The sequence below is a fragment of the Enterococcus sp. AZ035 genome (assembly GCF_050548325.1).
Taxonomy (GTDB): Bacteria; Bacillota; Bacilli; order Lactobacillales; family Enterococcaceae; genus Enterococcus; species Enterococcus faecalis.
In genome coordinates, this window is sequence record NZ_CP172958.1 from 277,128 (window position 1) to 334,798 (window position 57,671).

The window sequence follows — 57,671 nt, forward strand, 5'->3', positions numbered from 1 at the left end:
TAAAAAGGACCGCCGAATAATTTAGCTGATCAAAGAAGATGGATTTCACACGCAGGGTACGAAGTAAGGCAATAATTCGTTCTTTCATGAGTTGTGTATTGGTGTCTTTGGTAGAAAAAGCAATCGCTTGGTAAGAATCTAGCTCTTGCATTTGCACTTCACGAAGCAAACTGTTTAGCTCGTCAGGATTTTGCGGTGTATTTTGTAAAATAGCATCCGCTAAGTTGTTCAAACGAGTATACCGTTCTTTTTTTAACAAATTTTCGGTATTGAATTTTTCTTGTAAGACATCAATCGCATTTTCGATAATCACTAAATCCGTTTCTTTAACCTTTTCATCTTGTAAATAAACCAGAAGTAAACAATTAGTGGAATAACTATTGAAAATAGAAACTTCTAGTGCCAACTGTTTTTTGGGGTTGGCATGAGAGTAAAGTGTTAAAAGAGAGTAATCGTTTTTAGTGAATTCACTGTTTTTTAGTTTTTCTCTTGAGAGCACAATCGCATCATGGGGTAAGTCGCCATCGCTAATTTCCAGATGTTTATCCAACATTTTTAAAGCGAAGGGTAATTTAATGATGTCATAAAATTCTTGCATAATCGTCTCAACCGTTGGGTAGTGGCGCTCTAATTTGGTGAAACGTTGGCGCACATCGTAATACGTACGTAAGACATGCGACTGATAATTCAACAAAGGCTCGTAAATCGTAAATAGAATTTTTTCATAGCTAATGTCTTGTGTGATTTTAATTAAAGGAATTTCATAATTGAAACATAATTCGATAAACCACTCTGGAATCATTTTAATGAATCGATCTGTTTTCAAAATTAAGCCGCTGATGCCAATTCGGCGCATCTTTACGAAAAAATTTTCCAACTCTTTTTCGGGTAGATCATGCAATGCGTAGAAAGAAGTCAAAATTAACTGATTCTTTCTACTCCAGTTCTCAATGTCAATCGCTTCTAAGACCATTGCCGAGTCAACTTCATTGTCTAAACCAATCTCTTTCGTCAAAATTTTACCTTTTTTTAAGTCACCTATCGATAATAACTCTCTTAATTTCATCATTTTCTCCTTTTTTCCTCTTATGGATAAAAATTATACCATTTTTTTAGAATTATGTCCGATGAAAACACTTTCTCGTTTCGATACAATAGCATTGTAAGGAATAGATAGGAGGATGAACAATGTTACACACAGTAATTTTGAAAAACAATTACCAAGACTCCATCAACTTAATGTTATTGACCAATAAAATCAATGCATTAGATGGTGTAACCATGAGTCAAATCATGATGGGAACAGATGCCAACAAAGACATCCTTAACAACACGAACTTGTTAACGGATGAGGCCAATAGTGCATCTGCAAACGACATGATGATTGTGGTTGACAGTGAAAAAGAAAACATCATGGAAGAAGTTATGCCAGCGATTGATGAATTCTTAGATGATTTATCAGCAAAGGGAACTAGTGAAGAAGCACAAGCAGCAACTTCTTGGTCAGAAGCGTTTGATCTTTTACCAGAGGCGAATGTAGCGCTATTCAGTATTCCTGGTGAATATGGTGCGCCAGAAATGGAACGTGCCTTAAAAAATGATTTACACGTGTTCTCTTTCACGGATAATGTGTCAATTGAAGATGAAGTACGTTTGAAAAAATTAGCGCATGAAAAAGGCTTACTAATGATGGGGCCTGACTGTGGAACTGGTATTATCTCAAGTATTCCAATCGCCTTTACAAATGTTGTTTCTCCAGGAAACATTGGCGTTGTTGGTGCTTCAGGAACAGGGATTCAAGAAGTTACAACGATTATTGACCGCTTAGGTGGCGGAGTTGTTCACGCCATTGGTACTGGTGGTCGTGACCTAAGCGACAAAGTAGGCGCTATCACAGTGAAAGATGCTATTGTGGCCTTAGAAAATCACGAACCAACCGATGTGATTACAGTTATTTCTAAACCACCTGCAAAAGAAGTTCGTGATGAAGTGGTTGAATTATTACAAAGCATTTCAAAACCAGTCGTTGCGATTTTCTTAGGAGAAAAACCAACAAGTCACGAAGGCAAAGTTTATCTAGCTCATACATTAGAAGAAACAGCTAAAATTGCTGTTGATTTAGCAAATGATGTGGCCGTGAAGAAAAATTACTTTGAAGCATTAGCAAAACCAGCTGTACCAACATTACCAGAAGATAAAGTTGTAAAAGGGTTATATTCAGGTGGTACATTAGCTTCTGAAGCAGGTATGTTAATTTCAGAAGCTTTAGATCTTGGCGGTTTAGTGAAAGCAGAAGGTTATGTCTTGAAATCTCACGGTTATGAAGTCATTGACTTAGGCGATGATATGTATACACAAGGTCGTCCGCACCCAATGATTGACCCAGATGTTCGTATCGAAAAAATTCGTGAATACGCACAGGATGAAAAAACGGGGATTATCTTATTCGATGTGGTGTTAGGCTATGGTGCTCATGAAGACATGGTTGGTGCATTGTTACCAGCAATTGAAGAAGCGCGTGCCACAGCCAAAGAAGCAGGACGTGATCTTTACTTTGTTGCAACTGTCTGTGGGACGACGAAAGATCCGCAAAATTACCAATCGTCTGTTGATCGTTTGAAAGAAGGCGGCGTTTTAGTAGCAGAAAGCAATACTAAAGCTGTTCAATTAGCTTTATTACTAAAAGGAATCGAAATTTCAGAAGACGATAAAGAAGTGGTTGCTTACAACGGACCAACTGTCGATGTACCAAAACCAGGCGAAAAAGTAATGGAACTATTAACAACCAAACCAAGAATCATTAACGTTGGGTTGCAAAGCTTTACAGAATCAATCGTTGATTACGGTGGCGAAACTGTTCAATTTAACTGGCGTCCACGTGCTAACGGCAATAAAAAAATGATTAAAATTTTGGATGCTTTGGAAGATTACAGTGAACAAATCGAAGCTGAAAATCACAAAGTAACAGACAAAATTAAAAATGCACAACCATTCTTAGTAGATGTGGTACCTGCGAAATCAGTGATTCCAGAATTAAATGATGACGCACAAAAAACATTACTTCATGCTGGACCACCAATCCAATGGTCTGAAATGACTGGACCAATGAAAGGTGCTTGTATCGGAGCTGCATTATTCGAACGTTGGGCAGACAATGAAGAAGATGCTTTGAAGATTTTTGAAGCTGGCGAAGTACGTTTCATTCCTTGTCACCATGTAAAAGCAGTAGGACCAATGGGCGGTATTACTTCTGGTAATATGCCAGTCTTTGTTGTGGAAAATCGCTTAGAAGGTAACGAAGCATACTGTATCTTGAATGAAGGTATCGGTAAAGTATTGCGTTTTGGTGCTTATTCACAAGAAGTGGTTGATCGTTTAGATTGGATTAAAGATGTTTTAGGACCAACTATTGCGAAAGCCTTGAAACTTTCTGAAGAAGGCTTGAACTTAAACGTATTGATTGCGCGCTCTATTACAATGGGTGACGAGTTCCACCAAAGAAATATTGCCGCATCTTTGAACTTCTTAAAAGAATTGTCTCCATTAATTATCAAAACAGATATTCCAGAAGATCAAAAATACGAAGTAATCAAATTCTTAGCTGACACAGATCAATTCTTCTTAAATGTCATGATGGCAACTGGAAAAGCAATTGTTGATGGTGCCCGTAAAGATACCAACGGAACAATTGTCACAACGATGACTCGTAACGGCGTGAACTTTGGGGTCCGGATTGCAGAAACAGGCGATCAATGGCATACCGCACCAGTAAATACACCAAAAGGTCTTTACTTCACTGGTTTCAGCGAAGAAGACGGAAATCCTGATGTCGGGGATAGTGCAATTACTGAAACAGTAGGTGTTGGAGCAATGGCTATGGTAGCTGCACCTGGCGTAACACGGTTTGTTGGTGCAGGTGGCTTTGAAGATGCGTTAGCAACCTCAAATGAAATGGCAAAAATCTGTGAAGGAAACAACCCAACATTCTCAATTCCAACTTGGGATTTCCAAGGAACTTGTTTAGGAATTGATATCCGTAAAGTGGTGGAATTAGGAATTACACCAATCATCAATACAGGGATTGCACACAAAAATGCCGGTGTTGGTCAAATTGGTGCAGGGACAGTTAGAGCACCTCTAGGCTGTTTTGAAAAAGCCCTAGAAGCGTATGCTGAGAAACTAGGCATTACGGTTGAATAACCAACTAGTCATTAGTGACTACATTTTTCCTATCCACCAATATGGCAAGATGGGAACCATTCACAGTGTTTTTGAACGTTCATTTAATCTGAAAGTCCAGGATCAATTAATCAATGTTGCAAACTTCCATAATTATTTATCAAGCTTTGGTATGTTTTTGCCAGATCAATTGTTTCAAGAAATCTTTCCGTATGTACAACAAGGTAATAAAGTCAAAATCACAGAAAATCAGTTGACCTTTTACAGTACAGTCGGCGTGAAAACGATCCAACTCACACCTGCTGAGGTCGTTTCTTTAAACATTACTCATTTCAAGTTAGAAAAAGACCAATTACGCTTGTTGCGAGACCGCTTATTAGCGAGAAACTTAGAACGTAGAATTGGCCTGCCTTTAGACGAACGAGCGAAGCATATTTTCAAAAAAATGAGCCAAAAACAAAAAGTTTGGACACTATCGGAATGGCAAGAAGTAACGAATTATCTGATTGGTCGGGGCAAAGGGTTAACCCCGAGTGGTGATGACATTTTAGTGGCGTATCAAACAATTCTGTTCATACTTGCTGATGAAAGAGCTGCGGCGTTAGCCGCTACTCTTTCGGCAGCAAATTTATCCACAACAGATGTTAGTAAAGGCTATATTGCAAGCTCGGCTAAAGGATATGTAAATTCATTGTTGTATCAGTTACTCTTGGATTTGGAGAACCATCGGGATAATAGAGTTGACGAAAATATTGACAGAATTATACAAATCGGACATTCCTCTGGTAAAGATATGTCATTTGGAATGTTACTAGCTTTACAATCTGTAGAGTTAGATGAGAAGTGAGGAGAAGACATGGAGAATAGTAAAAAAAATCAAGCAGTGCAAGTGAGCAATAGTTACTGGATTAAAGTCGTAGCCATTTTCTTCGTAGGCTGGATTTTAATGTACGCAACACGAACTATTTTTAATCCAGTGATGGGGGTCATTGGAGAACAATTTGGTCTAAGTAACACACAACTTGGTTTAGCCAATAGTATCTTCTTTCTAACCTATGCTGTTGCACAGATTCCTTTTGGGATGATTGGCGATAAAATTGGGCGGAAATTAGTCATTGCTGTTGGGTTTATCGTTCTTGCTATTTCTACTTATTTTAGTGGATTAGCGACAACCTTTGTTATGTTTTTAGTCATTCGTGCAATTGCTGGTATTGGTCAAGGAGCTTACTATGGCCCGCAATATGCGCTATCGACAGAAGCGATTCCAGCAAGTAAACGGACCATCGGTAATGCCATCATCAATAGTGGGATGGCCTTCGGTACATCAGGTGGGTACTTACTTTCAAGTAAGTTGGTTTTAGAAAATGGTGAACATTGGAGCAAACCATTCTTTATCATGGCGATTCCAACGTTTATCGTAGGAATTCTTTTCTATACAATTTTGAAAGAAAAAGTGATTCGTCCTGGTGAAGAAGCTGCACGAGCAGCTGCTGAAGAAGGACCGCAAGAAAAGATCTCATTAAAAGAAATTTTCTCAAATCGTAATTTATTAGCCGCATTTATTTTATGTTTCACAAGTATTTATGCAAACTTTGTCATTATTACTTGGTTGCCACAATTTTTAATTGCTGAACGTGGCTTTACAGGAGCGAGCGTTGGTTTCATTTCATCACTTGTACCATGGGCCTCTATTCCAGGCGCCTTAATCTTCGCTCGTTTGAATGATAAAACAGGTGCGACGAAAAAATTAGTCTTTACATTAGTACCTTTAGCAATCCTATCTGTCTTTGCGATTGCTTTTGTAACAAATCGGACATTGTTAATTTCTGTTTTAATTCTTTATGGGTTAACAGGGAAATTAGCGTTAGATCCAATTATGGTGACTTTTGTTACCAAACATGCACCAAAAGCGGCCTTAGGAACAACGTTAAGTGCCTATAATTTTATCGGGATGTCAGGGTCAATCCTAGCACCGTATGTCACAGGATATTTAGCAGATACAGCAGGCTCAATGCAAGTTGGCTTCTATCTTTCTTGTGTACTATTAGTTATTGGTTTACTAGCTTTTGCTTTCTTAGCTAAAGATGAGAGTAAACCGAAATTAGGTTAATTATCCCTTCGATAATGACTGAAACAATCAAAATGAGCAAGACAAAATCTTTCATTTCGTAAACAAATTATTTCTTATCCGTCGATACTGAAAAGATTTTGTCTTTGCTTTACTAAAAAGGAGCGAATCAATCAATGAGTTTAAACGTAATTGCCCTAGGTGGGAATGCTATTTTAGATACGGATCCAACAGATGAAGGCCAAAAAGCCGTCGTTAATCACGCGGCCAAATATATTGCAGAATTTGTTGCTAAAGGGGAACAAGTCATTGTCTGTCACGGAAACGGACCACAAGTAGGGAATTTGCTTTTACAACAAAAAGCAGGCGAAAGTGAAAAAAATCCAGCGTTGAAATTGGATACTTGTGTTGCGATGACACAAGGAAGCATCGGTTACTGGTTACAAAATGCTTTAACTAATGAGTTTGAAAAACGTAACATTGCTAAACCAGTTATCTCTGTAGTTACGCAAGTACGTGTGGACAAAGAAGATCCTTCGTTTAAAAAACCATCCAAACCAATTGGTCCATTCTATACAAAAGAAGAAGCTGACGCAGAAGCAGCCAAAGATGGCTCTACGTATGTGGAAGATGCTGGCCGTGGCTACCGAAAAGTTGTTCCATCACCAATGCCTAAAGAAATTGTTGAAAAAGAGGCGGTTCGTGCTTTAGTAGAGGCGGACGTTTTAACTATCTGTTCTGGTGGCGGGGGCATTCCGGTCGTAGCAGAAGACGGACAATACGTAGGTGTGGAAGCGGTTAACGACAAAGATTTCTCTGCACGTGTTTTAGCTGAAAACGTTGATGCAGACCGTTTGATTATTTTGACAGGCGTTGATAACATCTACATTAATTACAATCAACCAGATCAAAAAGCATTAGAACAAATCAGTGTAGCCGAAGCAGAAGAATACATTAAAGAAGGTCACTTTGCTGCTGGTAGTATGCTACCAAAAATCGAAGCTGCCTTAGACTTCGTAAAAGGTGATGACAAACGGAAAGCAATCATTACTTCTATCGAAAACTTAGAAAACATCGATAAAGAAGCAGGAACTGTGATCAGTCAAAAGGGGTAGTTTACCATGAAAAAACCGTCCATGATCACCCAAATTGCAATTGCTGTTGTCGTAGGAATCCTCGTAGGACTCTTGATTCCTGCTAGCGGCAATTACTTGAAAATAGTTGGAGATGTCTTTTTGCGACTGATGCAAATGGCTATTCCTATCTTGATCTTAGGGCAAATTGTCCAAGCAGTTGGCAGTATTAATCCAAAAGAATTAACGAGCCTTGGGGGTAGAACAATCGCTGTTTTCGGGATTTCCTCCTTAGCTGCCGCTTTATGGGGCGTCCTAATGGCAGTCATTTTTAATCCAGGATACGGTGTTAAAATGACTGGCTTCCAAGATGCTTCTATTAAAGCGCAAGAAATCTCAATCACTGATACGATTTTAAATTTCGTTCCGAAAAATATTTTTGATTCACTGACTCAAGGATCGATTATTCAAATTATTGTCTTTGCATTATTTTTTGGTTTAGCACTGAATAAATACTTACAAAGCCATCCAGAGACACAACTCTTCCAAATAATTGTGGACTTTAATGAAGTTATCATTACAGTCATTCGATACGTCATGTATCTAGCACCTCTGGGGATTTTTGCTTTAATTGCTTCAACAATTAGTCACTTAGGCCTTCAAATTATTTTACCGTTAGTGAAGTATCTATTGGTCTATGGATTAGGAACTATTTTATTTTTGGGCATCTGGATTTTGGTTATCACATTGTACTGTAAAGTAAGTCCACTACGTTTAATTACAAACATGAAAAATATGTCTGTGATGGCCTTGGCGACAACTTCTTCAGCAATTACTTTACCAGTAGCTTTGGAAGAAACAGAAGCAAAATTAGGTTTAAGTAAGCGAATTACTAACTTAGTGTTGCCGTTAGGTATGTCATTAAACAGTAACGGTTCAGCGATGCATATGGCTTTTACTGTAATGACTATCGCTCAGATGTATCAGCTAGAGTTTGATATTACGAAAATGATTTACTTAGCAATTACAGCAACGTTTGTCTCACTAGCAAACGCAGTTGTTCCCGGTGCGGGCTTAGTCTCACTGGCAGTGATTGTTCCGCAAATGGGTTTACCCATTGAGAGTATTGCAATTTTTGCAGGCGTCGAATGGTTTGTTGGCATGTTACGAACAATTTTAAATGTCAATTCAGATGTTTACTCTGCTATTCTAGTTGCAAAATCAGTGGATGAAATTGACTATACTGTCTTTAACAGTAGCAATAAGTAGTGAAAAAAGGGGAGGAAATGCAAGGACGAAGAAGAAAATCACTTGTTTTCTTTCCCTTTTTTAAGATTAATGATAAAGGAGCAAGCGCAATGGAAGAAATGGTTGTCGTTACACCGGAAAAATTAGAAAAGCTGATGAAACAAAAATTAGAAGCTGCTGGTTTACATTCTGAACATGCCGAAGAAGTTGCTCGACATTTAACTTTTGCAGATGCTAGCGGTATTCATTCACACGGGGCGGTTCGTATGGATTATTATGCGGAACGGATTGCAAAAGGCGGGATCACGATTGACCCCGAATTATCATTTGAAAAAACTGGACCGTCCACTGCCATTTTTCATGGCGATAATGGCGTGGGTCAATTTGTTTGTAACGAAGCATTAGCTGCTGCAGTTGACCTAGCCAAAGAATCAGGGTTAGCATATGTTGGCGTTTCTCAAACGAGTCATAGCGGGACGTTATCGTATTATGTTAAAAAAGCAGCGGAACAAGGCATGGTTGCTCTTTCGATGTGTCAATCTGATCCAATGGTGGTACCGTTTGGTGGTACAAGCAATTATTTTGGGACAAATCCAATCGCTTTTGCAGCACCTAGAGCAGGTCATGAACCAGTCGTGTTTGATATGGCTACGACAGTACAGGCGTGGGGGAAAATTTTAGATGCACGTTCAAGAGATGTTGAAATTCCCGACACATGGGCAGTAGACGAAAAAGGCCAGCCAACGACTGATCCTTATGAAGTACGAGGTTTATTGCCGATTTCAGGACCAAAAGGATATGGACTAATGATGATGGTCGATGTCTTAGCTGGTTCGTTGTTAGGCTTACCTTTTGGCAAACATGTCAGCTCCATGTATGCGGATTTAACGGAGAAACGGAATCTGGGTCAGATGTTTTTAGTCATTGATCCAAGCCGCTTTACAGATTCTGAACGATTTAAAGAAAATATTAATCAAATGGTGGAAGAACTTCATTGTGTGCCTACAGCAGAAGGGTTTCAACAAGTTTACTATCCAGGAGAAATTGGTCAGCTAAACTATCAAAAAGCCATGTCAGAAGGCATTGAAATTCCACAAAGTATTTATGATTATTTAGTTAGTGAGATTGTACATTACGATAAATATGGCGGGCAAGGTGCCTTTGCCAAATAATGAGGAGCGCAGAGAGTATTCGCTACTGCGTTGCTCTCGCCTTCTTTCTATTGGAGGAAAGTAAGATGAAAAAATCGTCAAAAGTAGCACTTATTTTTGCATTCTTAGTTAGTATTTTTGTGCCAGTTGCGGCCTTTGCTGATGAGATTGGGGATGTAGTTGCCCCGACAGGAATCATGGCATTAGTTGTGATTATTCCATTGATTGTTGTTTTGGTTCTATTGTTTATGAAAGTCGATATGATTATCGCTGGTTTAATTGGTGGCGTCTTAGCGATGCTGATTGGTGGTATTGGACTAGAAGAAGCGAATAAACAGATGTTGGAAGCTATCCCGATGATGTTAGGAATTACCGTTCCCATCATTAATTCAGCTGTTGCGATGGCGGTCTTTAAAGCAGGTAGTTATTCAGCTGCATTAACTTTAGCCAAACGAGGCACAAAAGGAAAAGTCGAGTATGTTTCAGCTTTTATTGTTATCTTATTAGCCGCAGCCACATATATGTCAGGAATTGGTGGCGGAAGTGCGATGGTTATTGCGCCATTGGCCTTTGCTGCAGTTGGCGTTGTTCCTGAATTAATTGCAGCAATGTCTTTAGCTGCTGCGGTATCATTTACAACATCACCCGCTTCATTAGAATCAAGTATTGTTTCAAAATTAGGCGATATCAGTGTCGGTTCATATGTTTCAACCATGCGACCTTACTGGTTATTCTTCGTAGCATTAGCGATTGTGTTAGCCTTTTGGGGAACGAAACATAGAAATGTTGGCTTTAAAGAGTCGGCAGATGATGAATTTGATAAAAAGAGCAATGGTGAACTATTTAAAATTACCTTGCCAGCCATTTTCTTATTGTTTGCTGTAATTTTTGGACCAATTGTGAATGATTTAATTGGTTTTGCCTTCTTTACGCCACTTGTATACATGATTTTAACATTAGTTTTAATTTTCTTATGTACAGATTTCTCAATGAACAAATCTGTCGAAGCGATGGTAGATGGGTCTACATATATTTTGACTCGTTTATTCCAAGTAGGGATTTTCTTAGCCTTTATTAATGTTATTGCACAAACAGGAACGTTTGCTGTAATCGCAGGTGTTGCTGAAAATGCACCAGCCTTTATTGTCGTGCCAGTTGCCATTTTAACAGGGATTTTAATTGGGATTCCAGCTGGGGCCTACGTAGGTTCTGTTTTAACTTTAGTGCTACCAGTTGCTGTATCGTTGAACTTCCCGCCGTTAGCATTAGGTTTTGTAGCAATGGGTGTTGGTTTAGGTAGTCAAATGAGTTTCGTTAATATTACTATGCAAGCTTTATCTTCAGGCTTCCAAATTCCAATTTTGGATGTTGTTAAAGGAAACGTGAAATGGTTAAGTATTGCCTCTGTACTATTATTAGTTATCGGTTTAATCTTTGGATAAAAAACAATTTAGGGAGTGGAAAACATGGATTTATTAATTAAACAAGTTCGTCTTCAAGACGGTGAAGCATTACAAGATGTAGCTATTAAAGAAGGTAAAATCATTGAAATCGCCCCAGTTATTACTGGCGATGCCAAAGAAGTCATCGAAGCAGATGGTCGTGTTTTAATCCCAGGTTTTGTAGAAAGCCATTTACATTTGGACAAGGCATTAATCGCTGATCGTAAACCAAATAAATCAGGTACGTTGAAAGAAGCAATTGAAGTAACCGCAGAATTAAAACCAACATTTACCGAAGAAGACATTTACGACCGTGCCAAACGTGCTTTAGAAATGTTAATCGTTCATGGGACCACGGCGTTAAGAACGCATGCAGAATTTGACCCAGCGCAAGGTTTTACTGGCTTCAAAACAATTATGCGTTTGAAAGAAGAATACAAAGAGTTAATTGACATGCAAGTAGTTGCGTTTCCGCAAGAAGGAATTTTTAAAGCCCCTGGAACAGAACAAATGATGTATGAAGTAATGGATATGGGCGCAGACGTTGTCGGCGGTATTCCTTATAATGATGCACCAGCGAAAGAACATATTGATTTAGTGTTTGAAATTGCTAAAAAATATGATAAAGATGTAGATTTACACCAAGATTTTGCCGATGAAGCTGATGATATGAGTATTGAATATTTATGTGAAAAAACCATCGCTGAAGGCTACCAAGGCCGTGTTTCAGTGGGCCACTTAACGGCATTGCATGCCTTACCTGAAGCAGAATTGGCGCCTATTATTGCAAAAATGGCGGAAGCAAATATTAGCGTGATGGCTTTACCAGCAACGGATTTACATTTAGGGGCTCGTGGTGATCAGTACAATGTTCGACGTGCGGTTACGCCAATCCGTAAATTACGCGATGGTGGCGTGAATGTCTGTATTGCTACGAATAATATTCGCAATGCTTTTACACCATATGGCACAGGGGATATTGTTCAAACAGCGATGTTAGCCATTCCTGTTGGGCACCTAGGTGGAGCGGATGACTTAAAAACAGTGCTACCAATGGTAACAACAAGTCCTGCTCGTGCGATGGGACTAGAAGGATACGGTGTCGCAGTTGGGAATAAAGCAGATTTAGTCTTATTAGACACAAAAGTGGTTGAACATGCGATTATTGATATTCCAGAACGGTTATATGTTATTAAAAACGGCCGTGTTACAGTCAAGACAGACAAAAAAGTCGAAATCATTCGTTAAGAAAAAAAACAAAAAGCTCAAAATGTTAGTTGTCAAAACTAACATTTTGAGCTTTTTTTGATAAAGGTAAAGCTAGGAAGGTGAAAATATGATTAATTTATCCTGTTTTAGCTATGATTCTCTATTGAAAAGTTTATTTTCAGTTTATTTTTGGTCGATTTTCCTTGATATATATAGAATCTTCAGGAAATGCTCCTATCTGTTTAAAATTCGGAATTTCAGAAATTATTCTTTTTTGCTAAACTAGTTATAACTGGTTAGTAAAAAGAAGTATTGGACGAATAGCGCTGAAACAAGTGAATGATCCAAAGTATAAAGAAAAATGAAACCGATACCACAAGACAAGACTGTTGCTGAAAATGGTAAGTGATCATTCTGCTAAGTTTAGTGTCTTAATGTTTAGTTAACTAAGAATTGTTGGATTGTTCTTTAGAAAGAAGGGACAATATGAAGCGAAGTAAATGGAAAGAATTGATAGTAACGGGCATCTGCCATATATTAGTATTCCCCATACTAATACAGACAACTGTTTTTGCAGAAACATTACCAAGTACAAAACAAGTAAGAGAAGGAACCAATCATTCATTAACAGCAGAAAAAGCCGAAAGTGAACAACCACAGACAAAGGATAAACTACATGATGAAGAACCACTAGCATTGTCAAAAAGTGAGTTAATCGATAATGAGGCTAATGTTACAAGTCAAACGATTAGAGAAAGAATTGAGACGCCTAACCTAACTTATCGTTATGGATTTATTAATGAAGAGGGGCAGCCAGTAAACGCCAATGAGATCCTTCTACAGTATCATAGTTGGCAAGGCAATTCCCCAAATGGCATAAATGTGTGGGAAGGTGAAAGTCAACCAGTGACAGCATCTACAGTGGCTAATTTAAAAGAAGTGGTAATTCCAAGTGAGAAAGTAGCCGTCTATTCCGACATGTCAACGGTGCTTGCAGCGAGTAATCAAACATTTTTTTTACCAAGATATTATACTTCTTTAAGCTTATACAATAAGAAAGGGGAAATTGATCCCGATTATCCGCTGCCAACTATTTCCGACGCATCAGGAAACCAATATCCAACAACAATTTCGCAATTTGAATTGGAAAAAATGTCTGCACAACAATATAGTCAGAAAACAGGAGTAACGTTTAACATTAGCGAGAGCCAAAAACTAATCGTTCCTTTGTACAACCAAGTGAAGGTTGATTCATCGAATCAATCTGGGCTATTGAATTACTTTAAATTTTCAGGGCCGGTTTATTATCATGTTACCAATCGCAAAGTGACAGAACATTTTGTGGATACTCAAGGGAAACCAATCCCTCCACCACCGGGGTTTAGACAAGGAAAGCAAACACTTATTGAGCGTGACCCTTACACCTTTAAACAGAAAGATCTTTTGCCAAGTAGCTATGAAATTGACTCAAAAACGTATCAATTTCAAGGATGGTATAAAGGGAAAACGAAACCTGAAAATTTAGAAAAAAGCGTAACGCCCAGTTATGATATTACCTATGACGACAATGATGATTTAACTGTTGTCTATAAGGAGATACCTCAAAAAAATTATACATTTGAGGATGTCAATGGTGTTGAAATTGCACCACCATCTGATTTTATTCAGGATCACCAACAACCAATAACTACGGATGGCTTTCGCTATTTAGCTGGAAAAAAACTGCCACAACAATACAGCGTTAACGGTAAAACTTATTTATATCAAGGTTGGTATCAAGATAAAACAAAACAAGAGAGCTTAGAAAAAACGAAGCGACCCATAAACTCCCCTGTTTTTAATGAAATGAACGCTATTACAGCAGTGTATAAGGAAATAACTGCAAAAGCTGAAATGCAAATAGAAGGACTAGTCAAAGTCATGCCAAGTGGTTATATACAAATTTGGCAGATTATGCTTACAAATGTGGGAGAAGTACCGTTAAAAAAAATAAACTTAAAGCCAGCAAGTGGTTGGTCACCAGGTCTAGCTCGGCCAATCCAAGTCACGATTCGTGTTGGATCTGAACCAAACAAAATTGTTCCTATTACTGATGAAAATTGGCGAGTTGGCATTGCTTTAAATACGGAAGTGCCTATTGGTCAGACAGCAACTATTATGATGACAACAATTGCTACAGGTGAACCAGATCAAGTGTTACAAGCGGCTGTTGAAATGAATGGAAATTTTTCTGCTGTTCACGCAGCTGATACTGTCAGAATCCAACCTAAAAATCAAGAAATTGTGGCACCAGATGAGGAAGGTTTTATCAGCACACCAACTTTTGATTTTGGCAAAGTCGCCATTTCTAGCAACACGCAGCAACATGGTTTAAAGCAGGCAGCAGATTATTATGAAAATGGTCAGGAAAATCCATATTTACGTTTGAAAAAATCACAACCCAATTGGGCACTAACTGCAGAACTATCCCCCTTTGAAGGAAGAGTGGATCAACTATCATCAATGACAAAGTTATTGTTAGGAACAACCAATGTTTCAGGTTTTATTCAGTACAATCAACCAACGGAAACTAAAGTTGCTCTTGGCAAAACAACCGCTATTCAATTAGTTGCCAACGGTGTAGCTAGCCATATTGTTGCCAATGGTCAGTTTGACGAAAGTGATGTTTATCAATTTGATTTTTCTTTTGATCAAATCAAATTAGAAATTCCAGCAAATCAAGGTAGAAAAGATCAAGCTTATCAAGCAATGGTGACTTGGAATTTAGTGACAGGCCCATAAGTCCATAAAAAATAAGTTGAATAGTTTGATCAAAAACATTGCATAGAAATAATAAAAGGCGGCTCAACGAAGCGGCCTTTTTCTTGGTTCATTACCAAAATATAACGAATTTTGTAACAAAAACGTTTGCTAAAAAGAAGGAAAAATGATTAATTTTACGAAAAAAAGCATATATCGACAAAAAAGAAGCAAAATTTGAATAAAAAAAGAAAAAATATGAAAAAAAATCGAAGAATTGTTTAACAATTGAAAACACGTGAAAACCAGTCATGACAAGGTGTAAAAGCCTTACAAAAGGTAAGTTTACCTATTATGGAGAAAGAAGGAGTGATCTGAAATGTTTTTGTAACATTTCTATTGCTTAATTGAAATATGGGTGTGGTAGAATGTTTTTGTCGTAAGAAAAGATTAAGATATTTTAAATAAACTTTAGAAATTAATTCGGAGGAATGACAAGTGAAGAAACGTCTATTTGCATCAGTATTACTATGTTCATTAACGCTATCAGCAATTGCTACCCCAAGCATCGCTTTGGCGGACAATGTTGATAAAAAAATTGAAGAAAAAAATCAAGAAATTTCATCATTAAAAGCAAAACAAGGGGATTTAGCTTCACAAGTATCTTCTTTAGAAGCAGAAGTATCTTCAGTATTTGATGAAAGCATGGCTTTACGTGAACAAAAGCAAACACTAAAAGCAAAATCAGAACAATTACAACAAGAAATTACAAACTTGAATCAACGTATTGAAAAACGTAACGAAGCAATCAAAAATCAAGCACGTGATGTTCAAGTTAATGGACAAAGCACAACAATGCTAGATGCAGTTTTAGATGCGGACTCAGTTGCAGATGCAATCAGCCGTGTTCAAGCTGTTTCAACAATCGTAAGTGCCAACAACGACTTAATGCAACAACAAAAAGAAGATAAACAAGCCGTTGTTGATAAAAAAGCTGAAAACGAGAAAAAAATGAAACAACTTGAAGCAACAGAAGCTGAATTAGAAACAAAACGTCAAGATTTACTTTCTAAACAATCTGAATTAAACGTAATGAAAGCTTCATTAGCATTAGAACAATCATCAGCTGAAAGTTCTAAAGCTGGCTTAGAAAAACAAAAAGCAGCTGCTGAAGCAGAGCAAGCACGCTTAGCTGCTGAACAAAAAGCTGCAGCTGAAAAAGCTAAACAAGCTGCTGCAAAACCAGTTCAAGCTAAAGCTGAAGTAAAAGCAGAAGCACCAGTTGCCTCTTCTTCAACAACAGAAGCGCAAGCACCAGCAAGCTCAAGCTCAGCAACTGAATCAAGCACGCAACAAACAACTGAAACAACTACACCAAGTACAGATAATAGTGCAACAGAAAATACTGGCTCTTCTTCATCAGAACAACCAGTACAACCTACAACACCAAGTGATAATGGAAATAATGGTGGCCAAACTGGTGGTGGAACAGTTACACCAACACCAGAACCAACACCAGCACCAGAACCAACACCAGCGCCTTCTGCTGATCCAACAATCAATGCATTGAACGTTCTACGTCAATCATTAGGTTTACGTCCAGTAGTATGGGATGCAGGTTTGGCAGCTTCTGCAACTGCTCGTGCAGCACAAGTTGAAGCAGGTGGCATTCCAAATGATCACTGGTCTCGTGGAGATGAAGTTATCGCAATTATGTGGGCGCCAGGTAACTCAGTAATCATGGCGTGGTACAATGAAACAAACATGGTAACAGCTTCAGGAAGCGGTCACCGTGATTGGGAAATTAACCCAGGTATTACGCGTGTCGGTTTTGGTTACTCAGGTAGCACAATCGTAGGACACTCAGCCTAATCAGCAATGATAAAAATAGACGTAAGCAGCTTCTGAAAAGAAGCTGCTTTTTTCATTACTATTTCATCCGTCTCCGTTGACAAATTTGCTAAACGTGGTATTCTAATTATAATCTAATAATTTCCGTTGAATAGGAAAGTAAGTACAAGACAGCTGGTAGAGAGACTTTGGTTGGTGAAAAAAGTTAGATGTCTGTATCGAAAAATGGCCTAGGAGGAATTTTTGTCGAAACGTAGGCAAAAACGTAATGTCTTTCGTTAACAAGACCGCTGATTATGATTGTCAGTTGAAGGGAAAGAGTCATCTTTCCGAAAAAAGGTGGTACCGCGATAATAATCGCCCTTTTACTAGTTACGGCTAGTAAAAGGGCGTTTTTTTATAAATAAAAATAGGAAAGAGTGAGGCAAATGAGTAGTCAGATTCCTTTTACAGTTGATCATGTGGGAAGTTTTTTACGTCCGGAAACAATTAAGAAAGCACGGAAAAAGGTCCAAGCAGGTGCTTTATCTCAAGCAGAGCTACGTCTTATTGAAGATGAGGAAATCAAAGCATTAGTAGCAAAACAAAAAGCTGGCGGCTTACGGGGAATCACAGATGGTGAATTTCGTCGCGGTTTTTGGCATATTGATTTCTTAGAAGGATTAAATGGTGTGACAGGCTATATCCCAGAAACGGGGTATAACCAAACCTTTCATGGAAAAGCAGCTCCGGCCTATAATATCCGCGTAGTGGATAAAATATCTTTTCCTACGCAACATCCATTTTTAGAGGACTTTTCATTTTTAAAAGAGGTGGTGGAAGTTGGTGATGGCACGGTAGCCAAAGCAACGATCCCTAGTCCGACCATGATTTTACGTCAAGAAATTTTATCTAACGATGGCACCTCGCGCATTCAAACAATTTATCCAGAGATTGGTGCTTTTTATAAGGATTTAGCACAAACATATAAAGACGCAATTGCGGCCTTTTACGAGAGAGGTTGCCGTTATTTGCAATTTGATGATACAAATTGGGCGTTTCTAGCGGATCAGACAAAACAAGAAGAATTACGAGCAAAAGGAATACAGCCAGAGGAAATTGCACAAGTGTGCACCACGATTATTAATGAAGCCTTAGCTGGCAAGCCAGAAGATTTAACGGTAACCACACACATTTGCCGTGGGAACCATGCTTCGTCTTGGTTATTTTCAGGTGGTTATGAACCGATAGCAAAAGAATTATTTGCTACGAATTATGATGGTTTCTTCTTGGAATATGACTCAGATCGTGCAGGGGACTTTTCACCATTAAGACATTGGCAAAATAATGGCAGCAAAGTCGTTTTAGGTTTAGTTACTTCTAAGTTTCCTGAATTAGAAGAGACTGAACAAGTGAAAGCACGAATTGAAGAAGCCCAACAGTTTGTTCCTTTAGAAAACTTAAGTATTAGTCCGCAATGCGGTTTTGCTTCAACGGAAGAAGGAAATCGTTTGACGGAGAAAGAACAATGGCGCAAAGTTCAATTACTTCAAGAAATTGCTAGAGAAGTATGGTAAAAAAACTGGGACATAAGTCTAAACGGCTTATGTCCCAGTTTTTTCATTGTATTATTTTAAATATTGATCTTTAGTAAAATTCGTGTGTTCATACTCGCCGTTGTCACCATAAAAGCGGTTATAGCGTTGTTTGAATTTGCGGAATAAATAAATGACTGTCACTTTAACTAGGCAATACATTGGAATCCCAAAAATAACGCCCATTAAACCAAACAGTTCACCCATAACTAACAAGACAAGTAAAATAGTAATCGGATGGACTTTTAATTTATCGCCCATCACACGAGGAATAACAAAATCACCATGAATCAATTGGATGGCAAACCAGACGATAACGAATTTTACTACCATAAATGTGGAATCCTGAAAGGCAATAATCAATCCTGGAATAAAGGCAATAAATGGCCCGATATAAGGAATAATACATAAAATACCCGCAGCTAAAGCTAAAATGCTACCAAATTGTAAACCAATTAATAGAAAAGCTGGCCAATACATAATCCCTAAAACCAACGAAGCAATGACTTGACCTTTTAGATAATCGCCAATTTGAATGTTGGCAATTTGGCTATATTCGTCAAAATCAGGACGAAAAGCTGGGGGAATGATGCCTTTTACAAAGCGATAAAACTTTTCTTTGTCTTTTAAAAGGAAAAAGGCGATGATAGGTCCTGTAAACAAGGTTAGGAAAGTAGAAGAGACTGCAGAAAAGACGCTTCCCAGACCTTGTGCGCCTGTTTGTAGGTAATCCCCTGCAAAGTCTTTAAAGGAGTTTGCAAGTTTGCCCCAGAGCTGATTAATCGACTCATTAGCAGATTCTAAATCTTTTGCAAAAGGTGTTTTAGCCATAAATTCTTGTACTGTTTGGAGCGTGCTTTTCCAAAAACTTGGGAATTGTTTGATTAATTCTTCCGTTTGGTCTTGGATAATTGGGAAAAGTTGCAGTCCAGCTAACACTAGTAATGCAATAATTAAGACATAGAGAATCGCAATCGCCCAAACACGGGGAATTTTTTTCTCAAGGCGTTTCACCATTGGATTAAGCAAATAAAATAGAATAATACCAAAAAGTACAGGGCCTAAGACGGCACTAAAAATAACAAAAATTGGTTTAAAGATAAATGAAACAGTGTTGAATAAAAAGATAGTTACAGCAATTAGACAAAGGATAGTTAATGTGTAAAGTAAATTTTTCCCACCTAAAAAGCGGATCCACTTGGTACTTTCTTTATCCATAAGTTGCTCCTTTCGTTAAGCTTTATTTCTAAAATGACCAATAATTTCAATGACACCCATGAAAATCAGGATAAATCCAAAGACTTGCATCAAAACTAAGAGACTTTTGAAGGGATTAAAAACTAAAACGGCTCCAGCGATTAAAACCAGAATACTGTAGATAAGCGCGCCTGTTTGACGAGTATTTAAAGCAAAAGTCAATTGAACGAGGCCGTTTATAACAATGCTAATACCTAATAAAAACGGCAGAATCGAAACGATCACTGGTGCAAAAAATAAAAAGGCTACTGCTAAGACGACAAAGATTAAACCTGTTACGAAACCAAGTCCCCAGCTACCCGTTTGTTTTTTTATTTTGTAGTCATCATAAATATTAATTAACCCTAAAAGCATCAAATAACCAGCAATTAAATAACCGACGAACTGGAAGAAAGCACCGGGATTAAAGACAATGGCACTTCCGATAACGATAAAGACGGCGTCGCGCAATAGGGTATGGCGCCGAAAATTTTCTCTAAAAGTTTGGAACATAAAAATCCTCCTCAATGTTATTGTTTCTTTTATTCTAGCGGAAAAAAGAAAAAAGTGCGAGTGGTAGCTCTAAAAAGTGTTGGAAACTGTGTCTTTAGAAAAAATAACATTAAAAATTAAAAAAGTCTTACAAATGAGCGAAAATTGGCATATAATGGAAAGTGAAATTTTATTTTAAGAAGGAGAGATTTGATGGATTTATTACCTTTATTAGGCGTATTGATCGTCATTGTCGGCTTCGCATTGAAATTTGATGCTATCTTGATTGTGATGGTTGCTTTAATAGTGACGGCTTTTACTGGCGGGCTTGGTTTGACATCAATGCTAGAAACACTAGGAACAACCTTTGTGAATAATCGAGGCATGGCTATCTTTATTATTATTATGTTAGCAACAGGAACGTTAGAAAGAAATGGCTTGAAAGAGTCAGCAGCTACGTTGATTAAACGATTCAAAAAGGTATCTGCTGGTGTGATTATTGACATTTATGGTGTCTTTCGGATTATCTTCGCCGCTTTTAACGTAAGTTTCGGTGGGGTAGCAGGTTTTGTGCGTCCGATTATTTTGCCAATGGCGTTAGGAACAATTGAATCAAAAAATTTACCAATGGTGCCAGAGTATGAAGAAGAACTAAAAGGGATGGCTTCAGCCATGGAAAATATCTGTTGGTTCTTTGGTCAAGTTTTGTTTGTTGGTGGGGCTGGGGCATTGCTTGTTCAATCAACATTGAAAGATTTAGGCTATGAAGTGACATTAGGTAAACTGGCTTTAGTGGAAGTACCAGTCGCCTTAGTTGCCTTAATTTCGGCAAGTATTTACTTTACTTTAAAAGAAAAAAGATTACGTAAAAAATATTATGGACAGGAGGGACTGAAATGAGTTTTTTCACAGATCCAAGTATTGATTTGAGTGCAAAGTTATTGGAAGTCCTTTACATTTTTATGGGGATTATCTTGTTATATACGAGTTTTCGTAGTTTTCGTGATAAAACCAATCAACATGCGTATGGGACTAGTTTATTCTGGGGAATTTTAGGAATCTTAATCGGTTTTGGTCGGTTTATTCCACCAGTTGCCTGTGGCGTACTTATTTTTGTGATGACAATTCCGGCAATTCTTCAAAAAGTGACAAAAGGAGAAAGTCGCTTACCTTCGAAAGAATACATGGAAAAAATGTCTCAAAAATTAGGAATGAAGATTTTTATTCCCGCACTAAGTATCGGGGTTTTTGCAATTCTTTTTGCCACATTGACTACTTTAGGAGCTTTAGTCGGTGTCGGTGTTGGTGTCTTTGTAGCGATTTTCATCATGATGTTCTTTTCTAAAAATAATACGCCGAAAGTATTTTTTGATGATGCGGCGGAAATGTTAGAAACAGTCGGTCCTCTTAGTACGTTGCCAATGCTGTTAGCTTGTTTAGGTGCTGTTTTTACTAGCGCTGGTGTTGGTGAGATTATTTCAAAAGGGGTTAGTGCCGTAGTACCAGCAGGAAATGTCAATGTAGGGATTATTATTTATGCTGTGGGAATGGTTATTTTTACGGCTATCATGGGCAATGCCTTTGCAGCAATAACCGTGATGACAGTCGGAATTGGTGTGCCGTTTGTCTTTTCTTTAGGTGCAGATCCCGCATTAGTTGGGATGGTTGCCTTAACATGTGGTTTTTGTGGTACACTGTTAACACCGATGGCTGCGAACTTTAATATCGTACCTGTAGCCATGTTGGAAATGAAAGATAAGTACGGCGTCATTAAAAATCAATTGCCGATTGCACTTTTCATGTTAATTTTCCAAATTGTTTATATGATTCTATTCAAATAAGAAAGGATGATCGAAATGAAAGTTGTCGTTACTGGCTTTGATCCATTTGGAGGAGAAGCAATCAATCCTGCCTTTGAAGCAGTCAAAAAATTACCTGCTGAAATTGCAGGAGCTGAAATTATTAAAGTTGAGGTGCCAACTGTTTTTGGCACTAGTGGTGAAAAAGTGGCTGAAGCAATTGAAACCCATCAACCAGATATGGTGATTTGTGTTGGACAAGCAGGCGGCCGCGAAACAGTCACTGTTGAAAAAGTGGCGATTAATTTAGCGGAAGCGCGTATCCCGGATAATGCAGGACAACAACCAAGCGATGTGCCGTTGGTTGAAGATGGAGCAACAGCCTATTTTACAAATTTACCGATTAAAGCGATGGTAAAAAATTGTCATGACCATCAATTACCTGCAGCGATTTCTTATACAGCAGGAACCTTTGTATGTAATGATATTATGTATCACTTACTACACTTAATTAACACTAAATATCCAACTATTCGTGGCGGATTTATTCATGTTCCGTTCCTACCAGAACAAACAATTGATAAACCAACGTTTGCTTCTATGTCATTAGAAGCAATCACAGATTCTTTGTTCTATATGATTGAAGCAGCAGTAAAAACGCAAGAAGATATTCAACTACAAGGTGGCACAACCCATTAATTAACAGGAGCGTGGAACAAAAATCACTTTGGATTTTTGTTCCACGCTCAAAAACTGATAAACGGCGGGAACAGAAGCAACTCCTTCGGAAATAAGCCGAAATTCTCCAAAAATTAAAGAACAATTTTCGGAAATTCCTTCTTATTTCTCGGAGTTAAACGCTGCTGTCCCGACCTCTTTCTATTTTTACAAAAAGAAAAAGTAATTTTTGTTGGCGTGTGAAAAAAATTTTTTATACTATTTTCGTTGACAAGTCGGTTTCTTCTTGGTATATTGAGATTCATAAATTATTAGCCCAGTAGGAAATAGATGTTTTGTTCAGAAAGTCGATGGTTGCTGCGAATCGATCAAGTCTATTTGTGAATTACACTAATAAGTAGTAACAATTACATAATACATAAGCGAGAAGCAAGTAAGCTTCTAATTAAGGTGGTACCGCGGAGAGATTCGTCCTTATTCTTTAAGGATGAATCTCTCTTTTTATGTAGCTTTAGGAGGCGTTTTCAATGAGTTGTGGAGGGGTTATTCGTTATCATAAGATCCTTTAATGTCAGAGTATTCAGAAAAAAGATTAGAGGAGAGTAACGAAATGAAAGAAAAACAGAAAAAGAAGACCGTGAGTGTTCGAGAAGCAAGTATCGTATTATTAATTATTGTGGCAGCTATTGCAACAGGAGTAATTGGCTTAAAGATATCGCCAAATATTACTATTTTGTTTGTGATTGCATTGATTTTAGGCTACGCAATGTTTCGTAAAGTACCATTTGATCAAATGCATAAAGGGATTGTTGATGGCTTGAAGCCAGGAATTATTCCAATTTTTATTTTCATTTTAGTGGGGGCATTGATTGCCGTTTGGATTCAAGCTGGAATTATTCCAACGATTATGGTTTTTGGTTTTAAAATGATTAGTGTTAAATGGTTTGTGCCGTCAGTTTTTATTGTCTGTGCGATTGTCGGCAGTGCAGTAGGTAGTGCTTTTACAGTGATGTCAACAATTGGAATTGCCTTTTTCGGTATTGGCAGTACCTTAGGGTTAAATCCTGCTTTAGTTGTGGGTGCGATTGTTTCTGGTTCAGTTTTTGGTGATAAAATGTCACCTTTATCAGAATCAACAAACTTAGCCGCAGCGATTGTTGAAGCGGATTTGTTTAAACATATAAAAAACTTGATGTGGTCGACTGTACCAGCATTTATCGTCTCTTTAATCTTGTTTATGATTTTAGGACAAACGTACGCGAATACAAGTCTGACAGAAGTAGTTCAAGTTATTCAAGTATTGGAAGACCACTTTACCATTTCAATTTGGTCATTGTTACCATTAGCCTTAATGTTAATCTGTGCCTGGCGCAAAATTCCAGCGATTATCACGATTTTGTTAAACATTATTGTGGCAGTAATTATGATTATTATTCAAAATCCGAAAGTATCGTTGCAGGCATTAGGAAACACGTTGGAAAATGGGTTTGTTTCTCAAACGGGGAACGCACAAATTGATCAATTATTAAGTCGTGGCGGGATTATGAGTATGATGCCGACTGTGGCACTTATTATTCTAACGTTGTCTCTAGGTGGCTTATTAATGGAATTAGGATTGATTTCTGCGGTCATGGAAGTTGTTTCGCAGAAAATGAGCAGTACACCGAAATTGATTTTATCAACGTTATTAACAGGAATTGGCGTAAATATTTTTATTGGTGAACAATTCCTATCGGTTATTTTACCAGGGAATGCCTTTAAAGAAGTTTACAAAAAAGAAGGCTTGGATCCGACTGTTTTAGGCAGAACCTTGGAGGATGGTGGGACGGTTATTAACTACCTCATTCCTTGGGGGATTGCAGGTAGCTTCGTAGCGGGGACCTTTGGCGTACCAACGTTGACTTACTTACCATTTGTTTTCTTTAGCTTATTATCGCCTGTCTTCTCAATGGTCAGTGCATTTACTGGTTTAGGAATTAAGCGGCTATCAGCAGAACCTGTTACCGAAAAATAGATTGATTAAAATAGAACAGTTGATGGGGAATACTGTAGTTTCTCCCTGTCAATTGTTCTATTTTTCTTGTAAAAAAGGTTGCATTTTTAGAAAGAAACAGTTATAGTTGACTAGTCAATTGTTGACGAGTCATCTTTTTAAGGAGGAAACTATGTCGTTATCATTACGGGAAGTCAGCCAATTATTATGTCAGTTAAAGGTATTAGATCAAAAAATTACCAAAGTTTTTGAAGAGCAAGTTGGCTTGAGTTTGACTCGTTATGAGTTGCTGATGATTTTAAAAGAACGTCAGCCGTGTCTTCAAACGGAGATTCAAGAACACTTAAAAATCGATAGTGGTGCGGTCACTCGCCATTTGAAAATTTTAGAAGAGAAACAGTATGTGACACGACAGCGAAATCCAGAAAATAATCGGGAAGTGCTAGTGCATTTAACAGAAAAAGCACAACAAGAACTACAGCAATGTACAGCCAAGCAACAAACGGTAACAGAAATTATTCCCAGTACATTTACAAAGGACGACTGTCGCCAGTTAAAAGAACTTTTGACAAAACTAGATCAAAGCATTACAACGAAAGAGGTATGATAGAATGACAACATATACAACGAATGATTTTTCAGAGATTGTTTTTGGCCGCAAATCGGTTCGGGTGTACGATGAAACCCATAAAATTTCTCATGAAGAAATGTTAACAATGATTCAAGAAGCGACCACCGCCCCTTCTTCTGTTAACATGCAGCCATGGCGTTTTGTCGTAGTGGAAAGTGAAGCAGGCAAAGAAAAATTAAAACCCTTAATTCGCTTTAATACGCGTCAAAATGAAACATCTTCTGCAATGCTCTTAATTTTTGGTGATTTAAACTGCCATGAGCGAGGAGAGGAGATTTACAATCAAGCCTATGCTAGTGGTAAAATGCCTAAGGAAGTGCGGGACCAACAATTAGCAGCCATTATTCCCCATTATGAAAGTTTAAGTAGAGAACAAATGAATGACATCGTAAAAATTGATGCGAGTTTAGCAGCTATGCAATTTATGTTAGTGGCCCGAGCTCACGGATATGAAACAAATCCAATCGGTGGTTTTGAAGCGGAAAAATTAGCCGAAACATTTGGTTTAGATCAAGAGCGCTATGTCCCAGTAATGATTTTATCTGTGGGTAAGGGCATGGAAACTGGTTATGAATCTGTTCGTTTAGCACCAGAAAAAATCACGACATTTGAATAGGCAATAAAAAATGACGGCGTACGCTTGCATTAACCAACTTTCTTAAAGAAAGTTGGTTAATGCAACAGCGATGCCGTCATTGTCGTTGGATAAAGTGACTTCCGTTGCGATGCTTTTAAGCTCGTCAACGGCGTTTTCCATAGCAATCCCCGTGCCGGCCCATTCCAACATAGTATAGTCGTTGTGACCATCACCAAAAGCAATTACTTCTTCAGCAGCTATACCTAACTGTAGGGTTAGTTTTTCTAAAGAACGCGCTTTATCAATATTTTTAGCGGTAAATTCAAAATAGAAAGGAGCGGAAAAAGCAGCGGTGACGGTTTCTTTGAAAGGCGCGTAGATGGCCTCATGATATTTTTGTAAATAGGCGGGTTCACCAGCAATTAAAATTTTGTTCAAGGGAAAGTTTAGTCTGGCGGCTAAATCACGCCACTCACATAATTGAAAGTTGCCACCCCGTGATTCATATTCAATAATATTAAAATCACCAGTCTCTAAATGTAAGGTGTTATGAAAAACATCATTGACATACATAAATGTTTCATCATTAATCATTGGAATTACGTCAAATTGTTTCAAATGCTCTAAAATTTGTTGACTCAATGACTTTGAAATTGTCTGATTAAATAGTTGTTGCTGACTGCCGTGATGGGTGACACAAGCGCCGTTATAGGAAAGTAAGTGTCCATTATAATGAGCCATCTCCAATTCATCTGCTAAGGGCCGCATACCGTTAGTCGGGCGGCCAGAAGCCAAAATCAGTGATAGGCCTTGTTTTTGTGCAGCTACTAATGCTTGTCGCGTTTTTGGTGAAATCTTTTTTTCTGAAGTTAACAAGGTGCCATCAATATCCATTACAATTGCTTTGATTGCCATAATTGGCCTCCAATCCGAAGAGTTTCTTTCTTTTAGTATAAAAGTTTTTTCTATTAATGTAAACGGATTCTCTTGTGAGGTGTATAAAAGAATTATTTTACAAAAATCTATACTATTTTTTTGTGAAATTTCATATAATAGAAGTATTCTAATTATCTACATAGAGAGCGAGGGACAAGGAATATGAAGGAAAAAGAAATGCATTCGCTCTTTTTTAAACATAAGTTTGTGAAAGTAACTCCCTATTTACGTCGTTTTGGTCATCGTTTGAGTGGGATGATTATGCCAAATTTGAGTATTTTTATTGCGTGGAGCTTATTGTCTTTGGTGGCTGGCTATACGACTGGGAATCTACGGCTAGCTCTTTCTGAAGTCGAAACGATAATGATTCGAGTTGTTTTACCGATTCTAATTGGTTTTACAGGCGGAAAAATGTTCGAGGAACAACGTGGCGGCGTTGTTGCTGCTATTGCGACAGTGGGCGTGATTGTTTCCACAGATGTTCCACAGTTGTTTGGTGCTATGTTTATTGGCCCTTTAGCAGGATATACTTTCGCAAAAATTGAACAAATTCTCTTACCGAAAGTTAAAGAAGGCTATGAGATGCTGACTAAAAACTTTTTAGCAGGAATTGTGGGAGGACTGCTGTGCTGTTTTGGTATTCTGGTTGTAGCTCCGGCTGTTGAAAGCGCTAGTTTTTGGCTGTATCAATTTTCTTCTTGGTTAATTGAAGCCAATCTTTTACCATTGGTTCACGTTTTCTTAGAGCCCTTAAAAGTGTTATTTTTTAATAATGCGATTAACCATGGCTTATTAACGCCTCTAGGTTTAGAAGGTGCTAGTCAAACAGGTCAGTCCATTTTATTTCTATTGGAAACAAACCCTGGACCAGGCGTGGGCGTTTTGGTTGCTTTTCTGCTGTTTGGGCCTGTAGGACAACGAAAAACAGCAGGAGGTGCCACCATGATTCAACTGATTGGGGGCATTCATGAAATTTATTTTCCGTTTGTTTTGATGGACCCGCGCTTATTTTTAGCAGTAATTGCTGGAGGAATGAGTGGTACGCTTGTTTTTCAAATATTTAATGTGGGTCTAAGTGCTCCAGCTTCGCCAGGTTCATTGGTTGCGATTTTAGCCAATGCCTCGACTGATGCGAGGCTGGCGGTTTTTAGCGGAATTTTTGTTAGCTTTCTGTGCTCTTTTGCAATAGCAAGCTTGTTATTAAAACGTCAACGAGGAATTGAACCAGTTTCAATGATAAAGATGAAGGAGGAAGACCAAGTGGAAACAGTCACACCTAACTATCAGCAAATTTTATTTGTTTGTGATGCAGGAATGGGCTCAAGTGCCATGGGGGCTAGTTTGCTAAGCCGACAATTAAAAGCTGTGAACTTGGAGATGCCTGTGACTTACCAGTCCGTTCATCAGATGAAGTGGCAGCCTAAGACATTAGTGGTCATTCAAGCAGAATTGAAACAGTTAGCACAAAAGTACGTCCCAGAAAAGGATATGGTGAGTGTTCAAAATTTTTTAGAAATTAAATCCTATTACCCGCAAGTTTTAGCCAAACTGACTGCTTCTTCTCAAGAGCAATCTTCACTTGGTTCAGAGTCTACTGAAACGAACTCGACAAAACAAATACAGAAGCTTGTTTTTTTATATGCCGAGAATGTTCGAGGATCGCAAACAATGGGAATGGAATTATTGCGGCAACAAGCGGCGAAACAAGGAGTCGCGATTGAAGTATCTAAAGAGCCACTGGAAACAGTCTTTTTTACCAAGGAGACAACCTACGTAGTGACTCGTGAACTGGCGCAAGCCTATCATTTAGATCTAACGCAACAAAATTTATACGTAGTTACTAGTTTTTTGAATAAGAAAGAGTATCAAGAATGGCTGGAAGGAGGAGCTGATAGATGTTTTTAACGACAAGAGAAACTGTTCTATTAACGGAATTAGTGAATAGTCCTACCCCCGTTTCAGTAAACCGCATGATGAATTTGTTAAAGGTTAGCCGCCGGACGGTATATCGTGAATTAGAAAATTTAGAAACCTCGCTAGCATCGATGGGCGCGACATTGGAAAAAGTAGCTCGTGGGCGCTTTTCGATTCAAGCAGATGAAGCAGCGATGACGGAAATTCAGGCTGCTATTTTAGGAGAAGAGACACAGGAACTTTCTACTTTGGCGCGGCAACATGCGATTTTATTGACATTACTGCAAACAAAAGAGCCAGTCTCTATGCATTATTTTCTGGAAACGTATTGTATTAGTAATACGACTTTTTATGCCGATATTAAACAATTAGAAACACGGATTGCTCGGATTCCGTTGACGATTGCTCGGAATCAAGGTTATGAAGTGACTGGTTCTGAAAAATATCGCCGTCTTCTAATGGCGAATATTCTAAGTATGGAAATTAATGAGTACCAATTTTTTCATTTTACCGAATTAACGACAAACGACCATTTTTTCTTTCAGTTTATTCATGCAGAACATTTAGCATTTGCACAAAAAATTGTTCAGCCAGAAGTAGAAACTTTATTTCCAGCATTAAGTGATCGCAAATTACAACATTTGATTTTAATGTTAACAATTGCGATGGATCGGGTCACTGCAGGTTTTTATTTAGCTGATGAGACCTATACTGGGCAGATGAATAAGGCCTTTCTAAATTGTTCTAAACGACTTTTTTCAAAAGTCGCTGCTGAAACGAAACAACTATACGCTGTCAGTGAGATTGTTTTTTTTGCTAGCTTGTTAAGTGATTTTTCTAATTCTTTTGATGAAGATTTTTTTGATGAACATTTTGACACTCAGCTGGCTTATGAAGTGAAACAACTGATTGAAGCAGTAAGTCAAGAAACGGAAGTTAATTTTTTCGAAGATACCAATTTGTATAAAATGTTGTTGACGCATTTATCAGGTGTTTTTTCTCGGGCGGTTTTACAAGAAGAAGATTTAACGAATCCCATTTTAGAACGGATCATGAATCAATATCAAGAAATAGCTGCGGCTTTACGCCAAGCGTTGCCGCAAATTTTTCCGCAAAAGAATCTATCGGAAGAGGAAATTGCCTACATGGTGCTTCATTTTGCCAATTCTTTAGAACGGAGTCCCAAAATTATGGAAGTTGATATTGCTGGTTTTTCTCCTAGCGGTTTGGCTTCGACAAGTATGCTGGAAATGCGATTACGGCGCTACTTTCCTTTTATCAACCAGATTCATTTTTTTCGGATTGCGGATTTAGGTAAGGTGAATGTTGAGGAAAACTATGACTTAGTGATTTCCACTTCGTTATTACCAGGATACAATGGTAAATATAAATTGATCTCACCGTTACTTTTAGACGATGAAATCCGCCAATTGAAAGAAGAGTTTAAGCGGATTAGTCACGAAAAACGCTCGCTTAGGAAAGCGCCTGTGAAAAAAATAGGTGGCGAAGAAAGCTACGAAACGGTGGTCGCTTTCATGGAAGAAATTAGTAAACTATTAGAAACATTTTTCATAGCAGATTTAAATAATCAAGCGGATTTAGCAGAAACCGTTCAACAAGCTCTCGCGCAACTTTCCGCAGATTTAATCACCGATAGTGCAATCGTCTGTCAGCAATTGATGAAACGTTACGAGCAAGCGCCTATTGGGATTCCTCAGACGGAAATGGCCTTATTCCATACCTCAAGTACAGCAGTGACACAGCCTGTTTTTTGTATTTTTAATCTGGCCCAGCCACTTATGATTGAAGGTATGGATAAAAAGCCGATGCAGTTACAACGTATGTTACTCATGCTAGCGCCGATGCCGATTGATGAAACAATCGGGAAAATTTTAGGAAAAATCAGTGGTGCGATTATTATGAATGATTTAAATACAGAAATTTTTCATTCAGGAAATGAAGCCATTGTTTATCAGTTGCTTTCGTCATTATTAATTGAAGAAATGAAAGGCTAGGTGTTGAGAGATGTTTGAAATTACAGCGGAGCAAATAATGTTGAATCAATCGTATGCTAGTTGGGAGGAAGCACTTGCAGCTTCTGGTGAATTACTGCTAAAAAATCAGTTGGTCACGCCTGACTATGTCAAAGCAATGTATCAACGTCAACAAAAAGTCAGTGTGTATATCGGTAACTTCGTGGCATTACCTCATGCGGAAGGACAAGATGAACAAGTTTTAAAAGAAGGGATTTGCTTTATTCAAGTGCCTGATGGGGTCAACTTTGGTACGGAAGCAGATCGAAAAATAGCTACTTTGTTATTTGTCGTTGCTTTAAAAAGTCAACGGCAACTAAGCATGCTTCAAGAATTAGCTTTTTTCTGTTCAGATCTCGAAAACATTCAGCGGCTCAGTGATTGTCGAACAATAGATGAAGCGCAAAAAATTCTGGCTCAAGCCTAAAGTTACGTCTGAAAAAATCAATTCAATTTGAAATGTTCAATAATTATTGAAATAATTTTATATTAAAAAATAAAATATTTTAATTTGATAGATTAAACAAAAAAGATAAGAAGATTCCTTGACAAAAAATAGGCCCTATGATAAATTTAAAGTAACTTGTGACAAAGTCGTGCATGGATGCACTAAAAAGACACCCTATTGTGGTAGGGTGTCTTTTTTTGCTGTTTAGACAGCAGCGGTTGGAAGCAACTTGTTTATTCCTCGTTCTGTTTTTCCAACCAAATGGTTACAAGTTTCAGGACAATCCCGACAAAAATCGGCACAAGAATTTTTGTGACAATCTCGTACATGTGATGCACCTCCTTTCGAGGCAAGTCGCCAATTTGAGTATAGCATAAAAAGTTGTTCATTTATTATTGAAATTATTATAAATGGAATAAGTACGTGTTTTCTGGTTTTCGTAACTAGAGAACACGTGCTTTTTTCTTTCAACTTTTGGCACAATGGTTTGTGCCAAAGTACGACTTTTTCCAGATTTGGAAAGCGGATACAATTTAGTCAACAAGAAAAGTTACTTGAGAGAAGGGGAATAAAAATGGAACAAGTACCAGAAAAAAATAAAGTATCAATTAAAGCAAAAGTCCAAAGAATTGGCAGTACCTTATCTAGCATGGTGATGCCCAATATCGGGGCGTTGATTGCGTGGGGCGTTTTGACAGCGCTATTTATCCCAGATGGATATCTGCCAAATAAAGCCTTTGCCACGATGGTTGGCCCAATGTTGACCTATTTAATTCCATTATTAATTGGCTACACTGGTGGGAAAGTAATAGCAGGTGATCGCGGTGCCGTAGTTGGCGCAATTGCGACAATGGGCGTGATTGTGGGAACCGATATTCCGATGATGCTAGGTGCCATGATTATGGGTCCACTTGGTGGCTTTACAATTAAGAAATTTGATCAGTATTTCCAACATCGGATTAAAGCTGGTTTTGAAATGTTAGTAAACAATTTTTCAGCTGGATTGATTGGTTTTGCGTTAGCTTTACTTGGTTTTTCAGCGATTGGCCCAATTGTCGATGCGCTGACTGCTGCAATGGCACGTGGTGTGGAAATCATTTTAAATGCTCATTTGATTCCATTAACGAGTATTTTTATTGAACCGGCAAAAGTGCTCTTTTTAAACAATGCGATTAATCATGGCATTTTAACACCCTTAGGGACAGAACAAGTCTTATCGGCTGGTAAATCAATTCTTTTCCTATTAGAAGCAAACCCTGGTCCTGGGTTAGGTGTCTTATTAGCATTTATGTTTTTTGGAAAAGGTGCGGCAAAATCTTCTGCGCCGGGAGCAATAATTATTCATTTCCTTGGTGGTATCCACGAAATTTACTTCCCATATGTAATGATGAAACCGTTATTATTCTTATCGGTTATTGCAGGTGGTGCGACAGGTAGTTTGGTTTTCCAAACGTTAGATGCTGGTTTACGTGCGCCCGCTTCACCAGGCTCCATTATAGCTATTTTAGCGATGACACCAATGGGTTCTTACTTACCAGTTATTTTAGGTGTTTTGGCAGCAACTGCTGTTTCCTTTGCAGTATCCGCAGTCATTTTAAAAGCAGATGCGAAAGAAGAAAGTGATGAATTTGCCCAAAAAGTGAAAGAAACCCAAGCTGCTAAAGCAGCATCAAAAGGATTAACTGTCACAAATGGTAGTGCTTCATTGTCAGGAATTCAACAAATTATTTTTGCTTGTGATGCTGGGATGGGCTCTAGTGCAATGGGTGCGTCTATCTTACGGAAAAAGGTCCAAGAGGCTGGTTTAGTACAAACTGTGACAAATCGGGCCATTAATAATTTGACCGATGAGGGAAATACATTGATTGTCACACAAGCGGAATTGCAAGAACGGGCCAAACAGAAAGCACCTAATGCAACCTTTGTAGCAGTTGAAAATTTCTTGAACTCACCACGTTATGATGAAATTGTGGCTGAACTATCAGGTACCAAAGAAAAAAACGACGCACAACCAACAGTCTCCAAAGCAACACCTGCTTCTGAAATTGAGGGAGATTTAGCAAATGTCAATGAGATTCTTTTGGTTCACGATGATCGTGTCGGGTCAGCAACGATGGGAATGAAAGTCTTAGAAGAAATTTTAGATAAAGAGAAAATTTCAATGCCGATTCGAAAAATTAATATTAATGAATTAACTCAACAAACACAGGCTTTAATTGTCACAAAAGCTGAACTAACGGAACAAGCACGTAAAAAAGCACCGAAAGCGACACACTTATCAGTAAAAAGTATGGTTAATCCCCAAAAATATGAAACAGTGGTTTCGCTCTTAAAAGAAAGTGCCTAGAGAGGAAGAAAACAATGGAAAATCTTACGAATATTTCAATTGAATTAAATCAACAGTTTAATACAAAAGAAGAAGCTATTCGCTTTTGCGGCGAAAAACTAGTCGAGGCAGGCTGTGTTGAACCCGCTTATATCGAAGCAATGATTGAAAGAGACCAATTGCTATCTGTTTATATGGGGAATTTTATTGCCATTCCTCATGGAACAGAAGAAGCCAAAAAATTAGTGAAAAAATCAGGAATCTGTGTAGTGCAAGTTCCAGAGGGTGTTAATTTTGGCACCGAAGAAGATGAAAAAATTGCTACCGTATTATTTGGGATTGCCGGAGTCGGTGAAGAACATTTGCAATTAGTCCAACAAATTGCACTTTATTGTAGTGATATGGATAACGTGGTGCAACTTGCCGATGCATTAAGTAAAGAAGAAATAACAGAAAATTTAGCCATTGCTTAAAGGAGAGAATAAGAATGAACGCAGTACATTTTGGAGCAGGAAATATTGGACGCGGCTTTATCGGCGAAATTTTAGCTAAAAACGGGTTTCATATTACGTTTGTGGATGTTAATGAAACCATCATTCAAGCGTTAAAAGAACGTAAAAGTTATACAATTGAATTGGCCGATGCCTCACATCAACAAATTAACGTTGAAAATGTGACCGGGTTAAATAACATGACAGAACCAGAAAAAGTAGTAGAAGCAATTGCGGAAGCCGATTTAGTCACGACGGCAATTGGTCCTAATATTTTACCAAGAATTGCTGAATTAATTGCTCAAGGAATTGATGCACGTGCCGAAGCAAATTGTCAAAAGCCGCTGGATATTATCGCTTGTGAAAATATGATTGGTGGTTCAACCTTTTTAGCAGAAGAAGTGGCCAAATATTTGAAAAACCCAGCTTATGCTGAACAATGGATTGGTTTTCCTGATGCGGCGGTTGATCGGATTGTTCCATTACAAAAACATGAAGACCCACTTTTTGTTCAAGTTGAGCCTTTTTGTGAATGGGTCATTGATGATACCAACCGAAAAGCCAAAGAGATTCAGTTAGAAGGTGTTCATTACGTTGCTGATTTAGAGCCGTATATTGAACGAAAATTATTTAGTGTAAACACTGGCCATGCTACAGTTGCCTATACAGGGGCGTTGTTAGGCTATCAAACCATTGACGAAGCGATGCAGGACGCCTTAGTGGTAGCACAACTCAAATCAGTTTTGCAGGAAACCGGTAAACTTTTAGTGGCTAAATGGAATTTTGATGAACAAGAACATGCAGCCTATATTGAAAAAATTATTCAACGTTTCCAAAATAAATATATTTCAGATGCTATTACACGTGTAGCACGGACACCAATCAGAAAATTAGGTGCGCAAGAACGGTTTATTCGACCAATCCGTGAATTACAGGAACGCAATCTAGTGTCGCCGCATTTATTAGCAATGATTGGTATTGTCTTTAATTATCATGATCCAGAAGATGAACAAAGCCGTCAATTACAGGAAATGCTTGACCAAGAAAGTGTTGATACAGTGATCGCTGAAGTAACGGGCATTGAAGATCCAGAAACGGTTAAAAATATTAAACAAAACGTAGAACGCTATGCGCGACCACAAGTAGCATAATAACAAAATCCTTCTACCAAGATACTTCACATTTCTTAATTAAAGAAAAAAACAACCGCTCACTGATTAAAGTGAGGGGTTGTTTTTTACATATTGACTAAGTGGTTTTTGATAAAGCTCTCCTTTGAAGGCACCTGTATTGAAGTATTCAGCTAATTGGTAACCAATGAATGGGCCAGTAGTGAGTCCTGATGAACCAAGTCCGCTAGCAACCACAAGGTGGGGCAGCTCTGGCAAAGGACCAAAAAACGGAGCGAAATCAGATGTATAAGCACGTGTACCAACGCGGTAATGCATGGGTTGCTTAAAAAGCTGATTTGCTTCTTTTAGAAATGGCGCAGTCCCAGAAGTTAGTTGTTGAAAAGCGCTAACAGTCTCTTCTAAATCCCAGGCTTGTTCATTTTCGTGGGTGGCACCTAATAAAATTTTTCCTTGATTAAAAGGAATTAAATCGGCTTCGCCATCTAACATAGCAACAGGCCATTGCTGACTATTTGTAAAAGGGGTCTCGAAAACTAACAATTGTCCTTTTTGGGGACGAATGTCCACAGATAAATTTAAAGTAGCGAGTAATTCCTTTAAATGAGGACCAGGTGTTAAAGCGAGAAAATCAACGCTCTTTTTTTCTGAATTTGTGACAATTTCCCACCCTTGATTCAGTTGTCGAAAGTGCGCCCGTTGTGAGCAAAAAGTGACCCCTTTAGCTTCGGCGCGTTTCTGAAGATGGTTTAGATAAGCTGGTCCATCTAGGCGACCGCCGCCAGAAATAAAAAGTGAGGGAGTTTCCTTAAGTAGCGGTAAGAACTTCGCTGTTTGAACCGCTGACAACATCGTGATTTCTCCAATTTCAGGTGCAGTTTGCTTACGCTCTTCTGCCAAATGGGCTAAGTCTGCCAAAGCGGCTGCCGGGCGCAAAATGACTGTCCCTGATTGACGATAAATATCCTCCGTCAGCTGAAAATCTTTGACTAGCTTTGGAAATAGGGCAGCGCCCTCTCGCGCTAATTGGTACCATTTCTTATTTCGACGTTTGGATAGCCAAGGGGAAATAATCCCAGCGCTCGCTTTAGTCGCTTGGCCGATCCCTTCATCATAAACGGTAATGTCAAATTTTTGTGGATCTAAATAATTAGCTAACGTCATTCCGATAATGCCGCCGCCAATAATGGCAATTTTTTTCATGCTTCTTCTCTCCTTCGAACAGTTGTATTGTAACACAAAAAAACCGCCTCTAGACAGAGACGATTGAGAGATAACTTGTTAGCTGGTCCTTCTGTGTGTGTAAATAGAATTGCCGCCTTCTAAAACGTGAACAATTTCTTGTGCCATTTCTGCCACAGGCACAGGATCATAACCAATAAATAAGTTCTTTAAAAAGGGGATTTTCTTAAAAAAATAAATACATTTACTAAAAAGTATGGTGCCGGTACGTTTTTGACCTACAAGTAAACTAGGATAAAAAATTACTGCTTCGGCGACTTCTTGGTGGATTAGTTCCTCCGCTGCCAATTTGGCATCCATATATTTTCTCAAAGGGAAAGGAACAGTATTGGCTGAAATAAATAAAAACTTAGCTGGATTTTTTTGTTGTGCTAAAAAAGAGCTGATTTTTTTCACTGGCGTCAGAATTAGCCGTTGATAGGTTTTCTTTTTTCGTGGATTTTCAAATAAAATACCTACTGTATCAATGACCCAGTCAGCACGCTGGACCTGTTCTTGCCAATTCGTGTCACGAGTAACATCGGAGCATACCCACTGCACTTGGTGGCTCCAAGATGCGGAGAGCGTGGCAGGCTTTCCATGACGTGAAACACTGATGACTTGATGTTGGCGTTGGACTAAAATTTTCGCGATTTGTTGACCTAAAAAACCGCTACCGCCAAAAATAATGACTTTCATGGCAAGCCCTCACTTTCAATTGTTTCTTCTAGTGTACCTTAAATAAAAAAAGAAGCAAAAAATCTCGATTGCGCATAGTTTAGTTATAAATAACATAAAAATAACCTTTTTAGATTGTTGAAATACAAAGACCCAACAATGGTTATTTATTGTCGTGAAATAAATAAAAAAATGAACAAAAATGAAATAAATCAGACTAAAGGCCTAGAGAAATGCCCTTGTTTCTTGAATTCAAGCATGGTTAAATAGTTATAAGTGAACGACCGAGCAATTTAGTTTGTTGGGGAAAATAGACAGAATGAGGAGATGAAACGAAGAAAATGAAGAAGAAAACGATAATTATATTGGGGGCAGTTGCGGTAATTGCGGTTGGGGGCATCGTAACTGTGAATGCGTTAAATAAAAATGCACAACATGTAGCTGTCAAGCAAGCGCCTAAAGATGACTGGGGAATTGACTATTTTGACGTTCCCGACTTGCAACAAATTTATATTAACGGTGTCATCCAACCGGAACAAATGGAAGCCTTTGCGCGTGATCAAAAAATAACAAAGGATCCAGAGATTAAGGTGAAAAACGGCGATGTCGTAGATGCAGGCACAGAATTATTTACTTATGAAGATGAGGCGGTCACAAAAGAAATTGAGGCACAACAAAATAGCTTAGCCAAATTAGAAACGAAGCGGGCGAATATCTATAATAAGTGGAATCGGGCCATTGATAAATTTAATAAAACTAAAGAAGAAGACCGCACGATGTCTGGTGATGATTTAAATGAACAATATCAAACAGAAGTCGATGCGGTAGATGAAGAGATTACCTTTACCAATGAAACCTTAGCGGATTTAGGAGCGAAGCAATATATTTCCACAAAGGCTAATTTCAAAGGTCGCGTATCAATTCCAGAAGTAAAAGATGCCAATTCACCGATTTTACGGTTAACTTCAGAAGATCTTTATTTAGCTGGGAAAGTGAATGAAAAGGACTTGACTAAAATTAGTGTTGGGCAAAAAGCTAAACTAACTTCTGTTTCCAACAATGTGGTTGTGGATGGCTCAATTTCTTATATCGATGATAATCCTCCTGAAGGCAACAGCGATGCCGCGAGTGGCAATCCAGAGGGCGGCACGACGATGTCTAGTTATAGCGTCAAAATTGCGTTGGCCAATTTAGACAAAGTCAAAAATGGTTACCATATGCAAGCAACCATTGATTTAGGCGATTTAGGGGCGATTGAGTTACCGAAAAAAGCGATTCAAAAAGAGGGTGAACAGGCCTACGTTTTAGTGAATGATTTTGGAACCATCATTCGTCGTGATGTCCAAGTCGGGCAAGAAAATGGCGACAAAATGGCGATTGAATCTGGCTTAGAATCAGCCGACCGAGTGGTTATTTCTTCAAAAAAACCAGTAAAAGTCGGTGACATTGTGGAATCAGATGCAGCGATTGCTTCTGATGAATCAGCAACCAACGAATCACTGACAGATGCGTCGAAATAGGAGGGCTTGATGGTGGAAGCAAACAATACAAATCAACCCCTCATTGAATTGCGGGACATTAACAAGTTCTATCCAGTAGGTAAGGAAAAACTACATGTTTTAAAAGAATTGAACTTGACCATCCATCAAGGAGAGTTCATTTTAATCATGGGGAAGTCCGGCAGCGGTAAGACAACACTGATGAACATTATCGGTTTCTTGGATCGCTTAACAGACGGAAGCTATCATTTCTCAGGAACAGATGTTTCAAAATTGTCTGAAAATAAAAAATCAGCCTTTCGCAATGAATATCTAGGGTTTATTTTTCAACAATTTTTCTTGATTAATTCCTTAAATGTTAGTCAAAATGTTCAATTGCCCTGTGTTTATGAAGGGAAAAAAAGCCGCGCTGAGAAAAAAGCGATTGCTGAGAAGTACCTAAAAATTGTCGGTTTGGAAACAAAAGCCAAATCAAAAGTTACTGAACTTTCTGGAGGACAGCAACAAAGAGTAGCCATTGCTCGTTCCTTGGTGAATGATCCATTATTGATTATGGCTGATGAACCGACTGGGGCATTGGATAGTGAAACGGGTACAGAAATCATGGAATTATTGAAAGAATTGAATGAACAGGGCAAAACAATTGTCATGGTGACACATGATGAAGATATGAAAAAATATGCCTCACGAGTGATTCATATGAAAGATGGTCGCTTTTTGGAAGAAGAGGTGATTAGATGATTGCTAATTTATTTGTTAGTACTTTTTTAAGCTTAAAGGCGCATAAGTTGCGGGTATTTTTAACGATGGTCGGGATTATTATTGGGATTACATCAGTCGTAACGATTTCTGCGCTAGGTGAAGGGATGAAGCGTCAAGTTGTGAAGGCATCCAGTGCAGTGAACGCGGATGTTTTGAAGATTCATTATACAATGTCGGATGGTAGCAGTGACAATTTTATGTCCTATGAAGAGCCAGATTATACGTTTAGCCGAGTGGACTTGAAAAAATTACAAGACATTCAAGGAATTGAAAGTATTTATCCTCAATATGGTGAATCAATGATGGGGGGCGGAGACAATTTGTTTGTACCAATGGATTATTTTGGGGCGCAAGCGAATTTATCCATTACGTCGACTAAAGGGCAGAATGATATTTTATATGGTCGTGATTTTCAACCGAGCGATGCAAATACAGATGCGATTGTCTTAAATCATGATATCTTTGAAACGCAAATTCGGCTTGATGATCCTAGCCAACTCATTGGAAAAGCTGTTTCAATTGGTGGTTATATGTACAAGGTGATTGGTATTTTAGCACCAAAAGATTTAGATAGTTTGGGTATGAACGATGATTGGGCAACTGCTATGAGTAGTTTTGTTTCTCGAGAATCATACAATAAATTAGCGAAAACAAAAGCAATTAGTGGCATCAATATTAAGGTTCGTGAGGGAGCGGACCGTGAAGCAATTTTAGGACAGGCAATCACTATTTTAAGTGAAAATCATCCTGAAGTGAAAGGAACGTTTAAAGAAAATGACCAAGACCAACAACTCCAACAACAAATGGAAGAAATGGTCACGGGTATGACAATGTTTCTGATGGCAATTACTGCAATCTCCCTATTAGTCGGGGGAATTGGCGTCATGAACATCATGTATGTGTCTGTCACGGAACGGAAACGAGAAATCGGGATTCGTCGGGCCATTGGTGCTAAACCACGAGTCATTTTATTCCAATTTTTAATGGAAGCAGCGTTTATCACATTGATTGGTGGTTTGATTGGTGTCGGATGCGGCTATTTATTGGCAACTGTGGTCGGTGGGTATATTTCGATTACGCCAATTATTACGCCGTCCATCTTTGCCATTTCAACATTGGTTTCGGTCTTCACAGGTATCTTTTTCGGGATTATTCCAGCAATTGGTGCCTCGAGGATGGATCCGATTAAAGCGATTTATAATTAAAAAGAAGAGCTTGGTAGTCACATCTTTTTTGATGATCCTATCAAGCTCGCTTTTTTATTTCATATCACTAAGAATTTTCTGAATCAATTCTTGTTGAAACTCTTTGGTATATTGTTCGGTGAGTTTCGCTTGTTCTTCTTGGGACATTGATGGATTGGCCATCATAGCGGCTATCATTTTTTTGCCAACTGTTTCAGTCCCTTCTTTTTTGATATCAGCGGCATGTTGTTCCATATATTCGCCTAATTTTTTGGCTTGATCAGCACTTAAAACTAGCCAGTCACTAGCAACATTGAAGGTGTTTTCTTGTTTTGCAAATTGGTTATCGTTGTCAGCAAGGCCAAATAGTGTTTTGGCCCAAGACTCTTGATAGGACCATTTCGTCGTTTTTTGGACTAATGTGGCTTTTTGAGCATCTTTTTGAACTGTGTTTGTGACGTTTTCCGTTCCTGTTTTTTGTAGTTTCTTTTTATCTGGTGTGTTATATAAATAAACTTTTTCGGAACCATCGCCCAACGGCTGGTACAATAACATGTTGGGGCCATCTTTGCTTGCGCTACTGCTTTTTAGTTCAAACGTTTTGTCCTGAGTAACTTCGGTCATACCAAAATGATCTTTATCGTTTAAAACGATAAGACTTAACGAAGCTAAGAACCCTAAACCAAAAATAACCATACAGAATTTATGCCAGACTTTTCGGCCAAATACATTTGTGTAGGCAAAGCCTAACACGCAAAGGATTAAAAGGAAAATAATCATTATTTCATTGCACCTACTTCCTTAACAGGCATCGCTTCTTTTTTATTTAAGAAGAAAGTAATCGCCAAGCCGAGAACGCCAAAGATTGTTGCCACGAAGAAGGCTGCGTGATAACCGTTTAGTGTTGCGTTTGTTGCTTGGTCGCGATAAGTGAGTGGGGCTGTTTTTAATAAGTCCGATGCAGGTAAGCCGTCTTTGGTAACATTTGTTAAAACACTAATCAAAACAGCTGTTCCAATTGAGCTGGCTACTTGTCGGAAGGTGTTGTTTACAGCAGTTCCGTGACTTAATAAATTCATTGGTAAAGCATTCATGCCAGAAGTTGTCACAGGCATCATGACCATCGAAATACCAAACATCCGAATCGCATATAGGACAATGATATAAATAATAGGTGTTGCTTTTGTTAAGAAAGCAAACGGTAACGTTGCAGCTGTTAAAATAAACATCCCAGTAATCGCAAGACGACGGGCACCAATTTTATCAAAAATGCGACCCGTTACTGGCATCATAAGTCCCATGACTAACGCTCCTGGTAAAAGCATTAACCCTGAATGGAAGGCAGATTCACCACGAATATTTTGGATATACAAAGGTAAAACCATTTCGGCGCCAATCATTGCCATGTTGGTTACGCCAGATAAAATGGCTGCAACAGTAAAGACTTTTGATTTAAAAACGCGTAGTTCTAAGAAAGGTTGTTCTAAATGCAATTGTCGATATGTAAAAAGACATAAAACAATCGCACCAACAATTAAGAATCCATAGACTTGCGGGCTACCCCAACCTTTATCACCAACGCTTGAGAAGCCGTAAAGTAAGCTACCAAAGCCGAGAGTAGAAAGAATGACCGATAAGACATCGATACTTGGATTAGATAATTGGATGACATTTTTCATTAAAAATGAAGCCAAAATTAGGACTAAAACAACAATTGGAATGACCATCCCAAAAAGGTCACGCCATGTATAAGAATCAATAATCCAACCAGATAATGTTGGACCTAAAGCGGGTGCTAATCCGATAACAATTCCCGTTGTGCCCATGGCAGCGCCACGTTTTTCAGGCGGGAAAATTGAAAGCATAATTGTTTGTAAAAGAGGCATAGATACGCCGACCCCTGCGGCTTGAACAAGACGTCCAGTCAATAACATGCCGAAGTCTTGCGCTACAAAACAGATGATGGTTCCGATTAAGAACGTTGACATCGCTGTTATGTATAATTTTTTTGAACTGAATTTGTTAATCAACCAAGCACTGATGGGAATCATAATGCCGTTCACAAGTAGGAATCCAGTGGTTAGCCACTGTACACTTGAAGCTGAAATATCAAATTCTTTCATTAATGTAGGTAAGGCCGTCGTTAAAAGTGTTTGGTTTAAAATCGTACAAAATGTTCCGATTAGTAAAACGCCGACTAGTAACGACCGGTTATAAGGTTTTCCGTGAATATCCACAGGTTGTTGTGAAGTCACATATATCGCTCCTTTTTCTGTAAGTTTCAAATTAAATTGCATTAACTACTTTACAACTAATTAGAATCTTTGTCAACTTACTTGACAAAGGTGTAAAAAAAACTACAATTAAGGAAAGGATAAGGGAAAGGAAGTTAAACTAATGTGGTCAAAAATGATTCAGCGTTTGTTAAATGAAGAAAATTTGTTGATAGGAATTAGTGAACTAAGTGAAATTGCTGAAGTTTCGCCACGTCAACTTCGTTATTGGGAAGAAAAAGGGTATATTTCTTCCATTGCGAAAGACGCAAACGGTCCACGGAAATATCGGTTACATACAGTCGTCAAAGTGCATTGGATCAAGCGTTTTTTAGATGAAGGATATACGTTACAAAGTGCGGTGGAAAAAGCAGAGGAGCAGCATCGTAATGTGGGGATGACGAAAAAAATCTTTAGTCAAATGTTTCATGGTATCTCAGAAGTTTGTCCCAATTACGTAGCGATTGATTTGGGCGATTTCGATGAAGAACAAAAATTATATGTCGTATTTAATGAAACCACAGAAGTCAGTGAGTATCTTTTAATTCCTAAGGATACAGATGTTTCTGATGAGCTAAAGAAAAGAAAATAAGAATGAAATAGGACTGGGAGAAAGACCTGAAGTGAAAGTAAAACGTTACTGAATGAATCTTCGAGTTCTTTTTTTCTTGCAATTTCTTTATTTTTCTATATAATTTCTTATATGGAAAAGGAGGGTCTCGATGAAAGAAACAAAACCTTACGGAACAGTCTTGTTAAAAGCGGCTAAAATAATGGACTGTCTAAGTTTACAACCCGATCAAACCTTACAGGAAATTGCAAAGAATACCGAAATGACGGCATCAACGGCAATCAAAATTTTAGAAACCTTAACATTAATTGGCTATGTTCAAAAAGACACGAACAAGACGTACCGCTTAGGAACAAAATTGATTCGCTATGCGAATCAAAGTGTGGAGCAAATCGATTTAGCTGAAATTGCGGTACCTTATTTAGAAAACCTTCAAAATACGGTCGATGAAACCATTCATTTAGGGATTTTAAATAATAATGAAATTCTGTATATCAATAAATTAGAACCGAAAAATCAAACGATTCGCATGTCCTCGAAAGTGGGAATTACTCGACCTTTGTATAATTCGGCCATGGGTAAAGCCGTTTTAGCAGAATTTTCGGAAGAACAAGTGCAACAATATTTAGACACGCAGACATTAATTCCCTATACCGAAAATACGATTACCAATCCCTTGCGTTTGAAAAAAGAATTAAAACAAGTGCAACAAACGGGGGTTGCTTACGATGATGAAGAAATTGAACAAGATATTTTCTGTAGCGGAGTATCTTTAATGAAAGATGGCGAAATTGCGGGTGCTTTTAGTGTAAGCATGCCGAAATATCGTTTGACAGAGGAAAATAAAACGACGATTAATCAAGCCCTTTTAGCAACAAAAGCAGCGATTGAAGCGAAATTATAGTAGAAAAAGAAAGACAAACAAAAGTCGATTGGGATTTTTGTTTGTCTTTCTTTTTTTATTTTTGTAAAAACGTTTGCATTTTCTTTTTTTATCTGTATAATGAAGTTGTTAATTTCTTTATAATAAATATATATTTCTAAATAAGAAATGAGGGAGTCTGTTGAAGCGAGTATCAATTTTACAAAAATTAGAAAATGCTGGCGTGATTGCTGTGGTTCGCGGAAAGACAAAAGAGGAAGCGCTAAAAGCTAGTCAAGCCATTGTAGCAGGCGGTATGCGGGGGATTGAGTTAACCTTTACTGTTCCTCAAGCAACAGAAGTGATTCAGGAATTAGTTGCGTTATACCAAGAGAATCCTGACGTAGTCATTGGTGCGGGGACAGTTTTGGATGCTACGACTGCTCGTTTAGCTATTGTAGCAGGGGCTGAATATATTGTGAGTCCAAGCTTCGATGAAGAAACCGCTAAAATTTGCAATTTATATCAAGTTCCTTACTTGCCAGGCTGTATGACCATCACAGAAATGAAAGAAGCACTGAAAAGCGGAGCAGATATTATTAAACTATTTCCGGGAAGTGTTTATGGACCGAGTGTTATTTCGGCATTTAAAGCGCCATTGCCTCAGTTAAATATTATGCCAACGGGTGGTGTCAGTTTGGAAAATATGGCCGAGTGGTTTGACGCAGGTGTGACGGCCGTCGGTGTTGGTGGCAATCTGTTAGCGCCAGCAGCAACTGGGGATTTTGAAAAAGTTCGTGAGGTTGCCCAAGCCTATATGGAAAAATTCCAAGCAATCAAAGGGGTGTAGGCGCATGGGGAAAGTCGTAACATTGGGAGAAATCATGTTGCGTTTGTCCACGCCTGTCGGAATACGCGTAGCACAAACAGAAAATTTCGCTGTACATTACGGCGGTGGTGAAGCGAATGTAGCGATTTCGTTAGCGAACTATGGCCACCAAGTGACTTTTGCTAGTAAAGTGCCCGATAATTCATTAGGAGAAGCCGCCAAAAAGCATTTAAGTCGTTATGGGGTTTCAACGGAATTTGTACGAACTGGCGGAACACGTCTAGGAACGTATTACTTGGAAACTGGTACAGGAGAACGAGCAGCCAGTGTTGTCTATGATCGCGCCTATTCAAGCTTTGCTCAAATCGAAGAAATGGAATGGGACTTACATGAGCTGTTTTCAGGAGTAGAGATCTTTCATATTTCAGGGATTACAGCGGCGTTATCAAAAAATTGGCAAAGTATGACGGTTGCGTTAGTTAAAGCAGCGAAGCAAGCAGGGTGCCAAGTAAGTTTTGATATTAATTATCGAGGGAAACTTTGGTCCCAGAAAGAAGCGAGCGTGGCATTGAAGGCCATTCTTCCATTTGTTGATATTTGTTCAGCTGGGGTATTAGATGCTCGTTATTTACTGGAGATTCCAGAACCAGAGGAAGAACTTGAAGACGCATTAACGTGGTACTACCGAAAAATGCAAGAACGTTATCCCAACATTCAAGTATTTTATTCAACCAAACGTCAAGTTCATTCAGCGACAGATAATGAATTAATCGGAACGCTATGGTACAAAGGTGCGTATTATACGTCCAAATGTCATCGATTACAACCGATTGTTGACCGTGTCGGTGCCGGTGATGCGTTTGCTGGTGGGGTTTTACATGGCATATTAGCTGCCTATGATCCACAAACCTGCATTGATTTTGCGACAGCGGCTAGTGCGTTAAAACATACTGTCCATGGTGATTGTAATCAATTTAGTCAAAAAGAAGTCCTTGCTTTTTTGGCAACGGGCTCAGGAAAAATAAATAGATAGGAGATTTTAGTTATGCAAAATATGGAAACACGTTATACACATAGTCCGGCGGATATTCGTCACTATTCAACAGAACAATTGAGAGATGAATTTTTAGTAGAGAAAGTTTTTATTCCAGGTGCAATCAGCTTAACCTACACACATAATGATCGGATGATTTTTGGTGGTGTGACACCGACCACAGAAGAATTAGAAATTATTTTGGACAAAGAATTAGGGGTTGACTATTTCTTAGAACGCCGTGAACTAGGGGTTATTAATATTGGGGGACCAGGCTTTATTGAAATTGATGGCGCCAAAGAAACAATGAAAAAACAAGATGGCTATTATATTGGGAAAGAAACAAAACATGTTCGTTTTTCTTCAGAAAACCCTGATAATCCAGCGAAATTTTACATTAGTTGTGTGCCAGCACATCATAAATATCCCAACGTAAAAATTAGTATTGATGAAATTACCCCAATGGAAACGGGTGATCCATTAACATTGAACCAACGTAAAATTTACCAATACATTCATCCGAACGTTTGTGAAAGTTGCCAGTTACAAATGGGTTACACCATTTTAGAACCAGGTAGCGCTTGGAATACAATGCCTTGTCATACACATGAACGTCGTATGGAAGCGTATGTTTATTTTGATATGGAAGAAGATACGCGGATTTTCCACATGATGGGTAAACCAGACGAAACGAAACATTTAGTAATGAGTAATGAACAAGCAGCTATTTCACCAAGCTGGTCAATTCATTCTGGGGTTGGTACAAGTAATTATTCCTTTATTTGGGCCATGTGCGGAGAAAATATTACGTACACAGACATGGATATGGTTGCAATGGATCAATTAAAATAAACCAAAGAAAGAGGAGAAAACATGGAATTTAAAATGAATGATTTTCAATTAGATGGAAAAGTAGCGTTAATTACAGGTGCTGTTTATGGGATTGGCTTTGAGATTGCGAAATCCTTAGCTGAAGCAGGAGCAACAATTGTTTTTAATAACTTATCTCCTGAATCAGTTGAACAAGGCTTGGAAAATTATCGGGCCGCAGGGATTGAAGCACGTGGTTATGTGTGTGATGTCACTGATGAAGAGCAAGTTCAAGCGATGGTTGCTCAGATTAAAGAAGAAGTCGGCTCTATTGATATTTTAGTCAATAATGCGGGAATTATTAAACGAATTCCAATGGTGGATATGTCAGCAGAAGAGTTCCGTCAAGTGATTGATGTTGACTTGAATGCGCCATTTATTATGGCAAAAGCGGTTATTCCAGATATGATTGAAAAGGGTCATGGCAAAATTATCAATATCTGTTCAATGATGAGTGAACTAGGTCGTGAAACAGTTAGTGCGTACGCGGCAGCAAAAGGCGGACTAAAAATGTTAACGAAAAATATTGCTTCTGAATATGGACAATATAATATTCAATGTAATGGGATTGGACCTGGCTACATTGAAACGCCACAGACGGCGCCATTAAGAGAACCAGGGCATCCATTTAACGAATTCATCTTGGGACGAACACCTGCTAATCGTTGGGGCACACCAGCAGACTTAGCTGGCCCAGCAGTTTTCTTAGCATCTAACGCTTCTGACTTTGTTAACGGACATATCTTATATGTTGATGGTGGAATTTTAGCTTATATTGGAAAACAACCATAATAAATAAGTAAAGGAGCGAGATTAGCAATCTCGCTCCTTTACTTATGGCTAGCCTTCTACTAAAAACTCACATAAAAGAAAGAAGCAATCGCCACAGCAAATGAAATAATAGCAAACACTAAACTACTCCATAGTCCTAACAGAATAAATGGTGAGGTTCTTTTGCCGCCCTCTTTCTTTAAGTAGGAAAATGTCCGTCCAGTAACAATGAATTGCCAGATACTAATCAATAAAAAAATACCGCCAATTAAGTAACGCATGTCCTCGTCCTCCTTCTATTTAGTATACCACTTGATGAAAACGTTATCAAAACGCTGTATAAAAAAGTTGCCTTTCAAAAAAGAGAAAGGCAACTTTTTTGACGGTTTAACGGACGTCACCCATTAAGTTTTGGATTGGTTTTTTCACAATAAATAAGAGAATCCCAGCAACGACAGCTACAAGTCCGACAATCCCAAAATATGCTGACTCTGTTCCAGGTGTATAGAAACGAGCAATTTGAGCGTTAATGGCTTGTGAAGCGGCATCTGCTAATAACCAAATAGCAACGGTTTGAGCTTCGAAAGCTTTCGGTGCTAATTTTGTAGTAATCGATAAGCCAACGGGAGATAAACACATTTCTCCGACAATCATAATGAAGAAACTAAAGAATAACCAAAGTGGACTCACTCGTCCTTCGGTACCATAAAGTAGACCTGGCAACATTAATAAGACGAAGGAAAGACCAGCAAAGACTAGCCCTAGTGAAAACTTCACAACTGTTGATGGTTGACGTTTACCTAGTTTTGTCCATAATGTAACAAAAATAGGGGTCAAAATAACTACGAATACAGGATTTAATGATTGGAACCAGCTAGCGGCAATCGGGAAGCCAAACAAACTCGTTTGCGTCCGTTCATTTGCAAATAGAGCAAGAATAGACGAACCTTGTTCTTCCAATGACCAGAAAACAATTGCTGCTAAGAATAATGGCAAGTAAGCCAGAACTTTTGGTTTTTCTTCAGCAGTGACATCTTTAGACGTTAACATTTTGCTGAAATAATAAACTGGTAACAGGATTCCTAACACGCTGATGGTATTAATAAAGAAATCAATTGTTAAATGTCCTGTGACATAGGCGCCACCAAAAATAAGTAAAGCAACGACAATTGCCAACATAAATGCTTTAGCAAATTTCTTTTGCTCTTCTTTAGACATTGGATTAGTTGGGGCCTGACCAATTCCAGCCAGAGATTTACGTCCTTGGAAATAATATTGTAGTAGCCCGAAGAACATCCCTACTGCAGCAACGGAAAAGCCTAAATGATAATTATATTCTTGTCCTAAAGTTCCGACAACAAGGGGAGCGATTAAGGCTCCGATATTAATCCCCATGTAAAAAATGGAGAAGCCTGCATCTCTACGTAAGTCAGTTTTTGAATAAAGATGGCCAACCATCCCTGAAACGTTTGGTTTTAACATCCCAGTCCCAAATACAATTAACATAATAGAAACGAATAAGGCGGGGACACCAAATGGGGTAGCGAGAACAATATGTCCAGCAATGATTAACAAACCACCAATAAAAACAGTTTTCCTTGAACCTAAGACACGGTCAGAGACCCAACCGCCAATGATACTGGACATGAAAACCATTGATCCATAAATGGACATGATGGCTAAGGCAGTTGCTTTGGGGAGACCTAAACCGCCATTGGCTACGGTATCGTAAATGTAATACATTAGAATAGCACGCATGCCGTAGTAACTGAAACGTTCCCACATTTCTGTGAAGAACAGTGTTGCTAGTCCTTTCGGTTGTCCCAGAAAGGATTTGTCTAATTTCTCAAGTTGTTCTTTGTCACTCATAGATAAAACTCCAATTCTTATAATATTCAGAATATTTGATAATAAAATGACTTAAATGTAGATTCATATATTTTATTACTCATAGATTGGAAAATAGAAAGAGAAAAAACTGATTACGTTTTTAAATAACAAGCGTTCGAGTGATTATTTGTTTTTTATTCGTGAATTACAATAAAAATGAATATTTATTCTGCTTTATTTTCAATACTTTGTTTTCATAGTTGCTTTAGCTGTTCCTTTTTTGAATAAGATTAAAATGAATAAATAACAAGCAAAATATAAGATTTTTTTGTTTAACTCTTTTTGTTTCAATAGGAAGTGCTTAGTGTTTTTTCAGAATCGAAAAATGAATACGACAAAAAATTTATCTATATAATAGAAGGAAAAATAAAAATAGTGAATGATAAAAAAAATTCAAAGAAAACACCTGTTCTTTTTAGGCGTGAGTTTTTGAAAAAAACATTCTCATGTCTAGTATATTTAACATTTTGTTACTTTTTGACTGAAACGAATGTAACAAAACCGACATTTAAGGGCTAATCAAGGGTTAGAAAACGGTTTCTCAAAAATAAAATCCTGTTTTTTTAACTTTTTTTCGCAAAATATAAACAGGATAATATCAAGCTTCCAGCAGCTTTTTATTACAAAATGTAACAAAACCGACATTCTAGTAATAAATTGTCACGAGATATTCACCTACGGCCGGCCATTCGATGATAAAGTATGTGAAGTCGTTTCGATAAAGCGAAGCAGACGTGGTTGTTGCCGAGTGCTAAGAGCAACAATCAAATATTTTTAATTACAAAGGAGAAACATACATGAAATCAATCAAAACGATTTTACTTGGAACAACTTTGGCCGCAGGTTTAGGATTATTCTTAGGAACAGACGCAAACGCAGAAAGCTTATATACAGTTAAAGCAGGAGATACTTTATCAACAATTTCTCATCAATTTGCAGGAGACAATAGCTTAATTCAAAAAATTGCTTCTGATAACAAATTGCCAAACCTTGATTTAATTTTTGAAGGAGAACAATTAGTTATTCGTTCAGAAAAAGAAGTTGCTAATACTCCAGCACCAGCTGTAGAAGTTGCACCAGTGCAACAAGTAGTTGAACAACCTGTTGCACAACCAGTACAACAAGAAGTACAACAACCTGTTGCTCAAGAAGTAGCGCAACCAGCAGCACCTGCCGCAAGCAGTGATGCGAAAGAGTGGATCGCACAACGTGAATCTAGTGGTTCTTACGATGCAACAAACGGCCAGTATATCGGTCGTTACCAATTATCTGCCTCTTATTTAAATGGTGACTATTCACCTGCCAACCAAGAACGCGTGGCAGATCAGTACGTAGCAGGTCGCTATGGTTCATGGGATGCAGCTAAATCATTCTGGTTAGCAAATGGTTGGTACTAAAATTAAATAAACGAAGTAATCTAATTACTTATTAAAAACCATAAACAAAAAAACAGTAACCTGTAAAGATTACTGTTTTTTTTGTCGATTTGTTAAGGTACAACGCCCCACGCTCGTCAATTGGTGGTCTGCGTTATATATTTTTGCTTCCCAAACTTGAAGGGTCTTTCCCGAGTGATCGGGCGTCGCAATCACGGTAAGGCTACCATCATGGACACTACGAAGATGATTTACTTGTAAGTCTATGCCGACAGCAAAAGTGTTTTCAGGAACGTTTTCGTTCGCACCTAAACTACAGGCAGTTTCAATTAAGACGCCGTTTAAGCCCCCGTGGACAAGGCCATAGGGTTGTTTATGCACGTCTTTTACCGCTAAAGTAAGCTGACATTTCTCAGCAGAAACGTGTTGAATCGTGATACCTAAATACTCTAAAAGATGAATAGTAATCAGTCCTTTCTAATAAAAGAGAGAATAAAAGGTTTTTTATTTATTATACAGGAATGAAGAAAATTTGAAATAGCCATGTTTTTTCTTAAAATTCAAGCGACTTTTTCTCTAAAGTGCCGATTCTTGTGTATAATAGAAAAGATGAGATTAATGAAGGAGGTTTCCTAATGAGAAACTGGACAACAATTAAAGAATATGATGAAATTTTATTTGAGCAAGAAGGCAAAGTAGCAAAAATTACTATCAACCGCCCGCATGTTCACAACGCATTCACACCAAAAACAGTCATGGAAATGATTGATGCATTCAACATTAGTCGTGATAAAGAAGATGTCGGGGTTATTATTTTAACAGGCGCAGGTGACCAAGCATTCTGTTCTGGTGGCGATCAAAAAGTTCGAGGTAATGGTGGTTATGTTGGCGAAGACAATATTCCACGTTTAAATGTGTTAGATTTACAACGGTTAATCCGTGTCATTCCCAAACCAGTCATCGCAATGGTGAAAGGCTGGTCCATTGGCGGCGGCAATGTTTTACAATTAGTTTGTGATTTAACAATTGCGGCTGAAAATGCTAAGTTTGGGCAAACAGGACCAAATGTCGGTAGCTTTGATGGTGGATACGGCTCAGGTTACTTAGCGCGTGTTATCGGCCATAAAAAAGCGAAAGAAGTTTGGTTTATGTGTAAACAATATTCTGCCCAAGAAGCTTTAGATATGGGCTGGATTAATACCGTTGTTCCATTGGATCAAGTAGAAGATGTGACAATGGAGTGGGCAGAAGAAATGTTAACCAAAAGCCCGATTGCTTTACGGATGATTAAAGCCTCTTTAAATGCCGATACAGATGGCTTGGCTGGTGTGCAACAATTAGCTGGTGATGCGACACTTCTTTACTATACAATGGCTGAAGCACAAGAAGGCCGAGATGCATTTAAAGAAAAACGGACACCAGATTTCGATCAATTCCCTAAATTCCCATAAACCAATGACTTGGTTAAATAAACAAGTACAAAAACGTCCCGATCATCCTGCTTTTTATTTTCAGGATGAATCTTGGACGTTTTTAGAAGTGCAACAAGAAGTCAGCCATTGGGTAGCCACATATCAACAGGTGCTTGCACCAGAAGAAAAACGTGTGGCTTTATTCAGTAAGAACAGCAAAGAGTTGTATTTTTCAATTCTAGCCTTATGGGAATTGGGGAAAGAGTTATTATTTTTAAATACGCATTTGACACTTGCTGAACTGACTTTTCAGTTAAAAGATGCGCAAGTTAAAACGATTATTGGTGCGCCTGAAACGCAGGCTTTGTTAGAGGAGATTTCTTTTGTCGACGTTCAGCCAATGGTTAAAAAACAGCATAGTCTTTCACGTCAGGAGTTTCAACAGCCAAGTGACTTAGAGTCGGTGGCTTCTATTATGTATACATCTGGAACTACAGGACAACCTAAAGGGGTCTTGCAACGGTTTAAAAATCATTTGGCCAGTGCTAGAGGCACCCAAGAAAATATGGGGATTACTGCTGAAGATTGTTGGTTGTGTGCAGTCCCATTATTTCACATTAGCGGATTGTCGATTGTTGTTCGACAACTCGTCTTAGGTTGTAGTATTCGCCTTTACGATAAATTTGATGAACAGCAAGTGACACAAGATTTACAAGAAGGCCGTGGAACCGTCATTTCAGTGGTTGCGACAATGTTACAACAATTATTGTCTGTCTATCCTGAGGCTGGCTACAGCGCCAGCTTTAAAGGAATGCTATTGGGCGGCGGACCGATTGCACCGGATAAATTAGCGCAGTGTGAGGAAAAAGGGATTCCAGTCATTCAATCTTACGGGATGACGGAAACGTGTTCGCAAGTTGTTGCCTTGAAATTTGAAGATGCGGCGCTGAAAATCGGCTCTGCTGGGCAACCGTTAAAAGATATGCAGATCAAAATTGTTGATGAACTAGGACAAGAACAGCCAGAAAAGCAAGTCGGGGAAATTTTACTTAAGGGACCAAACGTTGTTTCAGGTTACCTTAACCATCGTCAATCTGAAAAATGGACAGCAGATGGTTGGTTTAAAACAGGCGACATGGGCTATTTAGATGCACAAGGTTACCTGTATTTGGTTAGTCGTTTAAGTGAACTCATTATCTCTGGTGGTGAAAATATTTACCCCACTGAGGTTGAACAGGTGTTACAGGCGATAACAGGAATTAAAGCAGCGGCAGTTGTAGGAGAACCAGATGCGCAATGGGGAGCCGTCCCAGTTGCATATGTGATTAGTGACCAAGAAATCACCTTAGCGCAAATTCAAGACCAGTGTTCACGAAAACTGGCAAAATATAAACGACCGAAACGCATTTATTTTTGTCATTCTTTCCCGCAAACAGCAAGTGGAAAGATTGCCAAACATCGTTTCATGACAGAAGAAAGAGAGGCGTTTTTAATCAGATGAAATTGCCTGATGAATTACGACAAGCCTATCAGAAGAATGCCCGTCAGTTCAGTTGGGTTTTTCCATTAGAAACAGAACAAACAGCCTTGGCAATTTTTGCCGCTGGTGAAAAGGCATACCAAGGAGAACGTTTTTTTTGGCAAACGCCGAAAAAAGATTTTGCTTTGGTTGGCTTCGGATATGAAACTATCTTAAAAGGCGCAGAAACAGAAACGCAGCAATTGAACAACTTTTTAAAAAAAGAGGCGGCAACTCGTTTTCAAAATATGTCTATTTCTGGTACGGGGGCTCTTCTGTTTGGCGGTTTGCCTTTTGATACAGAACAAACGCCTACTGAGGCCTGGGGAGAGTTAGGGGAAGGTTGGTTTTATCTACCAAGTATTCTATTTACTTTTTCAGGATCACGTATTTATGGAACGCTGAACTTTTCAGGTTCTAGTGAACAAGAAGTCGAGGAACGTTGGTCGACTTTGGTGGCTCAGTTTGATCGCTTGTTAGCTACCTGTGAGGAATTGCCAGCTGTAGCGGAAACAAAGATTGACAAGGAAGAAGTTGCCGTGACTGAATGGCTACAAGCTGTTAACGAAACCGTAGCAGTCTTAAGAGAAGATGGCCCTTTAAAAAAAGTGGTTTTGGCTCGACAACTTGCTGTGAGCAGTCCTGAAAAAATTCGAAGTAACCAAGTGCTCGTTAATTTAATGGCACAACAACAAAATACGTATTTGTTTGCTTTAGAAGCCAAAGACACAAGTTTCATTGGTGCAACACCAGAACGACTTCTGTTGGGTACTAAAGAAGCGTTTGCGACCGCTTGTATTGCAGGAACCATTAAAACGGGTCAAACACCAGAAGAAACGAAAGCTTTAGGAGCACAACTTTTACAAGACCGCAAAAATACCGGAGAACACCAAATTGTGGTGGAACGTTTAGAGAAAGAGTTGGCGAAGATGACGACTTCTGAAAACAGTATTCAAGCACCCATTATTTTGGAAAATCGAGATGTACAACATCTTTATGTGCCAATCTCGGGTCAACGTAAACCGGGAATTTCGTTTTTGGAAAGTGTGATGCAGCTACACCCAACGCCAGCTTTAGGCGGTGAGCCCAAAGAGTTGGCAGTCGAATGGATTCGACAATATGAGCCAGGGAGTCGTGGGTTATATGGTGCGCCAATCGGTTGGATTTCAGGGAATGATGATAGTGGCGAGTTCGCTGTGGCATTGCGTTCAGGTGTCTTTGCTGGTCAGCAAGGCGTTCTTTATGCAGGTTGTGGTATTGTTGCGGATTCCCAAGCAGAGCTAGAAAGAGAAGAAACGAAAATAAAATTTCAACCGATGTTACGAGGAATTGGAGGGCAGGTTTAATGAATCATCAAGAAACAATGACCGATTATTTAACGGCCTTTATTGAAGGCTTAAAAAATAGCGGGGTTGAACAAGCAGTCATTAGTCCAGGGTCCCGTTCCACACCACTGGCTTTATTACTTCATCGGGAAACCGCAATCCAAACTTTTGTCGATGTCGATGAACGTTCCGCTGCTTTTTTTGCTTTAGGATTAAGTAAAGCGAGTCAAAAACCAGTGGTCTTACTTTGTACCTCTGGAACAGCAGCTGCAAACTATTATCCAGCAATTTGCGAAGCCAATATTAGCCATGTGCCTTTAGTCGTTTTAACAACGGATCGGCCACATGAGTTACGTCAAGTTGGTGCTCCTCAAGCCATGGACCAATTACAAATGTATCAAAATCACGTGAAATTATTTGTTGAAATGGCTTTGCCAGAAGCAACAGAAGAGATGTTGAATTACGCCTATTGGCAAGGCGCTAAAGGAGCAGCATTCGCGCAACAAACGCCTGCTGCACCTGTTCATTTGAATTTTCCTTTGCGGGAACCATTATTACCTGACTTAGAGAGAAAAACAAAGAGTTCTCAACAAACGGCTTTATTCGCTGGTCAATCAATCCTTTCTACAGAACAAGTGCAACAGTTAGCGGATCAATGGTACCAGAAAAGCGGCGTCTTGGTTGTCGGTGGCAGTCATACAGAGGAAGAAGCGACGTTATTTATTCAATTAGCCGAAGCTTTGCAATGGCCGTTACTAGCGGATCCTTTAGCAAACATTGTGACACATGGGCAAAATAGTGAAGTTGTTATTGCACACAGTGATCTGTTTCTAAATGTGGCGACCTTGCCACAAGAACCAGAAGTGGTAGTGCGTTTTGGTTCGCTGCCAATTTCTAAAAACATCATGTTATGGTTGAAACGCTTAGCAACGACAGAGACTACTTTTTATTTTGTGGACGAAAATGGGCAATGGCAAGAGCAATTGAAAAAATCACAAACCGTTATTCAGGCAAAGGAAACCACGTTTGTAGAACAACTGTTAACGGTTGTCAAACCAACAGAAGCGACTTGGTTAGCACAATGGCTCCTGCTGGAAAAAACGGTCTCTGAAGTTCTTCTAGAAACGCTGAACGCGACAGAATTAAATGAAACAACAGCCAGCTTAGCTGTTCACCAAACGATGAAAGAGAACGGTCAGTTATTTGTATCTAATAGTATGGCTATCCGCTACTTAGATCGATTTATGGATAGTCGCCCTTATCGGATGTTTGGAAATCGCGGCATCAACGGGATTGATGGGATTGTTTCAACTGCTTTAGGAATGAGTGCCGTAGCACCGACACAGCAAAACGTTCTACTGATTGGTGATTTAGCGCTATATCATGATATGAATGGTTTATTTTTGGCTAAACGTTATCAGTTGCCGTTAACAATTGTTTTATTAAATAACAATGGTGGCGGGATTTTCTCTTTTCTATCTCAACGAACTTTACGTGAGGACGATTTCGAGCCTTTATTTGGAACACCGCTTGATTTAGATTTTTCGTTAGTTGCTGAACTTTACGGTGCTTCGTATCAAGAAGTCAAAACAATCGCGGAGCTCAAGCAAATTTTACAAACAGCGGCTGAAGAACCACAATTTCAAGTGATCGAAGTCAAAGGAAATCGTCAAGAGAATGTTCATTTGTACGAATCAATTTTAGCTGAAATTGGTAGACGAGTAGAAAGACAGGGGATTTCATGGAACGGTTAATTCGGGGGATGCAGTACCATTATCAATGGTTAACACCTTTTGATGCAAAGCGAACGACTCTAGTCTGTTTACACGGTTTCACAGGAACGTTAGCCACGTTTGCAGCCGTTTTTCCCAGTCAAACACCTTATAACGTTTTAGGAATTGACTTACCTGGGCATGGCGCGACTGCTAGTTTGGTAGCACCAGAGCGTTATACCATGAAACAGGTTTGCCATGATCTTGCTGAACTAACCGAATCGCTAAATTTGCCTTGCTTTTGTTTATTAGGCTATTCAATGGGCGCTCGAACAGCTTTAGGTTTTGCATTACATTATCCACAAAAGGTACAGCATCTTTTATTGGAAAGTGGATCACCAGGTTTGGCCACCGCCGCAGAACGTCAGGCTCGTATCTGTCAAGATCATCGTTTGGCGGAACGTCTCTTAGAGGAACCGCTTGTGGATTTTATTGATTTCTGGCAAGAATTACCGTTATTTCAAACGCAAAAAGCCTTGCCTGTGGCACAGCAAATGGCCATTCGTCAGGAACGTTTGAGCCAATCGGCCTTTGGGTTGGCTAGTAGTTTGTGGTATATGGGTACAGGAGCGCAAGAGAGTTACTGGGAACGTCTAGCAGAATTGC

General features: G+C 38.7%; 51 protein-coding genes and 2 other annotated features (2 of these 53 cut by a window edge). Of the genes, 38 read left to right on the top strand and 13 right to left on the bottom strand.

The annotated features are described in order from the left end of the window. On the bottom strand, positions 1-1,066 hold the 5' portion of the coding sequence (locus IGL32_RS01440; protein WP_002355248.1) for a PucR family transcriptional regulator. The gene continues 527 nt to the left of window position 1, outside the view; 1,066 of the gene's 1,593 nt are visible here — the first part of the coding sequence; it begins with the start codon at positions 1,064-1,066; its stop codon lies off the left edge, out of view. A gap of 122 nt (positions 1,067-1,188) precedes the next feature. Between IGL32_RS01440 and fdrA the strand changes: the two genes are divergently transcribed. The 9 genes from fdrA to IGL32_RS01485 all read left to right on the top strand — a co-directional run bounded on the left by fdrA (position 1,189) and on the right by IGL32_RS01485 (position 15,151). Next, complete coding sequence (fdrA, locus tag IGL32_RS01445; protein ID WP_010706747.1) at positions 1,189-4,200, top strand: DUF1116 domain-containing protein; 3,012 nt, start codon at positions 1,189-1,191, stop codon at positions 4,198-4,200. Beyond that, entirely contained in the window at positions 4,193-5,026 is an 834-nt protein-coding gene (locus tag IGL32_RS01450) for a DUF2877 domain-containing protein (protein WP_002355250.1), read from the top strand. The genes fdrA and IGL32_RS01450 overlap by 8 nt, the downstream gene beginning before the upstream one ends. 9 nt (positions 5,027-5,035) lie before the next feature. Next, complete coding sequence (locus tag IGL32_RS01455) at positions 5,036-6,289, top strand: MFS transporter (protein WP_002355251.1); 1,254 nt, start codon at positions 5,036-5,038, stop codon at positions 6,287-6,289. Positions 6,290-6,423: 134 nt separating this feature from the next. Continuing rightward, positions 6,424-7,362 (top strand): carbamate kinase, encoded by a 939-nt coding sequence (arcC, locus tag IGL32_RS01460; RefSeq protein WP_002355252.1) that lies wholly within the window; start codon positions 6,424-6,426, stop codon positions 7,360-7,362. A gap of 6 nt (positions 7,363-7,368) precedes the next feature. Next, complete coding sequence (locus IGL32_RS01465; protein ID WP_002358375.1) at positions 7,369-8,589, top strand: dicarboxylate/amino acid:cation symporter; 1,221 nt, start codon at positions 7,369-7,371, stop codon at positions 8,587-8,589. Between the two features lie 89 nt (positions 8,590-8,678). After that, positions 8,679-9,740, top strand: coding sequence for an ureidoglycolate dehydrogenase (gene allD / locus IGL32_RS01470; protein ID WP_002387891.1), 1,062 nt, complete (start codon positions 8,679-8,681; stop codon positions 9,738-9,740). Then, positions 9,740-11,161 carry a hypothetical protein gene (locus IGL32_RS01475; protein WP_002385370.1) on the top strand — a complete coding sequence of 474 codons (1,422 nt, stop codon included), beginning with the start codon at positions 9,740-9,742 and terminating at the stop codon, positions 11,159-11,161. The genes allD and IGL32_RS01475 overlap by 1 nt, the downstream gene beginning before the upstream one ends. A gap of 24 nt (positions 11,162-11,185) precedes the next feature. Next, positions 11,186-12,409 carry an amidohydrolase family protein gene (locus IGL32_RS01480; protein WP_002387665.1) on the top strand — a complete coding sequence of 408 codons (1,224 nt, stop codon included), beginning with the start codon at positions 11,186-11,188 and terminating at the stop codon, positions 12,407-12,409. A 447-nt stretch (positions 12,410-12,856) separates the two neighbouring features. Beyond that, entirely contained in the window at positions 12,857-15,151 is a 2,295-nt protein-coding gene (locus IGL32_RS01485; RefSeq protein ID WP_025187376.1) for a WxL domain-containing protein, read from the top strand. 91 nt (positions 15,152-15,242) lie between these two features. On the opposite strand, the gene IGL32_RS01490 is transcribed toward IGL32_RS01485, so the two are convergent. After that, positions 15,243-15,422, bottom strand: coding sequence for a hypothetical protein (locus tag IGL32_RS01490; RefSeq protein ID WP_002367870.1), 180 nt, complete (start codon positions 15,420-15,422; stop codon positions 15,243-15,245). A gap of 185 nt (positions 15,423-15,607) precedes the next feature. Between IGL32_RS01490 and IGL32_RS01495 the strand changes: the two genes are divergently transcribed. Further along, positions 15,608-16,981 (top strand): PcsB-like coiled-coil domain-containing protein, encoded by a 1,374-nt coding sequence (locus tag IGL32_RS01495; RefSeq protein WP_002379055.1) that lies wholly within the window; start codon positions 15,608-15,610, stop codon positions 16,979-16,981. Positions 16,982-17,098: 117 nt separating this feature from the next. Beyond that, positions 17,099-17,328 (top strand) — a binding site (T-box leader). A 60-nt stretch (positions 17,329-17,388) separates the two neighbouring features. Further along, complete coding sequence (locus IGL32_RS01500; protein ID WP_002373195.1) at positions 17,389-18,516, top strand: 5-methyltetrahydropteroyltriglutamate--homocysteine S-methyltransferase; 1,128 nt, start codon at positions 17,389-17,391, stop codon at positions 18,514-18,516. A gap of 51 nt (positions 18,517-18,567) precedes the next feature. On the opposite strand, the gene IGL32_RS01505 is transcribed toward IGL32_RS01500, so the two are convergent. Continuing rightward, a complete protein-coding gene (locus tag IGL32_RS01505) occupies positions 18,568-19,752 on the bottom strand; it encodes an AI-2E family transporter (protein WP_002355262.1) in 1,185 nt (394 codons plus the stop codon). A gap of 15 nt (positions 19,753-19,767) precedes the next feature. Continuing rightward, entirely contained in the window at positions 19,768-20,283 is a 516-nt protein-coding gene (locus tag IGL32_RS01510) for an HdeD family acid-resistance protein (protein WP_002381189.1), read from the bottom strand. Between the two features lie 192 nt (positions 20,284-20,475). Between IGL32_RS01510 and IGL32_RS01515 the strand changes: the two genes are divergently transcribed. The 6 genes from IGL32_RS01515 (at position 20,476) to IGL32_RS01540 (ending at position 25,979) form a co-directional block, all read left to right on the top strand. After that, positions 20,476-21,162 carry a DUF969 domain-containing protein gene (locus tag IGL32_RS01515; protein WP_002355265.1) on the top strand — a complete coding sequence of 229 codons (687 nt, stop codon included), beginning with the start codon at positions 20,476-20,478 and terminating at the stop codon, positions 21,160-21,162. Next, positions 21,159-22,103, top strand: a complete 945-nt coding sequence (locus IGL32_RS01520; RefSeq protein ID WP_002355267.1) for a DUF979 domain-containing protein — start codon at positions 21,159-21,161, stop codon at positions 22,101-22,103. Before IGL32_RS01515 ends, IGL32_RS01520 begins: the two co-directional genes overlap by 4 nt. 15 nt (positions 22,104-22,118) lie before the next feature. Further along, a complete protein-coding gene (pcp, locus tag IGL32_RS01525) occupies positions 22,119-22,760 on the top strand; it encodes a pyroglutamyl-peptidase I (protein ID WP_002379057.1) in 642 nt (213 codons plus the stop codon). A gap of 282 nt (positions 22,761-23,042) precedes the next feature. Continuing rightward, positions 23,043-23,218: a binding site (T-box leader), on the top strand. An 89-nt stretch (positions 23,219-23,307) separates the two neighbouring features. Further along, positions 23,308-24,753, top strand: coding sequence for a Na+/H+ antiporter NhaC (gene nhaC / locus IGL32_RS01530; protein ID WP_002383673.1), 1,446 nt, complete (start codon positions 23,308-23,310; stop codon positions 24,751-24,753). Positions 24,754-24,904: 151 nt separating this feature from the next. Continuing rightward, entirely contained in the window at positions 24,905-25,339 is a 435-nt protein-coding gene (locus tag IGL32_RS01535; protein ID WP_002362972.1) for a MarR family winged helix-turn-helix transcriptional regulator, read from the top strand. Between the two features lie 4 nt (positions 25,340-25,343). Continuing rightward, on the top strand, positions 25,344-25,979 hold the full coding sequence (locus IGL32_RS01540; RefSeq protein WP_002358386.1) for a nitroreductase family protein: 636 nt from the start codon (positions 25,344-25,346) through the stop codon (positions 25,977-25,979). Between the two features lie 42 nt (positions 25,980-26,021). Here the strand turns inward: IGL32_RS01540 and IGL32_RS01545 are convergent, their stop codons facing one another. Beyond that, positions 26,022-26,855 carry a Cof-type HAD-IIB family hydrolase gene (locus IGL32_RS01545; RefSeq protein ID WP_002379058.1) on the bottom strand — a complete coding sequence of 278 codons (834 nt, stop codon included), beginning with the start codon at positions 26,853-26,855 and terminating at the stop codon, positions 26,022-26,024. Positions 26,856-27,038: 183 nt separating this feature from the next. Between IGL32_RS01545 and IGL32_RS01550 the strand changes: the two genes are divergently transcribed. The 3 genes from IGL32_RS01550 to IGL32_RS01560 are packed head-to-tail and all read left to right on the top strand — an operon-like array spanning position 27,039 to position 31,250. Beyond that, entirely contained in the window at positions 27,039-28,781 is a 1,743-nt protein-coding gene (locus tag IGL32_RS01550) for a PTS transporter subunit EIIC (RefSeq protein ID WP_167591320.1), read from the top strand. After that, positions 28,772-30,805, top strand: a complete 2,034-nt coding sequence (locus tag IGL32_RS01555; RefSeq protein WP_010777372.1) for a BglG family transcription antiterminator — start codon at positions 28,772-28,774, stop codon at positions 30,803-30,805. The genes IGL32_RS01550 and IGL32_RS01555 overlap by 10 nt, the downstream gene beginning before the upstream one ends. A 10-nt stretch (positions 30,806-30,815) precedes the next feature. Then, positions 30,816-31,250 (top strand): PTS sugar transporter subunit IIA, encoded by a 435-nt coding sequence (locus IGL32_RS01560; protein WP_002358391.1) that lies wholly within the window; start codon positions 30,816-30,818, stop codon positions 31,248-31,250. Between the two features lie 254 nt (positions 31,251-31,504). Here the strand turns inward: IGL32_RS01560 and IGL32_RS01565 are convergent, their stop codons facing one another. Next, positions 31,505-31,600, bottom strand: a complete 96-nt coding sequence (locus tag IGL32_RS01565) for a type I toxin-antitoxin system Fst family toxin (RefSeq protein ID WP_015543884.1) — start codon at positions 31,598-31,600, stop codon at positions 31,505-31,507. 245 nt (positions 31,601-31,845) lie between these two features. On the opposite strand from IGL32_RS01565, the gene IGL32_RS01570 reads away from it, so the two are divergent. Genes IGL32_RS01570 through IGL32_RS01580 form a run of 3 tightly spaced genes read left to right on the top strand, consistent with a single transcriptional unit; the run spans position 31,846 to position 35,239 of the window. Next, a complete protein-coding gene (locus tag IGL32_RS01570; RefSeq protein WP_010706745.1) occupies positions 31,846-33,618 on the top strand; it encodes a PTS mannitol-specific transporter subunit IIBC in 1,773 nt (590 codons plus the stop codon). A 14-nt stretch (positions 33,619-33,632) separates the two neighbouring features. Then, positions 33,633-34,070: a PTS sugar transporter subunit IIA gene (locus IGL32_RS01575; protein WP_002355279.1), complete on the top strand. Its 438-nt coding sequence runs from the start codon at positions 33,633-33,635 to the stop codon at positions 34,068-34,070. Positions 34,071-34,084: 14 nt separating this feature from the next. After that, positions 34,085-35,239, top strand: a complete 1,155-nt coding sequence (locus tag IGL32_RS01580) for a mannitol-1-phosphate 5-dehydrogenase (RefSeq protein WP_002355280.1) — start codon at positions 34,085-34,087, stop codon at positions 35,237-35,239. A gap of 66 nt (positions 35,240-35,305) precedes the next feature. Here the strand turns inward: IGL32_RS01580 and IGL32_RS01585 are convergent, their stop codons facing one another. After that, positions 35,306-36,421, bottom strand: a complete 1,116-nt coding sequence (locus tag IGL32_RS01585) for an NAD(P)/FAD-dependent oxidoreductase (RefSeq protein WP_156210162.1) — start codon at positions 36,419-36,421, stop codon at positions 35,306-35,308. 78 nt (positions 36,422-36,499) lie between these two features. Continuing rightward, a complete protein-coding gene (locus IGL32_RS01590) occupies positions 36,500-37,138 on the bottom strand; it encodes an NAD(P)H-binding protein (RefSeq protein WP_156210161.1) in 639 nt (212 codons plus the stop codon). Positions 37,139-37,458: 320 nt separating this feature from the next. Between IGL32_RS01590 and IGL32_RS01595 the strand changes: the two genes are divergently transcribed. From IGL32_RS01595 to IGL32_RS01605, 3 genes are read left to right on the top strand one after another with little or no spacing between them, the layout of a single operon-like run. Beyond that, complete coding sequence (locus tag IGL32_RS01595; protein WP_156210160.1) at positions 37,459-38,637, top strand: efflux RND transporter periplasmic adaptor subunit; 1,179 nt, start codon at positions 37,459-37,461, stop codon at positions 38,635-38,637. A gap of 9 nt (positions 38,638-38,646) precedes the next feature. Continuing rightward, positions 38,647-39,357: an ABC transporter ATP-binding protein gene (locus IGL32_RS01600; protein WP_002383683.1), complete on the top strand. Its 711-nt coding sequence runs from the start codon at positions 38,647-38,649 to the stop codon at positions 39,355-39,357. Further along, positions 39,354-40,583, top strand: a complete 1,230-nt coding sequence (locus tag IGL32_RS01605; RefSeq protein ID WP_002389717.1) for an ABC transporter permease — start codon at positions 39,354-39,356, stop codon at positions 40,581-40,583. Before IGL32_RS01600 ends, IGL32_RS01605 begins: the two co-directional genes overlap by 4 nt. Positions 40,584-40,637: 54 nt before the next feature. Here the strand turns inward: IGL32_RS01605 and IGL32_RS01610 are convergent, their stop codons facing one another. Continuing rightward, positions 40,638-41,342 carry a DUF4811 domain-containing protein gene (locus IGL32_RS01610; protein WP_010824997.1) on the bottom strand — a complete coding sequence of 235 codons (705 nt, stop codon included), beginning with the start codon at positions 41,340-41,342 and terminating at the stop codon, positions 40,638-40,640. Then, positions 41,342-42,859, bottom strand: coding sequence for an MDR family MFS transporter (locus tag IGL32_RS01615; RefSeq protein ID WP_002385351.1), 1,518 nt, complete (start codon positions 42,857-42,859; stop codon positions 41,342-41,344). The genes IGL32_RS01610 and IGL32_RS01615 overlap by 1 nt, the downstream gene beginning before the upstream one ends. 100 nt (positions 42,860-42,959) lie before the next feature. Here IGL32_RS01615 and IGL32_RS01620 point away from each other — a divergent pair, with 100 nt between their 5' ends. From IGL32_RS01620 to IGL32_RS01645, 6 genes are all read left to right on the top strand, one after another. After that, positions 42,960-43,427, top strand: a complete 468-nt coding sequence (locus IGL32_RS01620; RefSeq protein ID WP_010824998.1) for a MerR family transcriptional regulator — start codon at positions 42,960-42,962, stop codon at positions 43,425-43,427. Between the two features lie 130 nt (positions 43,428-43,557). Beyond that, positions 43,558-44,310, top strand: coding sequence for an IclR family transcriptional regulator (locus IGL32_RS01625; RefSeq protein WP_002355294.1), 753 nt, complete (start codon positions 43,558-43,560; stop codon positions 44,308-44,310). 160 nt (positions 44,311-44,470) lie between these two features. After that, positions 44,471-45,118 (top strand): bifunctional 4-hydroxy-2-oxoglutarate aldolase/2-dehydro-3-deoxy-phosphogluconate aldolase, encoded by a 648-nt coding sequence (locus IGL32_RS01630; protein WP_002364953.1) that lies wholly within the window; start codon positions 44,471-44,473, stop codon positions 45,116-45,118. Between the two features lie 4 nt (positions 45,119-45,122). Next, positions 45,123-46,130, top strand: coding sequence for a sugar kinase (locus IGL32_RS01635; protein ID WP_002385349.1), 1,008 nt, complete (start codon positions 45,123-45,125; stop codon positions 46,128-46,130). Positions 46,131-46,142: 12 nt separating this feature from the next. Then, on the top strand, positions 46,143-46,982 hold the full coding sequence (kduI, locus tag IGL32_RS01640) for a 5-dehydro-4-deoxy-D-glucuronate isomerase (protein WP_002355301.1): 840 nt from the start codon (positions 46,143-46,145) through the stop codon (positions 46,980-46,982). A 21-nt stretch (positions 46,983-47,003) separates the two neighbouring features. Further along, complete coding sequence (locus tag IGL32_RS01645; RefSeq protein ID WP_002362994.1) at positions 47,004-47,792, top strand: gluconate 5-dehydrogenase; 789 nt, start codon at positions 47,004-47,006, stop codon at positions 47,790-47,792. 59 nt (positions 47,793-47,851) lie between these two features. On the opposite strand, the gene IGL32_RS01650 is transcribed toward IGL32_RS01645, so the two are convergent. After that, positions 47,852-48,052 carry a hypothetical protein gene (locus IGL32_RS01650; RefSeq protein ID WP_002355314.1) on the bottom strand — a complete coding sequence of 67 codons (201 nt, stop codon included), beginning with the start codon at positions 48,050-48,052 and terminating at the stop codon, positions 47,852-47,854. A 106-nt stretch (positions 48,053-48,158) separates the two neighbouring features. Next, positions 48,159-49,640, bottom strand: a complete 1,482-nt coding sequence (locus IGL32_RS01655) for a peptide MFS transporter (RefSeq protein WP_002355315.1) — start codon at positions 49,638-49,640, stop codon at positions 48,159-48,161. 818 nt (positions 49,641-50,458) lie between these two features. Between IGL32_RS01655 and IGL32_RS01660 the strand changes: the two genes are divergently transcribed. Further along, a complete protein-coding gene (locus tag IGL32_RS01660; RefSeq protein WP_002355317.1) occupies positions 50,459-51,058 on the top strand; it encodes a LysM peptidoglycan-binding domain-containing protein in 600 nt (199 codons plus the stop codon). Between the two features lie 69 nt (positions 51,059-51,127). Here IGL32_RS01660 and IGL32_RS01665 read toward each other — a convergent pair whose 3' ends face one another. Beyond that, positions 51,128-51,508: a PaaI family thioesterase gene (locus tag IGL32_RS01665; protein ID WP_002361187.1), complete on the bottom strand. Its 381-nt coding sequence runs from the start codon at positions 51,506-51,508 to the stop codon at positions 51,128-51,130. 110 nt (positions 51,509-51,618) lie between these two features. Here IGL32_RS01665 and menB point away from each other — a divergent pair, with 110 nt between their 5' ends. The 5 genes in view from menB to menH are tightly spaced (at most 4 nt apart) and all read left to right on the top strand, a layout consistent with a single transcriptional unit that may run on beyond the window. Continuing rightward, positions 51,619-52,488 carry a 1,4-dihydroxy-2-naphthoyl-CoA synthase gene (menB, locus tag IGL32_RS01670; RefSeq protein ID WP_002383695.1) on the top strand — a complete coding sequence of 290 codons (870 nt, stop codon included), beginning with the start codon at positions 51,619-51,621 and terminating at the stop codon, positions 52,486-52,488. Positions 52,489-52,492: 4 nt separating this feature from the next. Next, the gene (locus IGL32_RS01675) at positions 52,493-53,950 is read left to right on the top strand and encodes an o-succinylbenzoate--CoA ligase (RefSeq protein ID WP_025192074.1); all 1,458 of its coding nucleotides are present in this window, start codon (positions 52,493-52,495) and stop codon (positions 53,948-53,950) included. Continuing rightward, the gene (locus IGL32_RS01680) at positions 53,947-55,314 is read left to right on the top strand and encodes an isochorismate synthase (protein WP_156210159.1); all 1,368 of its coding nucleotides are present in this window, start codon (positions 53,947-53,949) and stop codon (positions 55,312-55,314) included. The genes IGL32_RS01675 and IGL32_RS01680 overlap by 4 nt, the downstream gene beginning before the upstream one ends. Beyond that, complete coding sequence (gene menD / locus IGL32_RS01685; protein ID WP_156210158.1) at positions 55,314-57,047, top strand: 2-succinyl-5-enolpyruvyl-6-hydroxy-3-cyclohexene-1-carboxylic-acid synthase; 1,734 nt, start codon at positions 55,314-55,316, stop codon at positions 57,045-57,047. The genes IGL32_RS01680 and menD overlap by 1 nt, the downstream gene beginning before the upstream one ends. Next, positions 57,035-57,671: the 5' portion of a 2-succinyl-6-hydroxy-2,4-cyclohexadiene-1-carboxylate synthase gene (gene menH / locus IGL32_RS01690; RefSeq protein ID WP_010707853.1), read on the top strand. It continues 188 nt past the right edge of the window; only the first 637 of its 825 coding nucleotides appear in the window; the start codon lies at positions 57,035-57,037; its stop codon lies off the right edge, out of view. Before menD ends, menH begins: the two co-directional genes overlap by 13 nt.

Excerpts from the sequence above, each read along its gene's own strand:
- nhaC (WP_002383673.1), top strand. The coding sequence starts at position 23,308 with ATGTCAGAGTATTCAGAAAAAAGATTAGAGGAGAGTAACGAAATGAAA.
- IGL32_RS01540 (WP_002358386.1), top strand. The coding sequence starts at position 25,344 with ATGACAACATATACAACGAATGATTTTTCAGAGATTGTTTTTGGCCGC.
- IGL32_RS01650 (WP_002355314.1), bottom strand. The coding sequence starts at position 48,052 with ATGCGTTACTTAATTGGCGGTATTTTTTTATTGATTAGTATCTGGCAA.
- IGL32_RS01510 (WP_002381189.1), bottom strand. The coding sequence starts at position 20,283 with ATGTTCCAAACTTTTAGAGAAAATTTTCGGCGCCATACCCTATTGCGC.
- IGL32_RS01455 (WP_002355251.1), top strand. The coding sequence starts at position 5,036 with ATGGAGAATAGTAAAAAAAATCAAGCAGTGCAAGTGAGCAATAGTTAC.
- IGL32_RS01615 (WP_002385351.1), bottom strand. The coding sequence starts at position 42,859 with ATGCAATTTAATTTGAAACTTACAGAAAAAGGAGCGATATATGTGACT.
- IGL32_RS01555 (WP_010777372.1), top strand. The coding sequence starts at position 28,772 with ATGTTTTTAACGACAAGAGAAACTGTTCTATTAACGGAATTAGTGAAT.
- IGL32_RS01605 (WP_002389717.1), top strand. The coding sequence starts at position 39,354 with ATGATTGCTAATTTATTTGTTAGTACTTTTTTAAGCTTAAAGGCGCAT.
- IGL32_RS01565 (WP_015543884.1), bottom strand. The coding sequence starts at position 31,600 with ATGTACGAGATTGTCACAAAAATTCTTGTGCCGATTTTTGTCGGGATT.
- IGL32_RS01675 (WP_025192074.1), top strand. The coding sequence starts at position 52,493 with ATGACTTGGTTAAATAAACAAGTACAAAAACGTCCCGATCATCCTGCT.
- kduI (WP_002355301.1), top strand. The coding sequence starts at position 46,143 with ATGCAAAATATGGAAACACGTTATACACATAGTCCGGCGGATATTCGT.
- IGL32_RS01625 (WP_002355294.1), top strand. The coding sequence starts at position 43,558 with ATGAAAGAAACAAAACCTTACGGAACAGTCTTGTTAAAAGCGGCTAAA.
- IGL32_RS01480 (WP_002387665.1), top strand. The coding sequence starts at position 11,186 with ATGGATTTATTAATTAAACAAGTTCGTCTTCAAGACGGTGAAGCATTA.
- arcC (WP_002355252.1), top strand. The coding sequence starts at position 6,424 with ATGAGTTTAAACGTAATTGCCCTAGGTGGGAATGCTATTTTAGATACG.
- IGL32_RS01635 (WP_002385349.1), top strand. The coding sequence starts at position 45,123 with ATGGGGAAAGTCGTAACATTGGGAGAAATCATGTTGCGTTTGTCCACG.
- IGL32_RS01595 (WP_156210160.1), top strand. The coding sequence starts at position 37,459 with ATGAAGAAGAAAACGATAATTATATTGGGGGCAGTTGCGGTAATTGCG.
- IGL32_RS01560 (WP_002358391.1), top strand. The coding sequence starts at position 30,816 with ATGTTTGAAATTACAGCGGAGCAAATAATGTTGAATCAATCGTATGCT.
- IGL32_RS01660 (WP_002355317.1), top strand. The coding sequence starts at position 50,459 with ATGAAATCAATCAAAACGATTTTACTTGGAACAACTTTGGCCGCAGGT.
- IGL32_RS01490 (WP_002367870.1), bottom strand. The coding sequence starts at position 15,422 with ATGACTGGTTTTCACGTGTTTTCAATTGTTAAACAATTCTTCGATTTT.
- IGL32_RS01515 (WP_002355265.1), top strand. The coding sequence starts at position 20,476 with ATGGATTTATTACCTTTATTAGGCGTATTGATCGTCATTGTCGGCTTC.
- IGL32_RS01520 (WP_002355267.1), top strand. The coding sequence starts at position 21,159 with ATGAGTTTTTTCACAGATCCAAGTATTGATTTGAGTGCAAAGTTATTG.
- allD (WP_002387891.1), top strand. The coding sequence starts at position 8,679 with ATGGAAGAAATGGTTGTCGTTACACCGGAAAAATTAGAAAAGCTGATG.
- IGL32_RS01550 (WP_167591320.1), top strand. The coding sequence starts at position 27,039 with ATGAAGGAAAAAGAAATGCATTCGCTCTTTTTTAAACATAAGTTTGTG.
- IGL32_RS01580 (WP_002355280.1), top strand. The coding sequence starts at position 34,085 with ATGAACGCAGTACATTTTGGAGCAGGAAATATTGGACGCGGCTTTATC.
- pcp (WP_002379057.1), top strand. The coding sequence starts at position 22,119 with ATGAAAGTTGTCGTTACTGGCTTTGATCCATTTGGAGGAGAAGCAATC.
- IGL32_RS01600 (WP_002383683.1), top strand. The coding sequence starts at position 38,647 with ATGGTGGAAGCAAACAATACAAATCAACCCCTCATTGAATTGCGGGAC.
- menD (WP_156210158.1), top strand. The coding sequence starts at position 55,314 with ATGAATCATCAAGAAACAATGACCGATTATTTAACGGCCTTTATTGAA.
- IGL32_RS01545 (WP_002379058.1), bottom strand. The coding sequence starts at position 26,855 with ATGGCAATCAAAGCAATTGTAATGGATATTGATGGCACCTTGTTAACT.
- IGL32_RS01655 (WP_002355315.1), bottom strand. The coding sequence starts at position 49,640 with ATGAGTGACAAAGAACAACTTGAGAAATTAGACAAATCCTTTCTGGGA.
- IGL32_RS01590 (WP_156210161.1), bottom strand. The coding sequence starts at position 37,138 with ATGAAAGTCATTATTTTTGGCGGTAGCGGTTTTTTAGGTCAACAAATC.
- IGL32_RS01610 (WP_010824997.1), bottom strand. The coding sequence starts at position 41,342 with ATGATTATTTTCCTTTTAATCCTTTGCGTGTTAGGCTTTGCCTACACA.
- IGL32_RS01465 (WP_002358375.1), top strand. The coding sequence starts at position 7,369 with ATGAAAAAACCGTCCATGATCACCCAAATTGCAATTGCTGTTGTCGTA.
- fdrA (WP_010706747.1), top strand. The coding sequence starts at position 1,189 with ATGTTACACACAGTAATTTTGAAAAACAATTACCAAGACTCCATCAAC.
- IGL32_RS01475 (WP_002385370.1), top strand. The coding sequence starts at position 9,740 with ATGAGGAGCGCAGAGAGTATTCGCTACTGCGTTGCTCTCGCCTTCTTT.
- IGL32_RS01645 (WP_002362994.1), top strand. The coding sequence starts at position 47,004 with ATGGAATTTAAAATGAATGATTTTCAATTAGATGGAAAAGTAGCGTTA.
- IGL32_RS01535 (WP_002362972.1), top strand. The coding sequence starts at position 24,905 with ATGTCGTTATCATTACGGGAAGTCAGCCAATTATTATGTCAGTTAAAG.
- IGL32_RS01500 (WP_002373195.1), top strand. The coding sequence starts at position 17,389 with ATGAGTAGTCAGATTCCTTTTACAGTTGATCATGTGGGAAGTTTTTTA.
- IGL32_RS01585 (WP_156210162.1), bottom strand. The coding sequence starts at position 36,421 with ATGAAAAAAATTGCCATTATTGGCGGCGGCATTATCGGAATGACGTTA.
- IGL32_RS01485 (WP_025187376.1), top strand. The coding sequence starts at position 12,857 with ATGAAGCGAAGTAAATGGAAAGAATTGATAGTAACGGGCATCTGCCAT.
- IGL32_RS01570 (WP_010706745.1), top strand. The coding sequence starts at position 31,846 with ATGGAACAAGTACCAGAAAAAAATAAAGTATCAATTAAAGCAAAAGTC.
- IGL32_RS01505 (WP_002355262.1), bottom strand. The coding sequence starts at position 19,752 with ATGGATAAAGAAAGTACCAAGTGGATCCGCTTTTTAGGTGGGAAAAAT.
- IGL32_RS01620 (WP_010824998.1), top strand. The coding sequence starts at position 42,960 with ATGTGGTCAAAAATGATTCAGCGTTTGTTAAATGAAGAAAATTTGTTG.
- IGL32_RS01680 (WP_156210159.1), top strand. The coding sequence starts at position 53,947 with ATGAAATTGCCTGATGAATTACGACAAGCCTATCAGAAGAATGCCCGT.
- IGL32_RS01575 (WP_002355279.1), top strand. The coding sequence starts at position 33,633 with ATGGAAAATCTTACGAATATTTCAATTGAATTAAATCAACAGTTTAAT.